We start from the raw sequence: 56,827 nt of genomic DNA, 5'->3' as shown, positions 1-56,827 counted from the left end.
GACACAACGCTACTCCGTGTCCAGGATCGAATTCAGGAGTTTCCGCTGTGCTGCAGAGAGGTGTTCGATGAACGTCGCAGTCGCGATGTCGAGTTCGTCGGCGACCTCGCCCGCGTTGGCCCCTTTCGGGTGGTCGAAGTAGCCGAGTTCGTGTGCCGTCGTCAGCACCTGCTGTTGTCGATCGGTGAGGACGCTCTTGTCGAAGAACACGAGCGACTTGGATCCGTTCTCCTCCGTCGCCCGCGACTGGACGAGCCGCCTGACCTCCATTTGCGGATGGTACTCCCCGACCGTCTCGATTACCTCTGTGAGGGCGTCCCGGTCGGCGGCGTGGAAGACGACGTACAGCGTTCCCCGTTCGCCCCTGACGTCGACCACCGGTGACCCGTGTTGCTCGATGCACTCGCAGGGACAGTTCCGGTCGCTGACGCGTTCGAACCGATAGATCGCACTCGATCCATCGGTAAACGTCTTTTCGAGCTCGAGATCCTCGAACTCCGTCGACAACGGGTCCGAAGAGCGGACACTGAACTCCTCGGTGACGTGTTTCGGGGCGTGGGGATCGACGCTTTTCGACATCGAGTAGGCAGTCACGTCCTCGGCGGCTGACACCCGGGCCATCGGACAGGCTACCGCTGCCGGAATCTTCAGTTCCGCGCGGATACCCGAAGCCATCCCTTTATATTTTTGGTTTTCCTCGTGAAAACCTTTGCTCCAATTCTCACTCATTAATGATCGCCCGATATCCTTCAGGTGTATTTATACTCGGTCGCGGATTCGCCGTCGTGCTCCGGGAGGACGACTGGGGTCACGCATCCAGGCCGAGTTCGTCGGCCCGGTCGTCGACGAATTCCTGGAGCTGTTCGATCACCTCCTCTCCCTCCCCCGACTCGAAGAGGTGGTCGAACCGGCCCTGACATTCGAGGTACTCCCGGACCGGTTTGCGGTCGCGGATCCGCATCACGTCCACCAGTTCGCCGTCGACGACCTCGAACAGCGGTTGCAGGCCGGTTTCGACCGCGAGCTGGGCGACGGTGATCGCCTCCGCCGGATCGAACTCCCACCCGAGCATGCAGGGCGCCTGCACCTGGACGTATTTCGGGCCGTCGTGTTCGAGCGCCCGCTCGATCTTCTGTTTGAAGTCCTGCGGGTAGCCGATCGACGCCGAGGCGACGTACGAGCAGCCGTGTGCGGCGGCGATCGCGGGCATGTCCTTTTTGGAGGTGTCGTCGCCGAGGCTCTCTGTTCCGGGGGGCGACGTGCTGGTGCTCGCTCCAAGCGGCGTCGCGCTCGATCGCTGGATCCCGGTGTTCATGTACGCCTCGTTGTCGTAACAGACGTACAGGATATCGTGGCCGCGGTCCATCATGCCGCTGAGACTGCGGATGCCGATATCGAAGGTGGCCCCGTCGCCGGCGACGACGACGAAGTTCACGTCGTCGTGATCGGTGAACTCATCAGTGGCCGTCCGATCGAACGCGCGATACGCCGCCTCGATACCGGAGGCGACTCCCGGCGCGTTCGCGAACACGTCGTGGATCCAGCTGACTCCCCAGGAACTCTCGGGGAACGGGCTGGAGATGACCTCCATACAGCCGGTCGCCATCGAAATAATGGTGTTCTCCCCGGTCGCCTCCGTCAGGTGCCGCATCGCCAGCGCCGGCGCACACCCGGCACACGCCCGGTGGCCGGGGGTGAACAGGGTCTCGTCGTACGAGAGCAGGGCGTCAGGTTCCGGCGGCGAACTCATGCCTGGGTCACCTCCATCTCGAGGAGGTCTCCCTTCAGTTGCGGCCACCGTTCCTCCGCGAGGAACCGGCGCGGATGCCCCTCGTCGGCCGCGTCGGCCGTCTCCTCGATGACGGCCTCGACGTCGTCGTGGGAGACGTCGCGGCCGGCGAGCCCGAGGACGTAACTCCGGACGGCCGGCTGCGTGTCGGACCCGTAGAGCGCCGACTTGAGCTCGCTCGCGAGGCTCCCCTGATAGCCGGGGGAGTTCTCCTTTTGCATGACGCTTACCGCCTCGACGCCGGCGAGCGCCTCCCGGAGCTGTTCGGCCGGGAACGGCCGAATAACGCGCGGTCGAACCAGTTTGACGTCCGCAGGGTGATCGGCGATGACGTGTTCGACCGTCCCCGAAAGCGATCCCAGACACACGAGCGCGAGGTCGGCGTCGGCGGGGCCGACCGTCTCGAGCATCCCGTCGTATTCGAGCCCGTACTCGCGGCCGAACTGGTCGCCGAACGCTTCGGTCGCGTCGGCGATGACTTCCCGGGACCGGAGCATCGCCTCCTGGATGGCGTACCTCGCTTCCGTCCAGTGTTCGGGTCGCCCCACCCCGCCCATGGTCGTGGGATCCGACGGGTCGAGCGTCGCGAACGGCTCCCGGTCGGGAAGGTACGCGGAAACCGCCGCCTCGTCGGGAACGTCGACCGGTTCCTTGACGTGCGTCAGGATGAATCCGTCGAGGTTCACGAGCGCGGGAAGCGAGATCGTCGGGTCCTCCGCCACCCGGTAGGCCACGAACACGGTGTCGACGGCCTCCTGGACGTCCTTGGCGAAAAACTGGATCATCCCCCCGTCGCGCTCGGCGAAGGCGTCGGTGTGGTCGTTCCAGATCGAAATCGGCGCCGAGAGGCTCCGGTTCGCGACGGCCATCACGACGGGCAACCGCATACCCGCCGCCGTAAACAGCGGCTCCGACATGAGTTTGAGCCCCTGCGAACAGGTCGCGCTGAAAACGCGTGCGCCGGCGGCGCTGGCGCCGATACACGACGAGGCGGCGTTGAACTCCGAGTCGACCTTCAGAAACTCCCCGTCGAGTTGGCCGTCGGCGTGCATCTTCGAGAGCGTCTCGACGATCCCGGTCTGTGGCGTGATCGGGTACGCGGAGACGACGTCCGGCTGGGCGGACCTGACGCCGGCCGCGACTGCCTGATCACCCTTCAGCATCGTCCGGTCGCCCATCTCACTTCACCTCCGGGATCATGTCGATGGCGTCGATCGGACACTCGGTTTCACAGATCCCACAGCCCTTGCAGTACCGGTAATCGACGGCGACCTGCTGGTGACCGTCGTGTTTCGCCGCCCGCGGGACGGGACGCCGATCGCCGGGGATGGACCGACCCGATCCCTGGAAGTCGTCGACGCGGTGGACGGCTCCATCGGGGCAGAACGTCACACAGAGCCCACAGCCGACGCACGGTTCGTGGTGGATAACTGGACGGCTCTCCCGCCAGGAGCCGGTCTCGTTGACGAGGCTCGTCTTCGGGTCCGCGATCGCACCCATCGGGACCGTCAGGTCCTCGTAGGGGTCCGCGACCTGATCCTCGGCTGTCGCCGTTTCGGCGGCGGGCTCTGCGGCGTCCCCTCCGGAGTCCGGGGGGCGTTCGACCCCCGCCGATTCGGATCGACCGGCGTCGGTCATACGGCGGCCACCTCCCGGAACGCGGCGTCGGCGGCAGCAGCGTTCTTCCGTCCGATGTCGCCGCCGAACGTCGAGACTGTCACCGATTCGATGCTGTCGATCTCGAGAACACCCGTCGCGCCGGCGAACGCTCCCAGAAGCGACGTGTTCATGATCGGTCGTCCGAGATGCTCCCTGGCGATGCCGGTGGCGTCGACGGTCACGATCCGTTCGTCGGTGGGGATCGACAGTTCCGCCGGCTCCGCCGTCGAGTTGACGACGACGGTCCCGTCCTCTATCAGTCCCTCGGCGACGTCCACGATGTCGACGAGCGTCGGATCCTGAACGAGCACGTAGGTGGGTTCGTTCACCTGGCTCCGATCGGTGATTTTCTCCGCGTCGATCCGTGCGAATGCCTCGACGGGAGCGCCCCTCCGTTCGACGCCGAACGCGGGGAACGCCTGCGCCCAGTCTCCCTGCTCGAATGCGGCCTCGGCGATCAGGTGGGCCAGGGTTACCGACCCCTGCCCACCGCGCCCGTGTATGCGAATCTGTTCCATGACACCTAGTTTCGATCCCCGGGGAATGTCGTTGGCTCCTACATATAATGGTAACTTAAACCGAACTCCCGAAGTAGTGGACGTTTGAACAAGTTTCCATCGAAACGTACTGATTTTTATACAACGTGGCGTCGAAGGACGACCTAATATAATGTCCCACGATATGAATCGTGGGCGTATATCCTCGTCAAAAGGTAACAATCGACTATGGAAATAAACGAGCTACTCGCCCGGCTCGAGACGATGTCGTACCCGACGACGACCGAGCGCGTGGTGGAGGAACTCGACGATCCGAAACTGACCCTCGTGGACGGCAAAGACCGCCTTTCGTCGGTGTTCGAGCGGGTCGACGACGAGGTGTTTGACTGCTGTGACGATGCCAAACTCGCGGTCCTCGGCGGGCTGAAAGGCGATGCCGTCGGACGGAAGGGGTACAGCGACCGCGATCCGCCGACGACGAGCGAATCGGATTCGGTCGGGCCGACCCTGTAGCGGCGTTCGCTTCGAATCCACCCCACTGCCGAGGAACCGAGATCAGCCGGGAATAGATAATAAACCAATATTTGTTGGTTGTTAGTTAACCTCACTATACGTCCGAGTGTGTGTATGAGCAGCAAGCACCAACCGACCGACGGTGATCAGACGACAGCCGAGGCGCCTCACTGTGGCGTCTGTGAACACGTCTACTTCGGGGACGACTGGGATCGGACTCCGTTCTGTGTGGAGTGGAACAAGGAGACCTCGATCCGCGTCGGAGAGGTGTGTTCCGCGTTCTCGTTGCGCGACGGGACGACGATCGTCGGAACCGCACCCGTCGAGGCCGAGGTCGACGTCGAAATCGACTGGGAGGAGTTGACCACCGGGACCGACGCGCCGTTTTTCGCCGCCTATCAGGACGACGAGAAGTACGGCTGGATGTGTGGCAACTGTCGCACCCTCGAGATCGCGATCGACACCATGGGACAGTTCGTGTGCAACGACTGTGGAAACAAACACAGCCCGACGGAGTGGGATCCCGCGTACCTCTAGGGCGCTCCGCTATCCGCGCATCTGTAGGCTGCTTCGCTACGCCAGACCGAGCAGGTCGAAGGGCGTCCCGTTGTCGTTCTCGTCGGCGTGTTCGTAGACGACGTGAGCGGTCGCGACGTCCTGGATCGCAAGCCCCGTCGAATCGAAGACGGTGACGCCGTCCTCCGGTGTGCGTCCTGGTTTGTTGCCGACGACGATCTCGCCGATCTCGCCGTAGATGTCTCCGTCCTCGAGCAGCCCCTCGCTCCAGGGAACGTTGATCTCCCCGGAGTGTGTGCACTGGTCGTAGTCGTCGATGACGAGTTTTGCCTCCTGAAGGATCTCCGACTCCAGTTCCTGTTTGCCGGCGGCGTCGGCGCCCATCGCGTTGACGTGGGTGTGTTCGCCCAGGTTCTCCGAGGAGATGATCGGCTCCCGGACAGGCGTCACTGTCGAGAGCACGTCACACTCGGCCGCCTCCGCAGTCGAGCCGCCGCAGACCTCGAAGCGATCCTCGAACGCCTCGACGAACGCGGCGACCCGCGCTTCGTCCACGTCGGAAATGACGACCGTCTCGATCGGGCGGACCTCAGCAATCGCCTCAAGCTGCGTGTACGCCTGCACGCCGGCGCCGACGATCCCCAGTGAGGTGGCGTCCTCGACGGCGAGATGATCGGTCGCGACCGCCGCCGCCGCGCCCGTCCGCCGGGTCGTGAGTTCGGTGCCGTCCATGATCGCAAGCGGGAAGGCGTTCTCCGGGTCGGAGTAGATCATCGTCCCCATCACCGTCGGCAGGTCGTACTTCGCCTCGTTGTCGGGGTGGACGTTCACCCACTTCACGCCGGCGGCGTCCCAGTCGCCGGCGTCCATGTACGCCGGCATCGATCGGAAGTCGCCGTTGTACTCGGGCAGTTCGATGTACGACTTCGCCGGCATCTGGGCGTCGCCGCGCTCGTAGGCGGCGAACGCCGACTCCAGCGCCGGAACGACGCGGTCCATCGGCGCGTTCGCTGCGACCGCATCGCTGTCCAGAAGCAACGTCTGCATGCGCGCAACTTTTGCCGGGGAGTATTCAAAACTGTCGAGGTTGCCCCGAACGTCGTGGAACCCGAAAACGCTACATGTAGCCGAGATCGCGGAGCCGCTTCATGAGGTCCTCTTTGTCCTGGGCGCGGCCGGCACGTTCGACAGTGTTCTCCAGATCCTGGAGCCACGCGGGTTCCTGAGTGGTCTTCTCCGTGGAGACTTCACTGCCCAGCGACCGGAAGCCGGCGAAGTATTTCGGCGAGATCGGAACGTCCTCCATGGTGACGCCCTCCGGGAGGTCCTCGGCCGACTCGGGGACGTAGCCGTCGTCGGGGAACGCCTCGACGGTGTCCGGAACGACGAAGTGCCAGAACGCCTCCCAGACGTCGCGCTCGGTGAACTGCAGGATCGGCTGGATCCGATCGTGGGGCGGGTAGATGTCCGGGTCGTGTCGCGGCGAGAAGAACGTCTCGTCGGCGCGAGCCTCCTGTTCGTCCCACCGGACGCCCGAGATCACGCCGTCGATGTCGTGGTCCTCCAGGGCGTCGTTGAGCGCCACCGTCTTCAGGAGGTGGTTGCCGACGTAGGTGTCCAGAAGGAACGGGAACGTCTCCTCCTCGTACTCGAGGATGTTCCGGACGTGATGTCGGTTGTGCTCCGAGAGGGCGTCGACCGGGATGTCGTCGCCCGGCTCGAGACCGTGTTCGTCGACGTAGGCGCCGACGTCGTCGTTGCGGGCGTACACGAGGTCGATCTCCCACTCGTCGGCCCAGTGTTCGACGAAGTCAGTGATCTCGTCGAAGTGCTGGAAGTGATCGATGAAGACGGCAGTGGGCTTCTCGTAGCCGAACTCGTCGGCCACTTCGTTGATGAAATACAGCGTGAGCGTCGAGTCCTTCCCGCCGGTCCACATCACCGCGGGGTTGCAGTACTCCTCGAGCCCCTGACGGGTGACCTCGATGGCCTTCTCGATCTTGTGCTGGATCGAGGGGTAGTCCGCGGGGGTCTCGCCCTCGCCGTCCGTGTAGTCGACGTCGACGTACGCCGGAAAGTCGTCTGTCATCTGTCCGTCGGATCGATCCGTGGACCGAAGTGTTTTGTGTTCTCTCCCGAAGCCGGCGACAATCGGGTGAACGGGCCTATCCGCCGACGGAGACCACCGTCGCATCGACGGTGACGGTGCCGAGATCCAGCGTCACCGTCGACCCCTGCCGGATCGTCTCCCCTTTGAATCGGACGCCGGAGGTGGTCTCGCGGACCTCGAGTTCGGCGGTGATCGTCACGTCCCGGTCGGTCGGGTGATCGTACACGCCCAGGTTGCCCTCGTCGCCCTGGATGAGGATCACCGACGGATCGACGTCGACGTCGGTCACGCGGGCGATCGTCTCGCCGCTCCGTCGTTCGGTCATCCCCGATCGGATCGCGTCGGCCATGTCCTCGTGGACCTCCTCCATCCGAAGCGTGACCGTCCGCGTGGTCGGCGCGCCGCGCTCCTCGGTGGTGCCGACTCGTTCGATCGTTCCCGACAGGTCGTAGGCGTCACTCGACAGGGAGATCGACGACCCCTGCTGGACGTACGTGTCTCCGAACTGTGGCCGCTCCCGGTGGTCCAGCGTGGCCAGCGACACTCCCACGAACACGCGGTTGCGGTCCGGGTTGGCCGTCCCATAGGCGGTCACCGACTCGACGGTGGCGGTCCGGTGGCCGCCGACCTCGATCACGTCGCCCTCGTCGATCCGCTCTGCCGTCTCGACGTCGACGACGTCCGAAAGCAGGACCTCGGCCTCGCCGCGGTCGAGCCCGTCGCCGACGCGCTCGATCGTTCCCGACAGGTCGTAGTCGCCGGCCGGTAGTTCGACTGTCTGCCCGCGCCGGACGGGCGTCCCGCCGAACCGGCGTTCGCCCTCCTGACGGTGGGCGTCGAGGGTGGCCTCGAGGACGACCACGCGCCGCGTCGGGCTCCCCTCCGCGTAGACGGCGACGTCCTCGACGGTGGCGACCGTCCGGTCGGCCAGACGGATCTCGTCGCCCGGCGCGATCTCCCGGGCGTCGGCGGCGTCGAGCGTGTCACGGAGCACGACCGTCGCCGCTTCGCGGTCGAGCGCGTCGTCGTCGCCGACTGCCCGGACCTGTCCGTCGACCTGGTAGCGGTCGGTGGCGACATCGAGGGTTCGTCCCAGCCGCGGGGGTGCGCCGTCGTACTGGAGCGAGCCGCCGGCCCGTTCGCCGCGCAGTTCGACCCGGAGGACGACGCGCTGTTCGTTCCCCTGTGGCGTCAGGTGGACGTCCGTGATCGTGATCCGGTCGTCGCCGCCCGGACTGTAGGCGTCGCCCTCGTTGATCTCGGAGACGATGTAGTCCGGCTGCGTCCCGAGATCCAGCGTGGCGTGGGTCGTCTCGAGGTCCGGCTCGGGTTCGGGGTCGTCCGAGAAAACCAGCGCGGCGCCGGCGACGACCACCGCGAGCACGACGAGCACGACCAGCGCGTCGATCACGTTGACCGTACCGAACAGCCTCCCCTCGTCGTCGATCAGTTCCATCGGTTCTCACCCGGCGCGGACATCACTTTCCGAAGCCACAACATCCTGGGAATTAGCTCTTTTGCTTCGAGGAAGCGTCGACGACCTCGTTCGCGAGCGTTCCGACCCCCTCGTAGGTGATCTCGATCCGGTTTCCGGGCTCGATTAGCCCCGGGTTCGCCGGGCTGCCGAACGCGACGGCGTCCCCCGGACGGAACGTGAACCGCCGGGAGAGGTACGCGACGATCTCGTAGGGATCGAACAGCATCAGTTCGGTGTTGGATTCCTGCCGCGTTTCGCCGTCGATCTCGGTGTGCATGTCGAGGTTCCGGGGATCGAGGTCGGTCTCGAGCCACGGTCCGAGGGGGGCCGAGCCGTCGAACGCCTTCCGGGCGGTTCGCCCCTGCTGATCCAGGGCGTCGACATCGTTCATAATCGTGTACCCCCTGACGATTTCCGGCACCTCGTCGGCGTCGAGATCGCGACACCGGTCGTCGATGACGGCGACGAGTTCCCCCGCGTACGTTAGCTCGTCGGTGAATTCGGGATACGGGATCGGCTGTTCGTGGGCGAGCAGCGACGTCGGGGGTTTGATGAAGAATTCGGGCTCCTCGGGCCGGTCGTACTCCATCTGTTCGAGCGTTTCCGCGAAGTTCCGCCCGACGCAGTACAGCGCCGACGGGTCACAGGGCGGAAGCAGACGTCCGTCCCGTCCCACCTCGTAGGTCCCGGTCTCGGTCTCGACGTACCCGTCCTCGTAGCGCCCCTCGACGGGACCGTCCGGCGTGAGCAGTCGTGCGCGTCGCATGACCCACGGTTTCATTGTCCAGCCGATAGGCGTACCGGTATGGAGTTCGACATCGACGGCAACGTGGCGCTCACGACCGCATCGTCGGCCGGCCTGGGGTACGCCAGCGCGACGGCGCTCGTCCGGGAGGGCTGTCACGTCGTCATCAACGGCCGGAACGAGCCCCGGCTGCGCGAGGCGGCCGAACGGCTCCGGGAGGAGGCGACCGGCAACGCCCGCGTGGTGCCGATGCAGGGCGACCTGACGGACGCTGCAGACGTCCAGCGACTGGTCGAGGAAACCGTCCGGGAGTTTGGCCGGCTGGATCACCTCGTCACCTCCGCCGGCGGTCCCCCGTCGGGACCGTTCCTGGAGACGACCGACCGGGAGTGGGAGGACGCATACGAGCTGCTGGTGATGAGCGTCGTCCGACTTGTCCGGGCGGCAGCCGACGACCTCCGTGCCGACGGCGGCGGGACGGTCGTGACGATCACCTCCCGGTCGGTCAAGGAGGCGATCGACTCGCTCGTGCTGTCGAATTCGGTGCGGATGGGGGTCATCGGGCTGGAGAAGACGCTCTCGCGAGAGTTCGCCCCGGAGGTCCGGTGCAACGCGGTGCTTCCCGGCGCTCACGAGACAGATCGGATCCGCGAACTCGTCGAACAGGCCGTCGAGCGCGGCGAGTACGACTCATACGAAGAGGGACTCGAAGACTGGGGCAGCGACGTGCCCTTAAAACGCGTCGGCGACCCGATCGAACTCGGCAACACGGTGGCGTTCCTCTGCTCCCCGCGGTCGGCGTATATAAACGGCGCCGCGATCCCGATCGACGGCGGGAGCACGCAATCTAATCTGTAAACCCACCTTTTTTAACGGGGCCTCGGGCGCTCTGCGAGCGCGCTCGCGGCTGCGCCGCTCTTGTTTTCGAGGGCTCCGCGTCGCGTCCCCTCGATTCTCTCGTCCACCGTTAAAAAAGCGGTCTCGCAAACCCGGCGGATGTGCTGGATGCCACGAAGATCAATCCCTTATATAGGCCGTCGCTCACCCTTCCGCCCTCTTTATAAATGAGATCGAGGAGAGGAGTCCACTCGTTGCCCACGAGAGACGTATGCGAGGGCGAGAGACACGTGAAAAGTGATCGACGCCGACGGAGTTCTTCGTATATCGTCGCTATCTTGTATCCAAAGCACGCCATGTGAACCAGTACGCATGCACGGAGGTTCGGACGGATGACTCGCGACGGTCCGTCGGGAGGCGCCGAACCGGACCGTTCGGATCGCTACGAATCGATCATCGAGGCGATGGCCGACGGCGTGTTCGTGCTCGACCGGGACGGCGCGATCACCGTCGTCAACGACGCGGCCGAGACGTACCTCGGACTGGATCGTGAAACTCTGGTCGGCACCACCTTCGCCCGGCTGACCGAGGAAGGACTGATCGACCGAGCGGAGTACGACCGATTTCTCGAACTGTTCCAGAGCGTCACCGACGGCGACGATACCGACCGGCGGATGACGATCGGTGACACACAGCGAGGAGTGCTGGAGCTCCGGTTGCGCGCGAAACCCGGCGGTGAGACCGTCGAACGGATCGTCGGAACGGTGCGTGACGTGACACAGCGGGCCCGGGCGCTCGAGTCGATCGAACGGCAGCAGTGGGCACTCTATCGGCTCTACGAGATCGACGTCGACAGTGAACTCACCGTAGACGAGAAGATCCAGCGGGCACTCGACGTGGGCTGTGAGTTCCTGGACCTCCCGATCGGGTTCATGAGCTCCGTCGACGGGGACACACAGCGGTTCGAACGCGTCGTCGGCTTCGACGACCTCGAAGGCTCATCACGGTCGTTACAGTCATCCTACTGTCAGTTCACCGTCGAAAACGACGACCCGGTCGCGATACGGGACGCAGAGACCGAGCTCGGATCCGACGATCCGACGTACGCCGAAACCGAGGTCAGTTGCTACGTCGGGACGAAGATACCGGTCAACGGGGAGCTCTACGGAACGTTCTGTTTCGCGGCCGCGGACGCTCGCGATCGATCGTTCTCTGCGGGCGAACGGGAGTTCGTCAGGCTGCTCGGCCTGTGGGCCGGACACAACCTCGAACGCCAGCACACCGAAAGGGTGCTCCGCGAGTTACACGAGAAGAGCCGAGAGCTGATGCTGGCCGACTCGAAGGAGGCGGTCGCACGGATCGGGGTCGACGCGATAGCGGACCTGTTCGACCTGCCAATAACCGCGTGCTGGCGGTACGACGAAGCGGCCGACGTCTTGCGGCCGCTGGCCGAAACCCGGACGGCCAAACGGCTCGTCGGCGAAACGCCCTCCTTCGAGCGCGGTGAGGCCCTCGCCTGGAAGAGCTTCGATTCGGGCGAAACGCGAACGTTCGAGGATCTCTCCACCGAATCCGACACGTACAATCCCGGGACGCCGATCGCCTCGGAGATCCACATCCCGCTCGGGAGGCAGGGAGTGATCGTGAGCGCATCGACCGACCCCCGCCGGTTCGAGAACATCGACGTCGAGAGCCTCAACCTGCTCGGGTCCCTCGTCAGGGACGCACTCGCCAGCGTCGAACAGCAGGAAGCGATCGAAGAGCGCGGCGAAGCGCTCCAGCGGCAAAACGAGCGGCTCGAGGAGTTCGCACGCGTCGTGGCTCACGACTTGCGCAACCCGCTCGCTGGCGCCGTCGGCTTCCTCGAGATCGCCAGAGAGACCCACGATGAGCGTCACTTCGACCGGGTCAAAAGCTCCCACGACCGGATGCAGGAGATGATCGACGAGCTGCTCGACATCGCACGGGGAGCGCGCCAGGAGGCCGATCCGCGCGAGTTGTCCCTGATCGGTATCGTCACCGAGGCGTGGTCGTACGTCGACGCGCCGGACGCGACCCTCTCCGTTTCCGAGGACCTCGGGGTGATCTACGCGGACGAGACGCGACTCCTCCAACTGTTCGGTAATCTGTTCCGCAATAGCGTCCAGCACGCCGGGCCGGACGTCACCGTGGAGGTCGGTCGGCTTCCGTCCGGATTCTACGTCGCCGACGACGGACCGGGACTCCCCGAGGGAGCTCGAGAGGACGTCCTTACGCTGGGAAAGACTTACTCGTCGACGGGAACCGGGATCGGGCTGCGTAGCGTGACCGACATCGTCGACGCCCACGGCTGGGAACTCGCGATACCGGACATTGACGGGGGTACCCGCTTCGAGATCCGGACCGACCGGGCGACGGAGGCGGAACTTTGATCCGTCGGGTGGACGCGGATGGGGACGACAACGGGGGGAGAACATGACACACGACATCGTTATCGCCGACGACGACGAGACCATCCGCGAGATCGTCGAGTTCAAACTCGACGGTCCCGATCGAAGCGTGACCGCGTTCGAGAACGGCCGCGAGTGCTGGGAACACCTCGAATCGAACGGATCGCCGAACCTGATCGTCCTGGACGTCATGATGCCCGGTCTGACTGGCCTGCAGGTGCTCGAACGGATCCGCGAGGACGACGACCTGTCGTCGGTTCCGGTGATCATGTTGACGTCCCGTGGACGGGAAGAACACGTCGTCGAGGGGTTCGAGCGCGGCGCGACCGATTACATGACCAAACCGTTCAGCCCGAACGAACTCGTCGCGCGGGTCAACAGCCGGCTTCGATAATGATCCCCGACGCGTTCCTGACGTGGACGGCCATCGGGATCTCGCTCCTCGCGCTCGGCGTGGGGGTCGTGACGCTGGTGACCGCGGCGTGGGTGTACTACACCCGCCGTCGAAACGATACCGTACGGGACGATCTCCGGTCGGATCTGTTCGAACACCTGTTCTCGGCGGACCCGGACTGGGCGGCATGGGTCGACACCCTTTCGAGGACGGAACGCCGTCAGCTCCTGATCCTCCTCGAGGAGTATCTGCGGAAGCTCCGCGGGACCGAACACGGACGGCTCTGTGACCTGGCAGCGGAACTCGGCGTCCAGGATCGGGCCCGCCGGAACATCGAGCGCGGCCGGAAGCGGTTCCGTGCGCTCACCTGGCTCGCGTTACTGAACGAGGAGGTAGATCCGGATCGACTCGAGTCGTGCTGTTCGGGGAGCTCCCAGCTCCGCGCCGGCGCTGCCCGGGTCCTCCACGAGGCCGGACATCCCGACGCACCCCGCATCGGAACCGAGCTGATCGTCGACGGCGAGTCGCTGACCGCGTTCGGTCTCGACACGCTCTACCGGCTGAACGACGGCTCCGAGACGCCGCTCCTCTCGGCGATGAACAGGGGGGTCGACGAGTGGACCCCGCGGTTGCTCGTCCAGGTGTTGATCGCGCTTCGACACTGTACCATCGCGAACCCCAGGGACGAACTCGGCTGGCTCCCTCGACTGCTGGAACACGAGTCGCCGCGCGTCCGTGCGGCCGCGATCGGCGTCCTCGAGCGTCACGGGTGGCGCGAGGAGATTCACGCCGAGATCGATATCGGCGCGTTACTGGCCGACCCCGACGCCGCCGTTCGCCACGACACCTATCTGCTGCTCGCGTCCTGGAACACTGACCGGTCCGGGGAGTGGCTCCACCGGGCGCTCACGACGGCAGCGGGCGCGGATCGGCTCGCGCTCGTCAGGGCGTTCAGGTCGCATTCGCGGACGGAGCTCCCGGAGCCCTCTCCCGAACTGGAACCGTTCGTCGATTGGGTTCGCGCCGACGAGGCCGTGGGTCGACGCCGGCGTGTCTGGGGTGTTTCCGCCGCATGGGCCTGACCTCGAGGAGGGGATCAGCGTGGTCGTAGACGCGATCGTCGCGGCGACAGCGTGGTTCTTCGTCGGCTACTTCCTGCTGATCAACGGCAGCTATCTGCTGATCCAGACGGCGGCGCTTTTCGGCATCCGGCGGAACCGCCGCGATCGAAGCGTCGATCCGGCGTACGACATCCACGAGAGTCCGATGATCCCCGGAATCGCGATCGTCCTCCCGGCGTACAACGAAGGCCCCGTCATCGCGTCGAGCGTCAGATCGCTACTGAGCGTGGAGTATCCCGACTTCGAGGTCGTCGCCGTCAACGACGGCTCCTCGGACGACACGGTGGACCGGCTGCAGGAGGCGTTCGATCTCGAGCGCGTCGACGCCGACTATCCGCTAGACATCCCCTGCGAACCGGTACGCGGCGTGTACCGCGCGTCGGACGCCGACCTGGTCCTCATCGACAAGGAGAACGGCGGGAAGGCGGACGCGCTCAACGCCGGCGTGTTCTTCACCGACCAGCCGCTGTTTTGCGCCATCGATGCCGATACGGTGATCGAGCAAAGCGGACTCATCGAAATCGTCCGTCCGTTCCTGCGTGACCCCGAGCGGATGATCGCCACCGGCGGCACGGTCAGGGTCGCCAATGGCTGTACGATCCGCGACGGAGTCGTCGAGCGGATCCGGCTCTCGAACTCCGCGTTAGTCAACCTCCAGACGATGGAGTACATCCGCGCGTTCCTCGCCGGACGGATCGGGTTGAGCGTGATGAAGAGTCTGCTCATCATCTCGGGCGCCTTCGGGCTCTTCCGGACGAACGCGGTCCGGGAGATAGGCGGATACTCGACCGATACCATCACCGAAGACATGGAGCTAATCGTCCGGTTGCACAGTCACTTCGGGGAGCTGGGCGAGGGGTACCGCGTGGAGTTCGTCCCGGACGCCGTCGTGTGGACCGAGGTGCCGGAATCCGTGCGGGTGCTGGGACGACAGCGGAGCCGGTGGTATCGGGGCCTGCTCGAATCCCTGATTTTACACCGCGGGATGATCGGCCGACGCAAGTACGGTGCTATCGGGCTCGTTGCGCTGCCCTTCTTCGTTCTCGTCGAAGCGCTCGGTCCCCTGATCGAGGGAGCGGGGTATCTTCTCGTTCCGATCGCGTTCGTACTCGGCCTACTCAACGTGCCGTTCTTCCTCCTGTTCGTCGCCATTGCCGTCGGCCTCGGGACCCTGTTGTCCTGGCTCAGCGCGTTCAGCGAAGTGTACGGGTTCCGTCGATACGTCCGTCCGCGGGACATCGCGGGGATCATGTTCTACGGGGTCGTCGAAAACGTGCTCTTTCGCCAGTGGAAGGCGGTGGTGGCGTGGAAAGGGCTGCTCCAGTTCCTGCGGGGCGATACGTCGTGGGGTGAGATGACCCGCGTCGGCCTCGAGAAGTGAGCGCCCACTATAAATATCACCTCGGTGGACCCGGTAGGCCCTTAAAACGTCACCGCGTCCACCCGCTCCCCATCGCCGTGTTCTCCCCTGCCGCCATTCCCGATCTGACCGCTACTCGTCGTCCGCCGGTTCGCCGAACGGGACAAGATACAGCGGATCCAGCTCGTCCGGCAGCGCGAGCGTCTCCGTCAGCTCCGCGTCGTCGAACGCCCCGACCGGACAGGCGTTCAGCCCTCGCGACTCGCAGACGAGCAGGGCGTTCTGGGCGGCGTGACCCGCCTCCATGTGAACGTACCGGTCGCCGTGATCGGGGTACTGTCGGGTCGTTCGATCGTAGTCGGCCGCGAGCGCGATCGTGGCGGGTGCGCCGCGAACCACTGCCTGGTCCAGTGCCGCCGCCGTGAGGTCCTCGTGGATCGACTCCTCGATCGCGGGATCCAGCCGGTGTTCGTCGGGCACGTACCGGTACAACCCCGCCTCGAGGTCGTCACAACCGCCGGGCGCGACCGAGAGGAACGCCACCATCGGGAACGTCGCGCCGGCGCTCGGCGACGCCCGCATCGCCACGGCGTCGCGCTCGTGTGTCAACCCCTGGACGGACCACAGCAAGGTGGCGACCGTCTCGATGCCCACCGGCTCGTCCGCGAACGACCGCCTGCTCTTCCGTGCGCCGATCGTCCGTTCGAGTTCCGAGAGCCCGTCGGAACCGGGCTCCGGGAGGGAGTACTCGGTCATCACGCGGAGCGTCGGCGGGAACTGTCAAAAAGCGACGGGAGCGATCCCGGGAGTTAGGAACCCCCCGTGGCTTCCTCGAGAGTCGCCTGCCGGCCGCCCGGCTCCCCTTCGTCTCGGCGCGACCGGTAGGAGCCACGGAGTCCCAGCGCGAAGGCACCGAAGCCCAGCAGGAACGCCGCGAACGAAAGCAGGCCGCCGAGGTACGGCACCGCCCCCAGCAGGGCGAACCCGAAAAGGCCCACCAGGAGCGCGAGCCACCGGTTGTCCACCCCCGCATTCCCGAGGAGCCAGGCCCCGACGGCGTACTGGCCGTAGACGACGCCGATCCAGATGGCGAACGTGAACGCGATCGCACCCACGATCGCAAGCGGGATCCCCACGATCGTCAACAGGAGGATCACGAGCGCGATCGGAACGGCCACAAGCGTCAGCAGGCCGACGCCGCCGGACTTCAGCGGTTCCCTCGCGACGCGGTCGGCGACGCCCGTCGAGAACCGCGGGAACGCGAACAGAAGCAGCGCGCCCAAAAGGAGGTTCGCGAGGAACCCGTAGATTACGCTCGCCCACGTGGGGATCTGGATCCCCTCGAAGCCGACGCCGAAGCCGGGTCCGAAGTCGCCGCTCAGTCCCCGATCGCGGATCACGTCGCCCTCGATCGTGGCGTCGGGATGGCGCTCGAAGTTCGCGGCGTCGTACCGGAACTCCCCGCCGACGACCGCGTTCGGGCCGACAGCGATCGTCTCGGCGCCGGCGCGCACGTCGCCGTCGACCGTCCCGTCGATCGAGACGTACCCCGCACCCGTCTGGAGGCTCCCGCCGATACGAGCCGTCTCTCCGACCTCGACCGTGCCCGCGCCGACGTCGACGTTCCCCTCGACCGTGCCGTCGATCCTGACGGTTCCGGCTGCGGCCTCGAGGTTCCCCTCGACGACACCGGTCTCGGTGACGTGGATCGTCCCGGCCGCACCGGTGACGTCGCCGGTAACCGTCCCCCGGACGACGATGGCGCCGGCGACCCCGTCGACCTGCTCGTAGGTAGTCCCCTCCTCGACAACCACGGTGCCGGCTGCTCCCTGAAATGACTGCCCGGCGACCGTGCCGACCCCGGCAGGGAGTAGCAGCGCGAAAACGAGCAGGATGACTAGTGCCTGACGACTCCGGAGTGTGAACGCGGGGATCATGTAGAATGAATCACACACCACAGGAATAAACGTTTCCTGAGATACATGTTCGCGCGCCGCCTCCCCGCAGTTCCCCGCCCATCTGATTACTCCTGGATATAATACATTTATTTCAGATGAGTAAGCATTGAAAACGTATTAGCGGCGGGGCGGCAAACGTTCGCGTATGGATACCACACCCCGATTCGACACCCGGGCCGTGCTGGACGGATCCGAGTCGCCGGCCGGCGACGTGGTGCCGCCGATCCACCTGTCGTCGACCTACGAGCTGCCGGGGATCGATCCGGAGCTGCGCCTGGAGGACGTCGATCCGTCGGCGGGGGAGTTCCTCTACGGTCGGCTGTCGAACCCGACGCGACACGCCGTGGAGAACCAGCTCGCCACGCTCGAGGGCGGTGAGATGGGCTTTGCGTTCTCCTCGGGGACCGCCGCGATCGCCACGGCGGTGCTTTCGGTCGTCGAGCCGGGGGATCACCTGGTGGCGTTCGACGACCTGTATGCGGGGACGCGCCGGATGTTCGAGGCGCTGTTCGACGACCAGCTCGACGTCGACGTCGAGTTCGTCGACGCGACCGACCTCGAGACGGTTCAGAGCGCGGTCGGCGACGACACGGCGATGGTGTGGATGGAAACGCCGACGAACCCGCTGATCCACCTGTGTGACGTCGAAGCGATCGCCCAAATCGCAGCGGAACACGGGGCCGTCTTCGGCGTGGACAACACCTTCGCGAGCCCGTACTTCCAGCGGCCCCTCGATCTGGGCGCCGACCTGGTCGCCCACAGCACCACGAAGTACCTCAACGGCCACAGCGACGGGATCGGCGGCGCCGTCGTCACCGACGACCCCGAGGTTGCAGAAGCACTGGGCTTCCGTCAGCAGGTCGCACTCGGGAACGGCCTCGCGCCGTTCGACAGCTACCTGCTCGCCCGGGGACTCAAGACGCTCGGCGTGCGGATGCGACAACACGAGGAGAACGCCCTGGCGCTGGCGGAGTACCTCGAGGCGCACGATCGAGTGCAGGAGGTGTATTACCCCGGACTGGAGAGCCACCCGCAACACGAACTGGCGAGCCGACAGATGGACGGCTACGGCGGCGTGCTGTCGTTCGAACTCGAGGGCGACCTGTGGGACGCGAAGGCGTTCCTCGAGGCAGTGGAGACGATGACGCTGGCAGTGAGCCTCGGCGGGGTCGAGACGCTGATCGAACATCCAGCGACGATGACACACGAGCCGCTGGGGCCCGACCGCCGGGCCGAGGTCGGGATCTCCGACTCGCTGATCCGGGTGTCGGTGGGCATCGAGGACGTCCGGGACCTCCGGGCGGACTTCGAACGCGGGTTCACCGCGATCGCCGCGCCGGAAGCGAGACCGTGATCTGCCACTCTTAAGTAGCCCCGCAACCCGCCCTCACCCGACGTGCAACCGCTCGACATCGACGACTGCTTCGACGTCCACGCCCACCGCGACGGTCTGAAAGTGCTGACGCAGGGGGCCGATTCCTGGCACCTGTCGAATCCCGACGACGAGTACGCGTGTCCGGCCTGCGGTCGGGCCTTCGATCGACTGTTCGTGAGCGAGGATCCGACGGTGACGTTCAACAGCGCGCCGAACGGGCCGATCTGCCTGGCCAGGACCGACGGGGAACTCCTCGTGTTGACCCACGACCCCCGATAAAGACAGCCGAGCGGGCCCCCGATCTACGTAACAATCACCTCGCCGATCGGTGACGGCGTCACTCCCGCAAGTGTGCGAGCACCGCGTCGGCGTCGTTCGGCACCGGTTCGGGGTCGTTCCCCGCTTCGTAGGCCGCGTCGGGGTCCTTCAGCAGGTGGCCGGTGGTGAGACAGACGACGCGCTCGTCGTCGTCGACGACGCCCCGTTCGCGGAGCTTCCGGAGCCCCGCAACCGAGGCGGCGGAGGCGGGTTCGACGCCGACGCCCTCCCCCGCGAGGTCGCGCTGGGCGGCGGTGATCTCCTCGTCCTCGACGGCGACGGCAGTGCCGCCCGTGTTGCGGATCCCGGGCAGCGCCTTGGGCGCGTTGACCGGGTTGCCGATCCGGATCGCCGTCGCGATCGTCTCGACCTCCTCCCAGCGCCGGATCTCCTCTGTGCCCTCCTCGATCGCCTCGACCATCGGGGCGGCGCCCGACGCCTGAACGCCCGTAAGCGCGGGCACCTCCTCGGGCTCCAGATTCCCCGCCTGGACGAGTTCCCTGAACGCCTTATAAAGCGCCGCGGTGTTGCCGGCGTTGCCCACCGGGAGCACGATCCGGTCGGGGAACGTCCCGTAGTCCTCCCGGTGCGCCTCGAGGATCTCGAACCCGATCGTCTTCTGGCCCTCGAGCCGGAACGGGTTCAGCGAGTTGAGCAGGTACGCCTCCCCGCGTTCGGCCAGCTCCTGGACGATGTCGAGGCAGGCGTCGAAGTTGCCGTCGACCTCGAGGATCCGCGCGCCGTGGAGGGCGGCCTGGGCGACCTTTCCGGCGGCGACCTTGCCGGCGGGCAGAAGGACGAGCGTCTCCATGCCCGCCCGCCCGCCGTACGCCGCGAGCGCGGCGCTGGTGTTGCCCGTCGAGGCGCACGCGAGCCGGCCGACGCCGAGCCGCCGGGCGGCCATCACGCCGACGGTCATCCCGCGGTCCTTGAACGAGCCGGTCGGGTTCATCCCCTCGTGTTTGATCCGCAGCGACGCCACCCCGACGTCGTCCTCGAGCCTCGGAACCCGGTGTAGCGGGGTATCCCCCTCCGGCAGCGAGACGCCCTCCGCGAACGGCAGCGCCGCGGCGTACCGCCAGACGCCCCGCTGGGGGGCGCCCGAGTGGCCGTCGGGACCGAACTCGTCGAACCCGGCGGGCTCGGCGTACCGGACCTCGAGCAGGCCGCCGCAGTCGCAGGTGTACCGGACCGACTCGAACGGCGGGTACGTCTCCCCGCAGTCGATGCAGCCGAGCCAGACGCCCTCGTCGGCGTCGTCGGGGACCGCCGGCGCGGGCGCGTCGAGCGCGAGGGCGGTGGAATCCACCTCGTCGTCGGCGGAGTTCCGACTCACGGCCGACCCTCCGTTCCGAACTCGTCGATCCGGTCGTGAACCTTCTTCACCCACTCCTCGAGCGTCTCGTGGAGCAACGCTCTGGCCTCGGGAAGCGGGATCGCGGTGTACTGGTAGATGTACCCGCCGGAGTCGAGCAGCCGACGCTGGCGTTCGACGAACCCCTTCTCCATCAGCGCGGTCAGCGACCGGTTGACGTTGCTCCGGTCGCGCTCCAGCGCGTCCGCGAGTTCCGAGACGGTGCTTCCCGGGTTCGATCGCAACACGAGATACGTCCGGCTCTCGTGGTCCTGGATCCCGAACACGCACGACAGGACGTGCTGGAAGTCGATTTCCCCCGGGCTCAGGGTCGCATCGACGTCGCTGTCAGTACTCATGTCGCAAGAGTGTGGCCGTGGAGACGTTAAGCTTCCTTGTCGGGGAGAGGCTTACCGTCGGGTGCGCCGGCCGCAGATCGGTCACCCGTCGTCCGTTTTTCCGTACCCCATTCGTTCGATACACGAGCGCATCTCCGACTCCAGCCGGTGTTTGTGGAGCCTGGTGGGCGTGTCACAGTAATACACCTCGCCGTCGTGTCGCAGGGCGATGTCGGTCGTGCTGCCGAACAGGTCGACCGTCACGATCACGCGGGAGCCGGACTCGAGCGCGTCGATGATCTCGTCGGCGGTCAACTCGCCGGCGTCCACCCGAACGATCGCGTCGTCCTCGTCGGGGAGGTCGTTCATAGTTGGAACAGCGCGGAAACCCACGACTTCAGTCGTGGGAGGAGCGCGCCGGGGGCGCGGCCGACCACCGCGCTTCGGTCGGCTGGTTTCGAATCATTACGTTTATCGCCCGAGTGAACGTCTGCCATAGTAGTGCTGGGAGGCCAAATGTGTCTCCCAGTACGGGCCGGCGTAATGCGGCCCCGGACAGACCGTCCCGGCGATGAACCGAAACTCGGGGACGATGTCGTTGTCCCTCCGAGGCGGGGTACCCCGCCCGCGAAACACCCGCGTTCGAGTCCACCGAGAATTAAAGCGGTGTGAGCCAGCCCCTCCACGTTGGAGAGTGGGCTTCCATACCCCAGTACCTCGGCGGGAGACAAACCCCCGCTCGGGAGTACCCGCCCGTGGAATAGAGTAATTCCACACGGGGAACTGCTGGCGTGTAGCCCGCCTACGAGTTGCCGAATTGTGGGCCGAAACCCCTCGCGGGAGAAAGTCCATGACTTTAGTCGTGGGTACATTACACCCTACCGCTCGGAAGACAGTCCCTTGAGTGTTGACCCGCGAAAAAAACAGCGAGCGTTCGACGGGCATGTCCGAACCGCTAGTTCGTGGTCGGCTCCGGCTCCTCGGACTCCTCGGGCGGTTCGACGCCTTCGACCGCCTCGGCGACCGACGTCTCCTTTTCGGTGGCGACGTGCCACCGATCGATTTCGGTTTCGTACTCCGAGAGCTTCTCGCTCACCTCGTCTTTGAGCTCGTCGTCGTTGACGTTCACCTCGAAGACGAACTTCTCGCCGTTCCCGCGGGTGGTCCGCTGGATGTTCGCCGAGACGAGTTCGTTATCGAAGTAGTACGGTGCAAGCTGCGTCATCACCTTCTGATACACCGTGTCCTCGACGGTCCGGATCGCCTTCCGGCCGGCGGAGTCGGCCGCACGGGCGACGTAGTCGATCGACTCGCTCCAGCGCTCGATCGCCCCCTGGTCGTCACCCTCCTCGACCCGTTCGTACGACTCCGAGAGCTTCTCGCCGGCGGTCTGGATGTCTTCCCCGGCCGCCTTCCCGGCCTTTTCCCCTTCCCCCTCGTCGATGGAGGCCTGCTCTGCGGTCTTTTCGCTTACGTCCTCCCGGAGCCGCTCGTGGACCTTGGGGCGCCACTCGTCCCACTCCTCGAACGCCTGTCCGTCGCAACCGTTCTCCCGGAGTGCGCGGGTGATCCGCTCGCCGTGTTCGACGACTTCGCCCCAGTCGCCGGTCACTTTGAACCCCGAGATGCTCTCTTCCATGTTAGCCCGCCTAGGTACTCCGGAGGTATTAACGTCACCGATGCGTCAGACAACCGTCATCGGAACGATCCGCCAAAAAAATGGACCCGAACGGCAGGGCGTCACTCACGCAGTGCCGCGTAAACGCCGCCCAGCAATGCGCCGTAGGCGACGTGACCCACGAGGCTCTGGAAGTTCAGGTTCGGGAACGGCGGCTCCGCGGGAGTCACCGCACCGACCCAGATCGGCATCACGATCACGGCCAGCACCGCCCACAGGACGATCCCGTAGACCACGCCCGCCCCGACGCTCGATCCGGTGCTTGCTGCGATCGTTGGCTTCGCCTCCGCAATCGCCGCGAACACCACGCCCAGCACCGCCGAGTGACTCATGTGAATGAACCATCCCGCCAGCCCGCCCGAGAGCCCGTACATGCCGGGGATCGCTCCCTCCATCACGGCCGGCATCATCATCGACATCATCGCTCCGAAGACGACGCCGCCGACGAGGCCGCCGACGACTCCGGTTTTCCACGTGCTGTAATCGGTACTCGTTCCGGTCGCAGTCGCTGTTTCCGTTGCCATGGGTACGAAGACATCCTGAAGGTGAAAAGCGGTATCTCGGCGGGGCAGATCCACCACACGCGGGAGATAGTTTTAAATATTAAGTCGGTCGAAGGGCATCTGATCCCCCGTTTCGCCCGTACGTTTTACTTGGGTGAGGAGAGACTCTCCAGTAGTGACAGCGCCGGAATACCTGCGGTTCTTCCCGTACGAGGATCCCTATCCCAACCAGCGGGAGGCGATGGACCGGATCGCCAACGCGTTGGCCCGCGGCCAGGACGTCCTCTTCGAGGGAGCGCCCGGAACCGGCAAGACCCTGTCGGCGCTGGTTCCGGCTCTCGAGCACGCCCGCGAGGAGGACCGGACGGTCGTCATCACGACGAACGTCCACCAGCAGATGCGACAGTTCGTCGAGGACGCCCGCGCGATCACAGCCACGGAGCCGATACGGGCGGTCGTATTCAAAGGGAAGTCGTCGATGTGTCACATCGACGTCGACTACCAGGAGTGCCAGACCCTCCGGGACACGACCCGGTCGCTCGTCGACGCCGAACGCGACCGGAGCGAGCTCGCCGCCCGCCAGCGGGAGCTGCTCGATCGGGCCCAGGACGGGGACGCGGCGGCCGCGGAGGCGCGCGAGGACGTCGTCGAGGGGATCGACTCGCTGGACGACCGCGTCGAGTCGCTACAGGAGGGGAACACCTGCGAGTACTACTACGACAATCTCACCGCCGACACCGACGAGTTCTTCGCGTGGCTGTTCGACGACGTGCGCCGCCCCGAAGAGATCTACGAGTACGCCGACGAGCGCGGGCTCTGTGGGTACGAACTCCTGAAGGAAGGGATGGAGGAGGTCGATCTGGTCGTCTGTAACTACCACCACCTGCTGGATCCGACGATCCGCGAGCAGTTCTTCCGGTGGCTCGGCCGCGACCCCGAGGAGGTGATCGCAGTGTTCGACGAGGCGCACAACGTCGAGTCGGCCGCCCGGGATTACGCCACCCGGACACTCACCGAGAACACTCTCGCCAGTGCGCTGGAGGAGCTCGATGAGCTGGAGGACGATCCGCGGGCGGACGCGGCCCGGAACGTCCTCTCGGCGTTCCACGACGCACTGGTCGAGACATACGAGGAGGAACTGGGGTTCGGCGACCGCGAACGGATCGGCGACCACTGGGAGGACGTTCCGATCGCCAACGACGACCGCGCCGACGAGCTCACGCTGTCGTTTCTCGACCGCTACGAGGGACGCGGCATCGACGCAGAGCTACAACTCGCCGTCCAGGTCGGCAAACGACTCGACGAGGAGTACGCGGAGTCGTACAAAAGCGGGGACGCGACCACCCGAAAGGAATCCGGGACGCTCCAGGCGGCGACGTTCGTCTCGGCGTGGATGGACGAGCGCTCCGAGCTGGGCCAGTACCCCCTCGTCGGCGTGCGCCGGGACGCGGGCACCGACGAGGTGTACGGCCGCGCGGAGCTTTACACCTGCATCCCGCGGCAGGTGACCGGCGGGCTCTTCGAGGAGGTCGCCGCCTCCGTGTTGCTGTCGGCGACGCTGCGCCCGTTCGGCGTGACGAGCGACGTGCTCGGCCTGGAGAACCCGGCGACGATGTCGTTCGGGCTGGCGTATCCCGAAAAGAACCGGCGAACTTACGCCGTCGAGACGCCGCCGCTGTTCTCCTCGGCCCGCGACGACCCCGAGACACAGGAGACGATCGCCGAAACCCTCCGGGACGCGATCCGGTTTACCCCCGGAAACACCCTGTTGTTTTTCCCCTCCTACAGGGAGGCAACCAGGTACTACGAACTGCTGGGCGGGGGCGACGGGATCGGGCAGTACGCGGGCGGGGATCTGGGAGATCTCCGACTCGACGAGGCGGGAACGCCGACAGAACAGCTCCGGCAGGAGTTCGTCGAAAACGGCGACGCCGCCCTGTTTACCTCCCTGTGGGGAACGCTCACCGAGGGGGTGAGCTTCGACGACAGCGACGCCCGAACGGTCGTAGTGGTCGGGGTTCCGTATCCCCAGCTGTCCGAGCGGATGGAGGCCGTCCAGGACGCCTACGACAACGCGTACGCCGACGCGGCCGTCGACGACCCCGGCTGGCGCTACGCCGTCGAGATCCCGACGATCCGAAAGACCCGACAGGCGATCGGGCGGGTGATCCGATCGCCGGCCGACTTCGGCGTCCGGGTACTGATCGACAAACGGTACACCGACGCCGACATGGGGAAGTACTCCGTGCGCGGGACGTTCCCACCCGAGGAACGGGAAGAACTGCTCGACCTCCAGCCGGGGAAGCTCAAGTTCGCGATGCTGAACTTCTACGCCGACCACGACGCCTACGACGGGGAGCCACCGCAGCCGTGACCGACGCTGAAAACACGATTTTTCGACACATGTCGATTCACTTTTCGGCGTCTGAGGATCTCTCGCGTCGTATCCGAAACGATTACCTGCCACCCCGGTGCCGTTTTACGTGGTATGACGAAAGTTAGCATCATCGGAGCCGCCGGAACCGTCGGAGCCGCCGCGGGATACAACCTCGCGCTGCGGGACGTCGCCGACGAGCTCGTGTTCGTCGACATCCCGGACAAGGAGCCGGAGACAGTCGGCCAGGCCGCCGACACGAACCACGGGATCGCCTACGATTCCAACACGCGCGTCCGACAGGGGGACTATTCGGACACCGCCGGCTCGGACGTCGTCGTCATCACCGCGGGCATCCCGCGCCAGCCCGGCCAGACCCGCATCGACCTCGCGGGCGACAACGCGCCGATCATGGAGGACATCGGCTCCTCGCTCGCCGAGCACAACGACGACTTCGTCACCGTCACGACGTCGAACCCGGTGGACCTGCTCAACCGACATCTCTACGAGACGGGCGACCGCGACCGTCATGCCGTGATCGGCTTCGGCGGTCGCCTCGACTCCGCTCGCTTCCGGTACGTGCTCGGCGAGCGGTTCGATGCACCCGTGAGAAACGTCGAGGCGACGATCCTCGGCGAACACGGCGACGCGCAGGTGCCGGTCTTCTCGAAGGTGCGAGTGAACGGTCGCGACCCCGCGTTCGACGCCGACGAGAAAGAAGAGATCCTCGCGGACCTCCAGGAGTCTGCGATGGACGTCATCGAACGCAAGGGCGCCACGCAGTGGGGGCCCGCAACCGGCGTCGCACATACCGTCGAGGCGATTCTGGAAGACACCGGCGAGGTGCTGCCGTGCTCGATGGTGCTCGACGGCGAGTTCGGCTACGAGGACACCGCCTTCGGCGTCCCGGCGAAGTTGGGTGCCGGCGGCGTCGAGGAGGTCATCGAGTGGGAGCTCGACGACTACGAGCGGGAGCTGATGGACGAGGCCGCCGAGAAGCTCTCGGATCAGTACGCCGAGATCGCCTGAAACGGACCGCTGAGGACGGTTTCTCTGCAGTTCCTTCGGGCATCACAGCCGTTCTTCGATCGCGTCGGCCGTCCGGTCGCCGACGCCGGGGACGTCGAGCAGATCGTCCCGGGAGGCTGCACGCACGTTCTCGACGCTGCCGAATCGGCGCAACAGCCGCTTTCTGCGCTCCGGGCCGACCCCCGGCACTCCGTCGAGTGCGGTAGAGACGTCGTCCCGGAGCGTCTGATGATACTGCACCGCAAACCGGTGGGCCTCGTCTCGCACGCGTTGGAGCACGTGCAGGTGGGGAGCGTCGTCGGGCCAGTCGTAGGTTCTCTCGGGGGTGATTACGAGTTCGGACTCCTTGGCGAGCGCGATCGCCGGGACCTCCCAGCCGGTCGCCTCGAGGGCGTCGAGGGCGGCGCCGAGCTGGCCGTCGCCGCCGTCGATCAAAAGGAGGTCCGGATCCGACCGGTCGTCGCGCCCCTCGAGCGCCCGGGTCGCCCGCCAGGAAACCAGCTCGCGCATGTTGGCGTAGTCGTCGTTGCGGTCCGAGAGCCGCTTCCGTCTGTAGCCCGACTTCTCTGCGCTCCCGTCGACGAACCGGACGTTCGAGCCGACGGCGGCACGACCCCCGGCGTGGCTCACGTCGAACCCCTCGATCCGTTCGGGGCGGTCGATTCCGAGCGCGTCCGCCAGAATACCGAGCTCGTCGCCGCGTTCGGGGCCTTTTCTGGCGTTTTTCAAGGCGAGATCGATCAGCTTCGCCTCCCGACCGGCGCCCGGGACCCTGACCGCGACGCCGGCGGCCTCCAGCCACTCCCGGACCTCGGAATCCGACGGTCGCTCCGGAAGCAACACGGCGTCGGGGAGCTCCCGCTCGGCGTAATACTGGGTCAGAAACGCCGCAAGCACGTCCGCGCTCCGGCTCGCCTCCGGCGGGTCCCCGTCGGTGGTCGCTCCCGCTTCCGCTCCCTCCGACGACTCGGGGACGTCCAGCCGGTGACGTGACCGGTCGACGAGCTGGCCGCGATCGCTGTGGAGCCGGGCGACCGTCGCGGTCGTTCCCTCGAGGGCGACTCCCAGCACGTCGACGTGCTGTTCCCCGGCGTCCGTTCCCGACTGGACGGCCTCGCCCCCGCCGCCGTGGAACGCCTCGACGACGGAGAGCCGATCCCGGAGGTGGGCGGCGCGCTCGAAGGCCGCCTCCTGGGCGGCGGCGTCCATCTCCCGGCGGATCGGGTCCGCGAGAACGCCGGCCTCCCCCTCGAAAAACCGCACAGCGCTCTCGACGTCCTCCCGATAGGACGCAGCGTCGATCTCTCCGGTACACGGCGCGGAACACAGCCCCATCTCGTAGTCGAGACACGGTCGGTCCCGCCCCCGGTACTTGTGGTCCGAGCAGCCGCGCAGGCCGTACGTCTCTCGGATCGCCTTCACGACAGTCTCGACGTCACCCTTGTCGGTGAACGGACCGAAGACGGTCGCGGAATCCGCGGGATCGCGGGTGATCTCGATCCGGGGGATGGGGTGGTCGGTGAACTGAACCAGCGGGTAGGACTTGTCGTCCTTCAGGCGGACGTTGTACCGCGGGGCGTGACGCTTTATGAGGTTCGCCTCGAGCAACAGCGCCTGGGTCTCTGTGTCTGTGACGGCAAAGTCGATCGCGTCGGCGGACTCGACCATCCGGCGGACCCGCCGGCTTCGGGGATCGGCGTAGGAGGCGACCCGATCCCGGAGGTCGACTGCCTTGCCCACGTACAGGACGGCGTCGCCCGCCTGGAACTGGTAGACCCCCGGCTCCCGCGGAAGCTCCCCGGCCCGATCCCGAACCCCGGCCGCGTCCATCGGGGGCGAGTAGACGCCGGAGGCGTTTGAACGCTACGAGAGGCCACCGACGGATCGAGTGCGGTCCTTCGCTGCGAGTCGACTTTTATAGGTGCACGCGACGAATCGCTCTCACATGTCCCACGTTACCGAGTCCCTCCGGGACGCGTTTGCCGCTACAAAACGCCTGCTGTTGCCCCGTTCGCTGCGCCGGTGGTTCGCCCTCGCTGTGGCCGCGTTCTTCGTCGGCGGCACCACGGGGTTCGACCTCAACTACAACGTCGGCACCGGAGGGGTCGATCTCCCGGGGCCGATCGTCGGCCCCGGTGGGCTCCTCCCCGCGCTCGGGACCCCGGAATTCGTCGTCGTAGGGACAGTGATTCTGGTCGGCGGGCTGGTGTCGTTGTATCTCGGGGCACTGTTCGAGTTTGTCTTCGTCGAGCAACTCCGGACTGCAGACGCCCGGCTGTGGAGCCGGATCGCCCAGGCCGCCTCGCCGGGAGTCTCGCTTTTCGCCTTCCGGCTGGTCGTCGGCCTGTTCGCACTCGCCAGCGCGCTGTTCGTGGCGCTTTTGCCCGCCGCGTTCGGGACCGCCGGCGTCCTGCTCCTGCTTGTGTTCCTCCCGGCACTGTTCGTCGTCGGCGTCGTCCTCTGGCTCGCCAACCGGCTCACGACCGACTTCGTCGTCCCCGTGATGATCGCGAGCGACAGTGGACTCGTCGACGCCTGGAAGGAGTTCTGGCCGGAACTCCGGGGGGAACTCCGCGAATACGGGCTGTACCTGCTCGCGAGGATCGTGCTCGGCTTGCTCGCTGGCGTGGTCCTCGCTGTGGGCTATCTTGCGGTCGCCATCCTCGTTGGGATCCCCCTGCTCGTGGTGTTCCTGCTGGTCGGGTTCGTGCTGTTCGAAGTACTCGCGGTCCAGGTCGTCGAACTGCTCGCGTTCGGGTTCTTTTCAGTGGGCGTGCTGGCGATCGTGGTCGTCGGAACCGTTCTCGTGGCGGTGCCCGTGCAGACGTATCTGCGCTACTACGCGCTGTTCGTGCTCGGCGGCGTGAGCCCGCAGTACGATCTCGTGAGGGAGATTCGGAGCCATCTCGAGGAGACACAAAACGAAACCGAGGACGGCTCCGGACCCGAACGCTAAGCTTCGGAAGACGATTTCGGGAACCGAAACCTAGGGGCCACCGTTTTCCGCGCGGTGTTCGCTGATGAGCCGGTCGACCATCTCCGCCTTCTGCCGTCGTCGCCGGTCGGTCGCCCGCTCGTGCCAGTCGTCGATCGCATCTTCGACGTCCCGCTCGCGGGCGACCGCCAGCTCGTCGACCTCCTGGATCGTCACGTCGTCGGCGGGCGCGACGGGGATCTCCCGGTCGAAAAGGATCGCGTCGGCGATCTCCGAGAGCCCGCCCTCCTTGAGGACGACACGCGGCTCCGTCTCCGCGAGCAGCTCCGCAGTCGTCCGGCCCGCACCCGACGCGTCCCGGAGGTAGACGACGTCGTCGGGCACCAGCCCGTACTCGGATTTGACGCGGTCGATCTCGCCTTTGGTGAACTGGTCGAGCACCTTCACCGACACCAGCCCGCGCCCCTCGGCGACGTCGGAGAAGTCGTCGTGGTCCAGTTTCCACAGCGTCTTGACCCGATCGAGCTTCCGATCGAGCTCCTCGACCTCCTCGCGGGCCTCGTCGCGTTCGCGTTCGAGCCGCTCGGCCTTCCGCTCGAGCCGGGTGACCTCCCGGTGGCGCCGCGCCTCCCGACGCTCCTTTCGGCGCGCCGACGAGAGCTTCTCTTCGTACTCCTCGATCGTCTCGTCTTTTTCATCGAGCTGTTCCCTGAGGTCCTCGACGTGGTCCTCGAGACGCTCGACCTGGCGCTCGAGCCGGCGGATCTCCCGTTGTTCTTCCGTGAGCTCGGGTTCCTGTGGCGCGTCCGACTCCGCGTCGGCGTCGTCGTCCGCTTCGAGCATGTCCTCCAGGACGATCTCGACGCTCGTCTCCTCGGCGAGTACGCGGGCGATCACCTCGTCCGTGTCGACGCGGGCGGGAACCTTCCGCGAGATGCGCTCGAACTGTGCTTCGTGGGCGTCGAAGGCGAACAGCGCCGCCGCGAGGGCGTCCCGCTCGTGGTCGTTGTCGTAGGCGGCCTCCCGGGTGCGGTGGAGCTTCTCGTCGATCGGGAGGTCGGAGTCGGGCGTCCAGCCGGCGGCGTCGAACGACCGGCGGAACTTCTCGACCGTCTCGGGCATCGGCGTCACGTCGGCCGCGACCAGCGCCGGGCGACCGCGTTCGACGATCCACTCCGTGACCGTCGCCGCGTCGGCGGTCCGGGAGGAGTACACCGAAAGCGGCTCCCCGTTCAGGTCGACGATCGCCGCCGCCGTGGTCGTCCCGGGATCGATACCGACGATCACCCGATCCCGGCGCTTGACGAGCGGTTCGTACTCGATACCGTCGCGGCGCTCGCGCTCGATCTCGACGCGGGTGTCTCCCGACCGCGAGCGGGACACCGGGATCTCCTCGGGGGGCGCCTCGACGGTGAAGATCGCGTTCGAGAAACCGCCGTATTTTTCGGTCACCTCCCGGGTGAACTCCAGGCCGGCGTCCTCGAGTTCGGACTCGACCTCCCGGGCCCGTTTTTTGACGCTGCCGTGGATCCGCCGGGTGTACCGGTCCTCGCTCCAGCCCCCTTTGCCCGTCGAGCGACCGCGGGCGACCTTGACGGTGGTGGTGTCGGTGAAGGCGGTCACCTCGTGGCCGACGTTTCCGGCCGCGAGGCGGGCGGCGGCCTCCGCCTCCTCCATCGGCTGTTTGCCGTACGGGACCCCGTAGCGGTCGGCGACCCGCGAAAGCGGTTCCGGGCGCTGGGCGCCGGTCACCTGTACCAGCTTCGTCCCCGCCGGCAGCGACTGGAGGAACTGAACCAGCGCGTCCTTGTCTTCGGCGAGTTCGTAGGCGTTGTCTGTGGCGATCCGGGTGGGCTCGTGCTGATCGATGAGGCGGCAGAGCTTCCGGAACGAAACAACGTCGCGGTCCAGCCGCTCTTCGCGTTCCCCGTCGACCTCGCGTTCCTCGAGGACGACGAGCGCATAGGAGGGTGCATCCCCCCGGATGTCGCCGCTTTGCACGTCGACGCCGAACACCGGCCCATCGAGTGCCGTCGGCCGCACAGTCACGGCCATCCGTAGGCGATCCGGCGGTATATACTCCACGCCGACGGTTCGACGCCGCGGGAAGCGACCGCCGGACGTGCCGACGTGTCGTCTCTCGAAAGTACCTTATGCCGGGGCAACCGAAACTGGGGTGATGTCCACCTGGAAGCGCGACTTCGCGAGCGGCCTGATTCTGCTGGTTCCGCTGCTCGTTGTGCTCGTGGTGCTCAGGTGGATCTACAGATACGTCGCGTCGGTCCCCCTCATCGGGACGATCGAACTGGTCGACCTCGGCGTTCCGGCGAGCCTCGTCCCGATTGCGCGGACCGTCATCGCACTCACAGTGTTCACGACCGTCGTCCTCGCGGCGGGGTACTTCATGCGAACCACGCTCGGTCGCGTCGCCGAGGAGCAGATCGACGACTTCATGAACCGGCTGCCCGCTCTGCGAGTGGTCTACAACGCCTCGAAGCTGGCCGTGGAAACCGCCCTCTCGGGAACGGAGGACCTCCAGGCGCCGGTGTACCTCGAAACCTGGGCCGGCATCCGGATGACCGCCTTCAAAACCGGAAAACGGACCCGCGACGGAAAGGTCGTGCTGTTCATGCCGACCGCCCCGAACATCACCTCCGGATTCGTGATCGAAGTAGAGCCCGAACGGATCGACCACACCGGCGAGACCACCGAGGAAGCGCTCACCCGGATCCTCTCTGCGGGTTTCGCGGAGTCGCCACACCAGATCCCCGTCGAAGACGAGGAGGACGCCCTCGACGAGTCGACCGACGGATCAACTCAGACCAGGATCGATGTCGGGCAGCGGGACGATCTGGGTCGTGACGCCACCGACGGCAACAGAAGCGAAACGCGATCCGGAGAGCCGGGCGACCGGTAGCCAACCGAAAGCGAACCCGGAGAACTCAAAGCATCATCGTTCGGACGCGCCGAACGCCGTCGAAGTTCTTGAGTCGATAGACCAGTTCCCTGATCCGGGCGGCGTCGCCGTCGACGAACAGCGTCTCCAGACACCAGTCTCCCTGGTGGGCGTGACTGATGGAAATGATGGCGTCATCGTACTCGTGCTGGAGGTCGTACATCCGGTCGACGGCGGCGTGGTGGTCGTAGTCGGTGACAATCGCGCCGGTGACTCGTCCGTCTGCAGCCTCCAGCGTGTGGTGCCGCTGGACGTATTCGGACATCGCCTGCCGAATCGCCCGAGACCGGGAGTCGATCCCCTCCGACTGCCAGGTTTCATCGAACTCCGCGAGAAGGTCCTCGGGAACCGTCAGACTGGTACGCATGTCCGAGGGCTGGGTCCCGGAGGAGGATATACTGTTCGCCATCGCGGTTCGGCGCCGGGACCGTCGGATAATACGGGATCGGCAATCGCGTAGTAACAACCCATTTCACCAGTCGCCGGTGATCAACAGACGTGGACGTAGAGCTCGTCGTCGGCGTCGTCGCACTCGGGGTAATACACGGCGTGTTGCCGGATCACGGCTGGCCGATCGCCGCGGCCTACGCACTCGATCGCCCGCGCAAGTGGATCAGCGGGACGATCGCCGGGATGGTCCTCGGCGTCGGCCACCTGATAAGCAGCGTGGCGCTCGTGGTCGCGTACTTTTCGGTGAGCCGGTTCGCCGCGTTCGCGGAGGGGCCGTACATGAAACCGCTCGCCGGTGCGATGCTGATCCTGCTGGGGATCCACGAATACGTGAGCGGGGGACACGGCCACCACGACCACGATCACGATCACGATCACGACCACGATCACGACGAGAACGACGAACCCGGGCTGCTCGGCCGGATCCGTGCTCGACTCCCCGGCGGAAACGGCAGCCACGACCACTTCGACGAGAGCCACGCGGAAGGGGGCCTTCGAACCCTCGGGATGACCGCCCTCCTGTTGGGGTTCGCCCACGAGGAGCCGCTCCAGATCCTCGCGATCTGTGCGGGGACCGAGTTCTGTCTCGAGTTGATGCTGGTCTACTCGGTTGCGGTGATCCTGGCGATCCTCGCGCCGACGCTGCTTTTGATCGCGGGGTATCAGACCCACCGCGAGCGCATCGAGCAGTACACGCCGTATCTGCCGACGTTGACTGCGGTCGTCCTGATACTCGTCGGGCTCGCGTTCGTGTTCGGCGTGTTCTAGACGTAGGTGAACCAGTCGTCGTGGGCGTCGGTCTTCCGCTCGACGAGTTCGAAGAACGCCTGCTGGATCTCCTCGGTGACGGGTCCCCGGGTGCCGCCGCCGATCTCGACGTTGTCAACCTTCCGGATCGGGGTGACCTCCGCGGCGGAGCCGGTGAAGAACAGTTCGTCTGCGGTGTATAGCTGTCCCCGGGAGATGACCGCCTCGTCGTGGACCGCGTAGCCGCGCTCCTCGGCGAGCGTGATCACCGTGTCGCGGGTGATCCCCTCGAGGATGCTCTGGGCCGGGCCAGTGGTGTAGATCTCGCCGTCGTTCACCATAAAGAGGTTCTCTCCGGGACCCTCGGCGACGTTGCCCTCCTTGTTGAGCACGATTGCCTCGACGTAGCCGTTCCGCCGAGCCTCCTCGCCGGCGAGCATCGAGTTGACGTACAGCCCGGTCGTCTTCACGTTCGTCGGAATCTGCGAGGAGGCGTGCTTTCGCCAGGAGGAGACCATCACGTCGACGCCGTTTTCGAGCGCCTCCTCGCCGAGATACGCCCCCCACGGCCAGGCGGCGATCGCGACGTCGGTGGGACAGTCGCCCGGCGAGACGCCAAGCGAGTGGTAGCCGTAGTACGCGATCGGCCGGATGTAACAGCTCTCGAGCCCCTCTCGACGGAGGAGTTCAAGCGTCGCGTCCGTCAACTCCTCGTGAGTGTGACCGATGTCGAGTTCGTACGGCTTCGCGGAGTCGTAGAGACGATCGAGATGTTCGTCCCACCGGAATATCGCCGGGCCGTTTTCGGTGTCGTAACAGCGAACCCCTTCGAACACGCCCGTCCCGTAGTGGAGCGCGTGGGTGAGAACGTGGGTCGTGGCGTCCTCCCAGTCCACGAACTCTCCGTTCAGCCAAATCGTGTCGACGTCCATCTCGTGGAAAGCCATGTCAGTGGGGTCGACGTGGCGGGGCATAAATGTGGGAGATGGGGACAGCTCCCGACGGCGAGGCAGGTCGAGGGGAAGCGCCACGGCAGACCCACAGCGTTTTACCGCCCGCCCGCCCGACAAACGGGTATGACTGACGGGATCGTCGGCGAGTTCCTCTCGCTGAAAGAGGAGACCGACGCGGACCTGCTGGCGATGCAGTGTGGCGACTTCTACGAGTTCTTCGCCGAGGACGCCGAACTCGTCGGTCGGGAGCTCGACTTGAAGGTCTCCCAGAAGTCCTCCCACGGGTCGTCGTACCCGATGGCGGGCGTTCCACTGTCGGAGCTTTCGCCGTACCTGAAGGCGCTGGTCGAGAAGGGGTACCGCGTCGCCGTCGCCGACCAGTACGACACCGACGGCGGCGGCCACGCCCGGGAGATCACGAAAGTCGTCACCCCCGGGACGTTTCTCGGCACCCACGACGCGGACGCGCAGTATCTCGCCGCGGTCGTCGCCGACCGCGATGGCACAGCCTCCGGCGACCACGACGACGGGACGGACACGGCGTACGGGCTCGCGTTCGCGGACGTGACGACTGGTCGGTTCACCGCGACCGCCGTCGAGGATCGGGACGCCGCCCGCGCGGAGCTGCACCGGTTCGCCCCGGCGGAGGTGATTCCCGGGCCGTCGGTGCGGACCGACGAGCCGATGCTGTCGGCGATCCGGGAGGAGACCGACGCGACGCTGTCGCTGCCGGACGCCGAGCTGTTCGCGACGGGACGGGCCCGACACGCCGTCCGCGAGCAGTTCGGGGCGTCGACACCCGAGACGGTGGGGCTCGACGCCGAGCTCGCAATCCGGGCGGCCGGCGCCGTCGTCGGCTACACGGAGGCGACCGGCGCCGGTGTGACCGCCGCGATGACCCGGCTCCAGGCCTACGAGTCCGGCGACCACGTCGCACTGGACGCGACCACCCAGCGCAACCTGGAACTCACCGAGACGATGCAGGGGGGCCGGGAGGGATCGCTGTTCGCGACGCTGGATCACACGGTGACGACCCCCGGTCGCCGGCTGCTCCGGGAGTGGCTCACCCGCCCCCGACGTGATCGGGCGGAGATCGACCGCCGACTCGACGCCCTGGAGGCGTTCGCCTCGGCAGCGCTCGCGCGGGATCGGGTCCGGGACGTCCTCGGCGAGGCTGGCGACCTGGAGCGGCTCGGCTCCCGGACGGCAAACGGGAGCGCCGACGCCCGCGATCTGCTTTCGGTTCGGGACACGCTCGCGGTTCCCGACCGGCTGCTCGAGGCGATCGACGGCACCGAACTCGAGGGGTCGCCGATCGCCGAGACGCTTCACGGGCTCGATCTCGAAACCGTCCGCGGAACGCGGGAAGAGCTCGCCTCGGCGCTCGCGGAAGACCCTCCAGACTCGGTCAGGCAGGGCGGGCTGTTCCAGCGTGGGTACGACGAGGAACTCGACGAAATCATCGACCGTCACGAGGAGGTCCGCGAGTGGCTCGACGGGCTGGCCGACCGGGAGCGGGAACGCCACGGACTCTCGCACGTCACCGTCGATCGGAACAAGACGGACGGCTACTACATCCAGGTCGGCAAGTCCGTCGCCGATCAGGTGCCGGCGCACTACCGCGAGGTGAAGACGCTGAAGAACTCCAAGCGGTTCACCACCGACGAGCTGGAAGAGCGGGAGCGGGAGGTGCTCCGCCTGGAGGAGGCCCGCGGCGAACTGGAACACGAGCTGTTCTGCGAGCTCCGGGAACGCGTCGCCGACCGGGCGGAGCTGCTGCAGGACGTCGGCCGGGCGCTTGCGAGGGTTGACGTCCTCGCCGCGCTCGCGGAACACGCCGCCGTCAACGGCTGGACGCGCCCGACCGTCACCGACGGCGACGAGCTGTCGATCGAGGCGGGCCGACACCCCGTCGTCGAGCAGTCAACCGAGTTCGTCCCGAACGACCTCGCGATGGACGACCGCCGGCGGTTCCTTTTGGTTACCGGACCGAACATGAGCGGGAAGTCGACGTTCATGCGCCAGGCCGCGTTGATCGCGCTGCTCGCGCAGGCGGGCAGCTTCGTCCCCGCCCGCGAGGCGACCGTCGGTGTCGTCGACGGCATCTACACCCGCGTCGGGGCGCTCGACGAACTCGCGGAGGGTAGATCGACGTTCATGGTGGAGATGCAGGAACTGTCGAACATTCTCCACTCGGCGACCGAAGACTCCCTCGTGATACTCGACGAAGTCGGCCGCGGGACCGCCACCTACGACGGGATTTCGATCGCCTGGGCGGCCACCGAGTACCTCCACAACGAGGTGGGCGCGAAGACGCTGTTTGCGACCCACTACCACGAGCTGACGACGCTCGCCGAGCATCTCCCCCGAGTCGAGAACGTCCACGTCGCCGCCGAGGAGCGCGACGGCGACGTGACGTTCCTCCGGACGATCCGGGAGGGCCCCACGGATCGCTCCTACGGCATCCACGTGGCCGACCTCGCTGGAGTTCCGGAGCCGGTCGTCTCCCGGGCCGACGAGGTGCTCGGGCGGCTCCGCGAGGAGAAGGCCATCGAGGCGCGCGGCTCCGGTGGCGGGGATGTGGAGGCCGGCGACGGGGCCGGCGAGGGGGGTGGCGAACCGGTCCAGGCGGTGTTCGACCTCTCGTCGGGGTCGTTCAGGTCGGCAAACGGCGACGCCCAACGAACCGACGACAGCGACGCCCAACGAACCGACGACAGCGACGCCCAACGAACCGACGACAGCGACGCCCAACGAACCGACGAGGTGCTCGAGGAACTGAAAGCAACGGACGTCAACGAAACTCCGCCGGTCGAATTGATGGCGAAAGTCCAGCAGTGGCAAGAACGGATCGTCGACCGGGAGGACGGCTCCGGGGCTACCGCCGCCCGTGGCGAAGAGCCCGGAGAGGCCCCAGAGCGATGAGCAGGGCACGGATCGTGCTGGACATGCCCGAGGGAGTGTGGGTCTCGGAAGTGACGGCGCAACATCCGGACGCGACGGTGTGTGTGCTTTCGGCCGTCCCCGCGGAGGATTCAGGAATCGCCCTGATCACCGTCTATGCCGACGAGCCGGACGAAATCGTCCCGGCAATCGAGTCCCATCCAGGCATCCTCGAAGCGGAACCCGTCCACGAGTCGACGGGACAGGTGACTGTCCAGATCGAAACCAGGACGCCGATGCTCGTGCTCTCGGCCCAGACGTCCGGGGTGTTGATCGACTTCCCGGTGCGGATCAGCGACGGACAGGTCACCCTGGAGGTGAGCGGCGCCGCCGACCGGCTGTCCGCGTTGTTCGGGGAGTTCGACGGCGCCGGCGTCGAGTACCAGGTCGAGTACATCCGCGACGACCCTCGCCCGGAAGAACTACTCACGGAGACGCAACGGGATCTGCTTTTGACCGCGGTCGGACGCGGCTACTACGATACGCCACGACAGTGTTCGTTGACGGAGCTCGCCGAGGAGGTCGGTCTGGCGAAGTCGACCTGCAGCGAGACGCTCCAGCGGGCGGAAGGGGCCGTGATCGAGGCGTTCGTCGAGGAACTCACCGGACCGGTCGGGCTACAGTCGGACGTCCGGTGAGTGTGTGGCTCCGTCGCACGGGGTTTTTGTACCCGGGCCGAACGCGTTCGGGAACCGGTCTCCGACGGTAGGAATCTCGGACGGCGTTTTGATGTCGACACCCTTCCCTTCGAATACGATGTTCTGTAATCAGTGCGAGCAGACGCCCGACGGCGGCTGTACGACACGCGGCGTGTGTGGCAAAGAGCCCGACATCCAGGGGATCCAGGATCTGACTGTCTACGGTCTCAAGGGTGTCTCGGCGTACGCCACCCACGCCCGCCGGCTGGGCTACCGTGATCCGGAGGTCGACGCCGCAGTCCACGAGGCGCTGTACTCGACGCTGACGAACGTGAACTTCGACCCCGAGGAGACGCTCGAACAGGCGCTGGAGGTCGGCGAGGCGGCCGTCTCCGCGATGGAACTGCTCGACGAAGCGCACACGAACGAACTCGGCGTCCCCGAACCCACTGAAGTTCCTCAGAACGGCGTCGAGGGCAACGCGATTTTGGTCACGGGTCACGATCTCCACGACCTCAAGCAGTTGCTCGAACAGTCGGACGGCGAGGGTGTGTCCGTGTACACCCACTCGGAGATGCTGCCCGCTCACGCGTACCCGGAGCTTGCGAAGTACGACCACCTGAAGGGGAACGTCGGCGGCGCCTGGCACGACCAGCGCACCCTGTTCGTCGACTTCCCGGGCGCGATCGTCGGAACGAGCAACTGTGTCCAGCCCACCCGCGAGGCGTACGAGGACCGCTTTTTCACCACCGGCGTCGCCGGGCTCGAGGAGGCCGTCTCGATCGAGGACGGCGACTTCTCCCCCGTGATCGAGAAAGCGAAGTCGCTGCCGGCGGTCGACTGGGAGCCGACCGGCACAGTGACGACGGGCTTCCACCACCAGCCGGTCCTGGAGCTGGCCGACGAGATCATCGACGCGATCGAGGCGGGCAAACTGCGGCACGTCTTCGTCGTCGCGGGGTGTGACGCCCCCACCCCCGGTCGTGACTACTACCGCGAGCTCGTGAAGTCGATCCCCGAAGACTGCATCGTGATGACGACCTCCTGCGGGAAGTTCCGGTTCAACGACCTCGAGTTCGGGACGGTCCCGGGGACGGAGATCCCGCGGTTCCTCGATCAGGGGCAGTGTAACAACTCCTATTCGACGGTGCGGATCGCCACTGCCCTCGCGGAGGAACTCGACTGCGGCGTCAACGACCTCCCGGTGAGCATCGTGCTGTCGTGGTTCGAGCAGAAGGCGGTCGCGGTGCTTTTGGGGCTGCTGTCGCTGGGCGTCGAGGATATCCGGCTGGGCCCGTCGATCCCGGAGTTCCTCACGCCGGAGCTGGTGGAGGCGCTGAACGCCGAGTACGGCCTCCAGCCGATCGGCGAGCCGCAGGCGGACCTCCAGGAGATGCTCGGTGGACAGGTCGCGCCCGGTGCCGCGGACTGAACCGGTTTAAAAGGAAGAGCGCCTTCGGCTCCCGGTGAAACGCCTCGGGGTCAAGCCCCGAGGCTTCCCGTGGTAGGCCCCTGGTCTGTTTTCGATCGAACCGTCGGGTGTCCCGTGTCATAATGATTATTCTCGGCCGTAACCGGACGATCGACCCACCGGGTGGCCGATCGACCCACCGGATGGCCGATCGACCGGTAAATCGCTACAATAATCAGTATCAGTCGCCGAGCAGCCGGTCGACGAGCTCCCCGGGATCGAATCGCTCGAGGTCGTCGTACCCCTGGCCGGTGCCCAGAAAGAGGATCGGCTTGCCGGTGACGTACGCGATCGAGATCGCCGCCCCGCCCGAGGAGTCGGCGTCGGCTTTCGTGAGGATCGCCCCGTCGATCTCGGCGGCCTCGTTGAACTGTTTCGCACGCTGGACCGCGTCCTGTCCGGCGACCGCCTCGTCGACGAACAGCGTCAGGTCCGGATCGACGACCCGATCGATCTTCTCCAGCTGGGCCATCAGGTCGTCGCTGGTGTGGAGCCGCCCCGCCGTATCGCCCAACACGACGTCGACGTCGTGGGCCTTCGCGTACTCCACGCCGTCGTAGATGACCGCGGCGGGGTCGCCCCCCTGTTCGTGGCTGATCAGCTTCCGGCCGAGTCGGTCGGCGTGTTCGGAGATCTGCTCGTTGGCGCCCGCCCGGTAGGTGTCGCCGTTTGCAAGCACCGACGAGTAGCCCCGATCCGCGAGCCACTCCGACAGTTTGGCGATGCTGGTGGTCTTGCCGACGCCGTTGACGCCGGTAAAGACGATTACCACCGGCGACTCGGTCCCCTCGATTCGGGACTCGAAGTCGAACTGGCCGACGGAGATCACGTCGAGCAGGGCGTCCTGCAGCGCCGATTCGACGAGCTCTCCGGTGGTTTCGACCTGCTTTCGGGTCTCCCCGAGCATGTTCTCGCGGACGTTCTCGAGGATCCGTTCCGCGACGCTCATCTCGACGTCGCTTTCCAGAAGCGCCATTTCCAGCTCCCACAGCGGCTCCTCGAGGTCCTCCTCCTCGATGATGATCCGGCCGGTCGCGAACGCCTTCGCTCGGGCGAACGTGCCGGGGCCGTCCTCCTCGGCAGGTTCGTCGGCCGATCCCTCGGCAGATTCCACCGACGTTTCGTCTTCGGATGCTGCAGCGTCGACCGCAGCTTCCGGTTCGGCTTCCTCTTCGACTTCCGGTTCGGCTTCCTCTTCGACTTCCGGTTCGGCTTCCTCTTCGACTTCGGCCGAGTCTTCGACGTCCTCGCGGAACCCGTTCAGCTTCTCTTTGAGTCCGTCGAACACGGCTCTACTCGTCCTCGTCTTCCTGCATCTGCTGCATCTGCTGCATCTGCTGTTGCTGCATCTGCTGTTGCATCTGCTGGGCCTGCGTTTCGAGTCGTTCGCTCTCGCTTTCGAGTTCGCTGATCTGCTCGCGGACCTCCTCGATCTGGTCGTCGAGCGACTCCTTTTTCAGCTCCAGGGCGTCCGCGGCGTCCTCCTGGTCCTGTTCGAGCGCGTAGTCCGCGCCGATCTTGACGATGATCTCGTCGATGTCCTGGATCTCCGCCCGGACGTACGCGCCGCCGCCGAGGGGGACCTGCACCGTCGCGTCGGTCTCGAGCAGCTCGATCGCCTCCATCGCGTCGTCGATGTCGGCTTTCTCCCCGTTGATCTCCTCGATCTCCCCTTCGAGCTCCTCGATCTCCTCTTCGATCATCTGGAGCTCCTGGGAGAGCTGCTGGAGCTGCTGTTGTCCGCCACCCATCATTGTGCAGCCACCTCCTCGATTTCGACCTGCGTGCGCTTGAGCCCGTGCTCGCTGCCGAACTGCGAGAACACGTGTTCGCGGGCGACCGACTCGTTTTCGGCGTCGATCGTTCGTTCGAACGGCTGTTTGTCTTCTCTCGTCTGGAACCGACCGCTCACGACGAATTGAGCCATGTCACGGAATCCGGGAGCGAGCGGGAAGTATCTTCCTAATAAGGACGGTCGGGTGCCGCCGGCATCCAGAAGTCATATCCCGCCGCCCGCGGATTCGGGAGTATGGACGCCTACGAGCTGCTCACCCGGAACGCCGACGAGGTGATCACCGAAGACGAGGTCGAAGCGCTGGCCGCGGATCCGGACGGAGCGCGGGCGTACGTCGGGTACGAGCCGTCCGGCGTCCTCCATCTGGGACATATGCTGACGGCCAACAAGCTGATCGACCTCCAGGAGGTCGGGATGGAAGTCGTGGTGCTGCTCGCGGACGTTCACGCCTATCTCAACGGGAAGGGTACCTTCGAGGAGATCCGCGAGACCGCACAGCGGATGCGCCAGCAGTTTCTCGCGTACGGCCTCGACCCCGACGAGACGGAGTTCGTCTACGGATCCGAGTTCCAGCTCGACGAAGAGTACGTGCTGGACCTCCACGAACTCGAGCTGTCGACGACGCTCAACCGCGCCCAGCGGGCGATGGCCGAGCTGCAAAGCGGCGAGACTGCAAAAGTGAGCCACGTGGTGTACCCGCTGATGCAGGCGCTGGACATCGAGTACCTGGATCTCGATCTGGCGGTCGGCGGTATGGACCAGCGGAAGGTCCACATGCTCCACCGCGAGGAGATCGAGGACCTGGGTTACGAGGCGCGACCCTGTCTGCACACGCCGATCATCGCCGACCTCGGTACTGGCGTCGGGAAGATGTCCTCCTCGACCGGCGTGACGATCTCGATGGAGGACACCCGCGAGGAGATCGAACAGAAGGTAAACGACGCCTTCTGCCCGCCCACCCGCGACCCCGATCCCGACGAGGACGGCAACGAGCGTGAAAACCCTGTCCTCGAACTGTTCCAGTACCACGTGTTCCCCCGGTTCGAGACGGTCGTCGTCGAGCGGCCCGAAAAGTACGGCGGCGACCTCACCTACGAGGCGTACGAGGCGCTCGCGACGCACCTCGAGTCCGGCGAGCTCCACCCCGCCGACGCGAAGGGCGCTCTCGCGGAGTATCTCGACCGGCTGATCGAACCCGGACGCGAGAAGCTGACTGTCGGGTGACACGATCGGAACGGTTCCCCGTCTGTTTTCCCCGGGTTATTTTACGATCCTCACGTACTCACGCCTCATGCACGACGGGTACGACGTCGTAATCGCCGGGGCTGGTCCCGCCGGCACACAGTGTGCGCGCGACCTCGCGAACCGGGGTTTCGACGTCGTCGTTCTGGAAGCCGAACCGGAGGATGGGTTCCCGCGACAGAGCAACAAGTCAACTGGGGGAACGTTCCCCTCGATGTTGACCGCGTTCGGGATCCCCGATGACGTGGTGATGCAGTTCACGGACACCGTCGTCATCGAATCCCCGAACGAACACTTCGTTCAAGAGCAAACGGGTGCGGTGCTGGAGTTCGCCGACTTCAAGCGGTTCCTCGTCGAGGACGGCCGGGACGCCGGCGCCGAGTACCGGTTCGACGCCCGAGTGTCCAACCCGGTCGTGGAGGACGGCGAGATCGTCGGCGTCGAGTACAACGGCACCGAAACGGTGTACGGCGACATCGTGATCGACGCAACCGGCCCGTCGGCTCCGCTTGCGAAGGCGCTGGGTGTGAGCGACCTGCAGAGAGACCACCAGGCAATCGGCATCGAGTACGAACTCGAAGGCGTCCACCTCGAGCACGAGGGCTACGCTGACCTCCACGACGCGATGATGCTCCGCCTGGATCACGAGTACGCCCCCGGCGGCTACTCGTGGATCTTCCACACCGGCGAGGACACCGCCAAGGTCGGCGTCTGTTACATCCAAAACGAGAGCTACCAGCGGTACGCCGACGAACGCCGCACCGTCGACGGCTACCTCCAGCACTGGATCGACACCGACCCCCGCTTTGCGGACGCCGAACCCATCGAGGGGAAACAGCACCGGGGCTCGGCACACATCCAGCCGCCTGGAAAACTGAGCACGGATAACTTCATGGCGATCGGCGACACGGTCCCGTCGATCGACCCGCTGTGGGGCGAGGGGATCCACAAGGGGATGCGTTCGGCGCGGGCGGCCGCGATGACAGTCGATCACTGTCTCACCCCAGAGGAACGGGACACCTCCGCGGAGAACATCGCCCTGTACGAGGAACTCTGGCACCGCGAGGTCGCCCCCCGGATGGACGCCCGCCTGTTGATGACCGAACTGATGTACTTCGCCCCCAACGAACGGTACGACACTCTCCTTCGAGATCTCGGCGAGCTGGAACCCGACACGCTCGCGCGAGCCAACAAAGGGGACAAACGCGCGATCGCGAAGCTGCTGCACCTCCGGGACGTTCCCCTACTGGCGTCGTTCGCCAGGAACCGTCTCGGGAACTGAGGACGGATCCGACCGGCCAGACAGATCCCCTCTCCGTGCGGCCGCATCCGGACGCTTCACTCCCGCCGAGCTTAAGTACAACCGGGTGAAACCACTCAGTGATGACCAGAAACGGCGCAGGACACATCACCGACCCATCGACCCGCCGGCGGTTTCTCGCGACGGCCGGCGCGGCCGGCGCGTCGGCGCTTCTGGCCGGCTGTTCGGCCGAACAGACGAACGGCGACGAGACGCCGACCGATCCCGGTGACGGCACCGAGACGGAACCGGGTGCGACCGCCGGGTCGGACGGGCCTGACACGCTCGTGGTCGGCACCTACGACTCGTTCGTCGACGCGCCGAGCACGAGCCCCGGAGCGTGGATCAAGGAGACGTTCGAGTCGGAGTTCGACGCGACGCTGGTCTGGCAGACGCCGCCGAACGACGTGAACTACTACATCGAACGGGCCGAGGCCGGCGTAGAGACGGACGCGGACGTTTACGTCGGGCTGAACGCCGACGATCTGGTCCGGATCGACGACGCGGTCTCGGAGCCGCTGTTCGACGATCCGGGCGAACTCACCCGGCGCGATCGGGTCCGCGACGGGCTGGAGTTCGACCCCGAGGGGCGGGCGGTCCCGTACGACACCGGCTACATCAGCCTGGTGTACGACTCCACGGAGACAGAGGCTCCGGAGACGTTCGAGGGCCTGCTCGAAGAGGACCACCGCGGCGAGTTGATCGCCCAGAACCCGGGCCAGTCGACGACCGGACGGGCGTTCCTGTTGCATACGATCCACCGCTACGGCGACGACTACCTCGACTTCTGGGCGGACCTCCAGGAGAACGACGTCCGGGTGCTCGGTTCGTGGAACGACGCGTACTCGGCGTGGATGGGCGGGGAAGCGCCGATGGTAGTTTCCTACTCCACCGACCAGGTGTTCGCCAGCCAGGAGGGGGCCGACCTCGATGAACACCAGATCAGGTTCCTCGACGGCGAGGGGTACGCCAACCCCGAGGGGATGGCCCGCTTTACCGACGCCAACGCCCCCGACCTCGCCCAGGAGTTCCTCGCGTTCATGCTTCGGGCCGACGTCCAGGGGGAGATCGCCCAGCGGAACGTCCAGTTCCCGGCGACCGACGACGCCGAGCTTCCCGAAGAGTACTCCCAGTACGCTCACGAACCCCCGACGGCGGTGACGTTCGGCTACGACGAACTCGCCGAGGGGCTCGAGGGGTGGATCTCCGAGTGGGAGCGTCAGTTCGCGGGCAACTGATTTGTCGGTCGACGGGAGTCGTACTGACGTGACCGAGGAGTCGTCGGCGCCGACGGCAGATGACGCTGCGAGCAACACCGCGGACGACCCCGGACGCGACATGCCGGACGATCCCGGACGCGACATGCCGGACGATCCCGGACGCGACACCGTGGCCCAGCGGGCGTTCGCGGGGATCGAACGCTACGCGATCGGGCTCGGAGCCGCGGCGACGGGGCTGGTTCTCGTCGCCGTCTTTTATTACCCGGTCGCCACCGTGTTTGCGGAGGCCTTCTTCCCGGCGGGACTGCTCACCGGCTCTGTATTCGTCTCGATCCTGACGGATCCCTTTTATATGGGGGAGCTTGGCCGGCTCCTGTCGGGGGAGCCGCCAGGGGAAGTGCTGCGGCGGATCGCGAGCCCGGACCGCCAGCTCGGAATACTCGGCTTCACGGCGTACCAGGCGGCGCTGTCGACGGTCGCAAGCGTCGCGCTCGGCGTGCCGGCGGCGTGGATCCTCGCCCGCTTCGAGTTCCGCGGTCGGGAAACCCTGCGGTCGCTTACGATCCTCCCGTTCGTGCTGCCGTCGATCATGGTCGCTGTCGGCTTCGTGGCGACGTTCGGGCGAAACGGCACGCTCAACGCGATCCTGGGGACCGTCGGTGTCGGCCCCGTCGAGCTGATGTTCACGCTGGAGGCGATCGTGATCGCCCACGCCTTTTACAATGCACCACTGGTGGCGCGGGTCGTCACCGCCGCCTGGGAGGCCGTCGACGCCCGGGCCATCGAGACCGCCCGGTCGCTGGGGGCGTCCCCACACCGGGCGTTCCTCGACGTGGTCGCCCCGCAGCTGTACCCCGCCGTGTTGATGGGCGCGACGCTCACGTTCGTGTTCACGTTCGCGTCGTTCCCGATCGTGCTCGCGCTGGGGGGGTTCCAGCTGGCGACCGTCGAGGTGTTCATCTACCGACTGATCAGGGATCTCAACTATGCGGAGGCAGCCGGCCTGGCGATCCTGGAACTCGTCATCTCGCTGTCGCTCACCTACGCGTATCTCCGGTACGAGGCGGCAAACGCCGTTCGCCGCGGTGCGTCGGCACCGGGGCGGCGAAAGCAGCTGTTTCCCCGGACGTGGACGCCGACTGCCCTCCTCGAGCGGTTCGCTGTCGCCGGCTACGCCCTCCTCGCGGTCGCGGTGTTCGTGTTGCCGCTCGCCAGCATGATCTGGGCGAGCCTCACCGGCCCCGCAGGGTTCACGCTGGACCACTACCGGTTCCTCCTGGAGCGGCAGGCCACGGGGGCGGCATTTCAGGTGCAGCCGTGGCCGGCGGTCAGGAACTCGCTCGTGTTCGCGGTCGCGACGCTGGGCGTGGCGGTGCCGATGGGGCTCGTCGTCGCGGTCGCCACCACGCGCCGGTATCGGGGTCGGAAAGTCGTCGACGCGCTGGCAATGGCCCCGTTTGCGGTGTCGGGGATCATCGTCGGACTCGGGCTGCTCCGGGGACTCGTGTTCGGCGTCGAGATCGGCGGCTGGCGGATCACCGTCGCCGGCGCGGTCGCCATCGTCGCCGCCCACGCGGTGAGCGCCTATCCGTTCGTCACGCGCAACGTCGCCCCCGGCCTCGAGGGGCTGGATCCGGCGTTGACCGAATCGGCGCGGGCGCTGGGGGCCTCCCGGGCCCGGGCACTCGTGGACGTCGAACTGCCGCTCGTGTGGCCCGGCGTCGTCGCGGGCGCCGCCTTCGCGGTCGCGATCAGCATCGGAGAGTTCAACTCCACGATCGTCCTCGCGACCGGCACCGACAGCTACACGATGCCGGTCGCCGTCGAGCGGTATCTCGGCCGGCGGCTCGGTCCCGCGACCGCGATGGGGGTCGTCCTGCTCGCGGTGACGAGCGCCAGTTTCATCGTCGTCGAACGGCTCGGGGGGTACGTACGACACTGATGACTCGCGAACGGACGCCCCGCGGGAGCGGAAAGAACCCGGAAGGGAACGCCCCAACGGCGGTCGAACTCGACGGCGTCACCCGGACCTACGGCGAGACCGTCGCGCTCCGTGACGTCTCGCTTTCGGTCCGGGAGGGGGAGTTTTTCACCCTCGTGGGACCGTCCGGCTGCGGGAAGACCACGACGCTGCGTTTGATCGCCGGCTTCGAGTCGCCCACCGCAGGGACGATCCGGATCGGCGGGGCAGACGTGACCGGCGTCCCCCCCGAATCCCGGAACATCGGCGTCGTGTTTCAAAACTACGCGTTGTTTCCCCACATGACCGTCGGGGAGAACGTCGGCTACGGGCTTCGGTTTGCGGATCCGCCCGACGGAAAGTCCAGGGGAGAACGCGTCGCTGAACTGCTCGAACTCGTCGATCTCCCGGGACTGCAGAACCGAAAGCCGGAGTCGCTTTCCGGCGGGCAACAACAGCGCGTCGCGATCGCCCGGGCGCTGGCGCCGGGGCCGGAGCTGCTGTTGCTCGACGAGCCGATGAGCGCCCTCGACGCCCGGTTGCGCGAACGGCTCCGACTGCAGGTAAAGCGGATCCAGACCGAACTGGGGATCACCACCGTCTACGTTACCCACGACCAGGAGGAGGCGCTGTCGATCTCCGATCGAATGGCGGTGATGCAGGACGGCCGGCTCGAACAGGTCGGGGAGCCGCGGGCGGTGTACCGCCGGCCCGACACCCGGTTCGTCGCGGAGTTCGTCGGCGACAACAACGTCTTCGTCGGCGAGGTCGTCGGCGAGGCGGTCGCCGATCCCGGTGACGGCGCGGGATCGACCGGCGCGCAACTGGACGTCGACGTCGACGGCACTCGGTTTTCCATCGCGACCGACGGAGATCCGGCGATCGATCCGCCGGCGACGGGGTCACGGGCCGTGTTCTGCGTTCGTCCGGAGGCGATGGAGCCGAACGCGGCCGAAAACCGCTTCGACGCGCGTGTCACCGGGACGGAGTTCCTGGGCGAAACCACCAGAATCCACCTGGAGTGGCGCGGGCGGGAGCTGCTGCTCAGGACGGCGGAACCGCTTTCGGGGGACGTGACCTTCGGGTTCGACCCCGACGGGGCACATCTCGTCGAGATCGACTGAAAACTGGGTGTGTCACCGTCGGACGGAGTCCAGGGGTCAGACCGGAGACCGACAGATCAGCGGAACCCGGCCAGTTCGCGAAGCAGCGCGTTCTCCGCCTCGGCGACGGCCCCGTCTTTGAGCCCGAGCTCCGCGTCGTCAGTCGCCTCCAGCGCCGACAGCGCAGTCTCCTTGTCGGGAACCACCGACGGATGCTCCCTGGCGAAGGCGACCAGCGCCACGTGTGCGTACGTCCTGACGCCGTCGTCCGGGTCCGAGAGGGTATCCACGAGCGCCATCGACGTCCGGGGGAACCGCTGGGGTGTCGCCGCGAGCAGGTTGCCGGCCGCGATCGCGGCGCCCGTTCGGATCCGTTCGGACGCCGCCTCCATCGCCGCCGCGATGGGGCGGTCGGCGTCGCCGATCGCGTCCGCCTTCACGTGACCGACCTCCGCGACGAGCGCGAGCGACGCCGCCCGCAGGTCCTCGTGGTCGGAACCCAGCCGGCGGATCGCCGGTTCGAGACCCTTTGCCGCCGCGTCCTCGTGGCAGGAGCCGAGCTGCGCGAGTGCCCGGATCCCGAGATACGAGAGTTCCGGCTCCCGCCTGTCCGCAAAGGCTGCGAGGTCGTCGGCCCACACCTCGAACTCGCGGGGGCGACGCTCGCCGAGCCACGCCAGCGTCTCGCCGGCCATCTCCCGGACGTCCGGGTCGCCCTCCGACGCCAGAACGAGCAGGTCGCCGACCCTGTCGCCCGCCGCGGTGGGGTCCCGATACACGAGTTCGTGGACGCGAACCGCGTACTCCCTCGGGGAGAGTGACGTCTCTTCGGATCCGGATTCGGTCCGGATCCCGTCGTCGTCCGTGCGATACCGATCCGTAGCGCTGTCGCCGGCGGCCCCGTCCGCAGTCGTTCGAACGGGGACGTCGTCCGGATCGACGACCAGACCCTGGACCTGATCGAACGACGGGTGGGTCGGAGCTCCGCCGTCGGTTCGATCAGGTCGGTCAGTCGATCCTTCCGTCTCGGGGTCCGGTCGCGCGTCCGGACCCGGTCCCGGTGCCGGCATTACGTGATCACACCCATCCTCTCGTCGAGATACTGACGCTTACAGTTTAAAGGTTTGTCAGACGTTCTCGGGAACGATAATTCGACGGGGAGGGCCAATCACGCACGGCGTCGGAACGAAACGACCGTCCCGACGACGTCCTGCCCGTCGATCGTCTCTGTGGTCACGTTCAGCCCGAGCGTCTCCTCGGGGTCGAGCACCTCGTGGGTGAGCGCCTCGAGGTCGTCGGCGCTCGCGTCGCCCTCGAGCACGACGATCCGCACGCGATCCCGATTGACGCTCACTTCGGCGACGTCGTAGCCGTTCGTCTCGAACGTCTCCCGCAACGCGGTCTGCAGTTCCGTCATAGAGGGACTGACAGCCCCCTCGGACAAAAACTTCCGTGCTCGGGGCGGCATCGTCCGAGGGCCGAACGGACGGTCTTATACGGCCGGACCGCGAAGAGACGGGAAATGATATTCGAGGACCTCCCGACGACGCCGCGAGCGGAGGAACTCATCGACAAAGCGTTCTCCCGGGCGGCGCGGTCCGGCCGCGCGAAGAGCGGCCTGGAGGCCCAGCAGTCGATGCTCACGACGGCGGGCAACATTCTCTCGGACAACCTCGAGAACGTCGTCACCGCCTGGCCCGACTTCGAGTACGAGGTCGATCCGTTCTACAGGGAACTCGCCGACGCGATCGTCGGCGTCGACGAACTCCGCCAGTCGCTGTCGCGGATCACCTGGGCGAGCCGACAGGTGGGCTCGATCCGCAACGAGTACCAGTCGAAGCTCCGGAAGACCGACGTCGACACCGCACGGAAACAGCGCAAGCAGGCGTTCGCCCGGATGGCTGACGTGGTCCGGCAGATCGAAGACGACCTCGAACTGGTCGGGGAGGCCCGCGACGCGTTGAAGAACCTCCCGGACGTTCGGGCCGACGAGCCCGCGATCGTCGTCGCCGGCTATCCGAACGTCGGCAAGTCCTCCTTCGTCAACGACGTCACGCGCGCCTCCAACGAGATCGCGCGGTACCCCTTCACCACGAAGGGCGTCCAGCTCGGCCACTTCACACGGGGCCACATCAGGTACCAGATCATCGACACCCCCGGGTTGCTCGACCGCCCCGAGGAGGAGCGAAACGAGATCGAACAGCAGGCAGTCAGCGCGCTGGAACATCTCGCCGACGTCGTGGTGTTCCTCGTCGACGCGAGCGGGTCGTGTGGCTATCCGCTCGAATCGCAGCTCGCGCTCCGAGACGAACTCGAAGAGCGGTTCTCCCGTCGCGGGATCGAGCTCATCACCGTCTGTAACAAAAGCGACCGGTCGACCGACGTCGATGCGGACGCCTACATGAGCGTCGAGACCGGCGAGAACGTCGAACGGGTGCTCGAGATGGCCGCAGACGCTGTCGAGTTCGAGGGAGAGCTCCCGCCGTCCCGGCAGGAGTGACGGTTCCCATCCGGCGCCCGAAGACCGCACCAGAACGTCAGGTCGTTTCTCGCTGGACGTAACGCACTTCGACGGTGACGTCCGTTCCGGTCACCGCCTCGATGCGGGTGTCGAGCCGTTCGGCCAGCGGCCCGGGGGGTTCACCTGGTGGATAGCCGACAGTGACGACGACGCGTTCGGTGTCCAGCGGCGGGATCGTCCCGGTCCGTCGGACATCGACCCCCACGAGCGACAGCGATTCGTCGACCGCGGCGAGTTCGTCGGCTACCCCGTCGCGGATCTCCTGTTCGGTCGTGGCTGCGGCGTAGCCGTCGTAGGTGACGCCGCCGAGGAACATCGACAGGAGCGCGATCGCCGCCGCGAGGACGGCCGCCCGCTTGAGCATCGCCGACCGGGCACGATCGGCCCGGAACCAGCTTTCGGGGCGGTATCCCTCGTACCACAGCACCAGCAGGGCGGCGAAGTTGATCGACAGCACGTTCACGAACACGAGGATCGTGGATCCGAACGCGAGCGTCGGGTCCATGTAGGCGATCCCCAGCCCGGCGGTTGCGGCAGGCGGGATGAGCGCGACCGCGATCATCACGCCCACGAGCGCCGAGGAGACGCCGGTCGTGAGCGACAGGATCCCCGCGACGCCGGCTCCCAGCGCGACCGCCAGCGCGAGCACGTTCGGGGCGACCCGCTCTGCGACCTCGGAGAGTTCGAGGAGATCCAGCCCCGGCGGAACCAGGTTGGCCGCCCGCAGAAAACTGGCGAACAGCGCGCTCGCACCGATCGAGAGCCCGATCCCCAGCGCTTGCATGCGAACGCCCTGGCGGAACAGTTCGTTGTCGTCGACGACCGTGCCGACACTCGCGGACATCGCCGGGCCGATCAGGGGGGCAATCACCATCGACCCCACGACGGTCGCCGGAGAATCGAGCAGCAGCCCGGCGGTCGCGATCACGGCCGAGACGACCGTCATGATCACGTACGTCGGGGTCGAGCGCGCCAGCTCTTCGGCCTTGGTCGTGAGCTCCTCGCGGGCGATCAGCTCGTCGCTGTGGTCGTTCTCCTCGGCGTACTTCTCGGACAGCTCGTCGTAGTGTCGGGAGATGACCGTCTCGGCGCTGACGATAACCGTGTACGTCGAGTCGTCGATTCCGACCTCGCGAAGCTGTTCGAGGACGTGTTCGACTGCCGACTTCGGGATCGGGAACGTTACGACCGAAGTGGCCTCCCGGCCGCTCGTCTCGTCGGTCAACACGTAGTCGATTCCCTCCTCCTCGAGCGTCTCGAGTACCGCCTGCTGTTTGCCCGACGGGATCGTGACCTGAACGAGTCGCACACCCTCGGCTTCGACGCCCCGGATATAGAAAACCCCGGTCTATGGGGGTTATACCAGCAATCGACAGCCACGGCCCCCGATGTGGCCAATACTGACCCGCCCGACACGTTTATCCGGTTCTGTTCCAAATGAGGGTTCACATGGCCTCACAGGCGATTGATCGCGTTCCGCGACGGTAGAACCGACCTTTTCTCGATCAGTGTAGCGTGCGTTCGTCGGGCCGCAAGCGACGGCCGGCGTCGGAGAGGACGACTACAGGAGGACGAGTTATATGAGTGACGACCAGCGCCGCCGCGAGGAGGCGACACACGACAGGAGTGTAGTGACGAAAGATGACGGATCCGAGACGGCCGCGGACACGGCCGCGGACACGGCCGTCCCCGACGGTGGTGCGGCGTCGGCCGGTTCCGGTGTGAGGTCCACCCCGGAGCAGTCGTCGACGCCGGCCGTGATCCGCGCCGGTCTCGACGCCGTGGCGCTCAAGCCCACCGAGTGTGACGTCCGCCGAGCGCTGGCGGTCCCGCTGGAGCGGGTGATGATCGACTACGAGGGCCTCGAAGAGGCGCCCGATCCGTCGACGCTTTCGGCGCTCGCGAACGAAAAACAGGTGCGAGAAACGACGCCGGTACGGGCCGACGGCTACGATCCCCTGGGCGACGACAGTCGGGTCGCTGCGCTCCCGTCCGGCGTCGGGCGCGTGATCGTGGCCGGACATCCCGCGTACCTCTCCGAGGAAGAGAAACGACGCACCGTCGCACCGCGGTTCGCCGCGGCGAGGGAAGACGCACAAGACGCGTGGATCGGCACCGAAGGCGTCGAGCGGCTCGCACTCGCGGCCGGCGGGACCCAGTACGAACTGCTCTCGCGGTCGACCGAACGCGACCTCCGGGCGCTCCGTGCGGCGGGGTTCGACGGCGAGATCGCGGTGTACGCGCCGACTGTGCTCACCGACAACGAGGACGAGGTCCTCGACGCCGTCGGCGCGTACGCCGCCCGCCGAAAACCCGTCTCCCGGGCGCTCCCGGACGGTGCTTCGAGCGACTCGTCGGCGACGGGCCGGGCACGCGAGGTGCTGTCGGCCGCCGTACGGGACTACGCACTCGTCGGCGATCCCGAGACGGTCCGGGAACGCGTCGACGCGCTCCGGGCGGCCGGCGCCGACGTCGTCGTCGGCTATCCCGCACGCGACGTCGACGAGTTCTGTCGGTGAGACGGGCCTCGATCCGGTCACTCGATCCGGTCACTCGATCCGCTCTAGGAGACCATCGACGATCGTCTTCGCGTCGGGGGACGGCTCCCCCTCGCCGACGGTCGGGTCCCGCCCGTCGAACGTCTCGTGGACGGCGGCGACGCCGTCCGACAGCGTCTCCAGACCGTAGCCGCCCTCGAGAACGAACGCGAGCGGTGTGGAAGTCCGATCCCCGAACCGACGGAGGAGCTGTGTGAACAGCGCGTACCCCTCCGTCGAGACGCGCATCCGGGAGATCGGGTCGTGTCTGTGGGCGTCGAAGCCCGCCGAGACGATCAGGAGGTCCGGATCGAACGACTCGAAAGCCGGTACGACCGCCTCGGTGATCGCATACTCGTAGTCGGCGTCGTCGGCGCCGGCCGGGAACGGGACGTTCAGCGTTGATCCCGCGCCCGAACCGGTGCCGGTTTCGTCGATCTCCCCGGTGCCGGGGTAGAGTCCGTCCTCGTGGATCGAAGCATAGAAGACGTCCCCACGATCGTAAAAGAGGTCCTGTGTGCCGTTGCCGTGGTGGACGTCCCAGTCGAAGATCGCAACACGCTCGACGGACGTCGAATCCAGCGCCGTCTGTGCGGCAATGGCGGCGTTGTTGAAGAAACAGAACCCCATCGCGTCGTCCTCGATCGCGTGATGGCCCGGCGGCCGGCCGAGCGAGAACGGGGTCTCCCGTCCGTTGGCGCCGTCCATCGCCTCCCTGACAGCCCACTGGGCGAGTCCAGCCGACGCGAGCGCGGCCTCCCAGGTGGCCTCGCTGGCGACGGTGTCGGCGTCCCAGTTGCCGCCGCCGCGATCGGCGAACTCCTGGACTTCGTCGACGTATGCCGGGGTGTGAACCGCAGCCACAGACTCCCTGTCGGCCGGGGAGGCCTCCCGATAGACGACGCCGTGTCGTTTCGCGAGCCGACGCCGGATCGCGCGAAGCCGGTCGGGGTTCTCCGGATGACGCGGGCCAGTGTCGTGGTCGAGACACGTCTCGCTGTAGCCGAATTGCATCACTCGAATAGCGAGAAGTACGTCCGGATGTCTTCCGCCTGGACCGTCCGTCTGTCGGCGTGGCGAGCGAGCGTGGCGGCTGCGGCGGCGACGTTGTCGGCGTAGTCCTCGAGAACGTCCGCGAGCGCGATCCGCGCGTCCATCGACACCCGATAGGAGTCGTCGATCCGGAGTCGAGCGATCCGGTCCACGGGAGCGATCGGAAGGGTGAGGTCCTCGCGGTCGATCACCTGCTCGACGCCGAAGTCCGACGCCATCAACGTCTTGCGACCGTCTGCGGTCGCCTCCTCTGCGGCGTCGACGGCGAGAGCGGCCCCGTGGTCCTGTATCCGGCGGGCCAGCTCCTCGGCCGCGCCGGCGCTCACGCGGAGGTCACCGGCGTTGCGCCGGATGACCGTATCCACGGGAGCGAACGGCAACTCGACACTCATACACCAAAACCCGTTCGTCCCGGGTATAATCCTTTCCGTTGGCGAAGTTTGCGCCGTCGGGCCCCTTCGTGGGTCGAACCGGATCGACGACGGGTGCCGGCGCTTCGGCTCAGAACACTTCGTCGGCGTCGATCTTCCCGTTCCGCTCCTCGCCGCGAACCGTCACTTCCTCGCCGAGACGGAGCGTCGCGTCCGTCTCGACGTTTCGGGTCGTTCGCCCGTCGTCGAGGACGACCGGGTTCCCCGCCTGAACGACGGTTCCCGTAAACTCGACTGTCTCGCCGGCGTCAGCCCCGGCGTCGGGTGCGGTCTGGGTCGTCCCGTCCGTGGTTCCTGCGTTCGTGGATCCCGCCTTCGTGGATCCCTCGTCGGCGAACGCCGAGAGGCCCCCCGCCGCGTCCCCAGTTCCGCCGGCGTCGCCGGCGACCGCCTGCGCCTCGCTGGTGGGAGAACCAGCGGAGGTCGCGTCCCCGGCGGCCGGCTCTTCGTTCAGGACGGTCACGGTCGAGCGCCAGTTGGCGGACGCCTCGAGATCGTCCTGCCAGCCGTCCTGGATCTCGGCGTCGGTCACCAGGAGGTGATCCGCGAGATCGACGTCGGCGTCGGCCTTCTCGCCCCACAGCGCGACCCGGATCTCGCCAGTCTCGTCTTTGATTCGGACGTTGCGAACCTGGCCCTGCGAGCCGTCGTCCCGGTCGAACGTCCGTTTGGGATCCGTCTCGACGACGCCCCCGGCGATGTCGGCGGTCTGGTCGATTTCGAGGTCGGCGATGTCGGTCGTCTCCGGGACGTACTCGACGTCCTCGTCGACGCGTTCGACGTCGCCCCGGGAGCCGACGTGGAGTTCGAGGTCGCCGTCGCGCTCCCGAACGTAGCCGTCGACCACCTCGACGGTTTCCCCCGGGTCGAACTCCTCGACCAGGTCGGCCTGTTCGTCCCACAGCGTCACCCGCACGCGGCCGGTCTCGTCCCCCAGCGTGAGGTTTGCGACCTTTCCTTCCGAGCCGTCGTCCCGATCGAACGTCCGGACAGAATCCGTATCCAGCACCTTGCCGACGAGGTCGACGTCCGACCGCCCCAGCGCGAGGTCCTCGACCCGGTAGGTGTCGAGGACTTCGACATCGACCTCGGCCTCCTCGTCGGGTTCGACCTTGTCGACGCTCACCTCGACCCCGTCGTAGCCGTCGGTCGGCCGGCCGGCGATCCGGAGCACCTGGCCGACCTCGAGCTGGTCTTCGGCCGCACCGGCGGCTTCGTCCCACAGCGAGATCCGGATTCGCCCCGTCTCGTCGGCGACCTCGACGTTGCAGACCCGCCCGTCCGGTTCGTCCTCGCCGTCACGCTCGAACGTCCGGACGTCGCCGATCGAGACGACCTTGCCGAGGAACTTCACCTCGTCCATCCCCGGCTCGATGTCGGCGATGCCACTCACCTCCTCGTCGCGGAGGTCGTGCGCGATCAGCATCGCCGCCGTCTCCTCGTCGGCGAGCCCGCCCATCTGCTCGACTTTCTCCTCGACGGCGGCCCGGAACTCCTCGAGCGGGACGTCCGTTTCCAGCTCCTCGTAGACGTCCTCGATCACACCCATAGTCGTACACACAGGCAGGAAGAGACGCCGCTTAAGCGTTGCCGTTGGCCGGTCGAGGCGCCGGAGTCTCGCGGTTGTATCGTGATCGATCGTCGCATCGAGACGGGTTGGTTCGGGATCACTTTTGAACCCTCGCGTCCGACAGTCGCAGTTTCCCCGTCGGTCCGGTGGATGTCGACGCCGACGTCCAAACTACGACCCGACCACATCCAGGTCACGTCCCGGACCGTAACCGTCTTAAGTCGACCCCGGATAGGTAGGAGTGAGTCCGGGTAGGGTAGTGGACTATCCTCTTGGCTTGCGGAGCCAGGGACCGGAGTTCAAATCTCCGTCCGGACGTTCTCTTCACTCACTTCGTTCGTTACGTTCACGTCCGGACGTGCCCCACGCTCACTTGCGTTCGCGTGGGACTCCGTCCGGACTTTTCTGGCGGGTAACTGGACACTCGCTTGCGTTTGCGCGGGTCTCGGGCCGGAAGCGACTCTACGGTAGTAAATAAGTGCTTTTGTCGATATTTTCGGCACGTATCGAAATACTCCGGCCTTTTATCGATACCTGTATAACAGAAATGATCATAATCACACACGTCAGCTTAACAACCGGATTTAAATACATTAGGTGAAACGTCATACTCGGATCATGGGACTGT

At 66.4% G+C, this 56,827-nt stretch carries 53 protein-coding genes and 1 tRNA gene; 25 read left to right on the top strand and 29 right to left on the bottom strand.

Annotated features, from left to right (window positions below):
• Window positions 1–9: 9 nt before the first annotated feature.
• The 5 genes from RH858_RS07870 to RH858_RS07850 all read right to left on the bottom strand — a co-directional run bounded on the left by RH858_RS07870 (window position 10) and on the right by RH858_RS07850 (window position 3,966).
• Window positions 10–675, bottom strand: a complete 666-nt coding sequence (locus RH858_RS07870) for a helix-turn-helix domain-containing protein (protein WP_259534662.1) — start codon at window positions 673–675, stop codon at window positions 10–12.
• A gap of 133 nt (window positions 676–808) precedes the next feature.
• Complete coding sequence (locus tag RH858_RS07865; RefSeq protein WP_310561511.1) at window positions 809–1,750, bottom strand: thiamine pyrophosphate-dependent enzyme; 942 nt, start codon at window positions 1,748–1,750, stop codon at window positions 809–811.
• On the bottom strand, window positions 1,747–2,967 hold the full coding sequence (locus RH858_RS07860) for a hypothetical protein (protein ID WP_310561510.1): 1,221 nt from the start codon (window positions 2,965–2,967) through the stop codon (window positions 1,747–1,749). The genes RH858_RS07865 and RH858_RS07860 overlap by 4 nt, the downstream gene beginning before the upstream one ends.
• A gap of 1 nt (window position 2,968) precedes the next feature.
• Window positions 2,969–3,427: a 4Fe-4S binding protein gene (locus RH858_RS07855; protein ID WP_259534659.1), complete on the bottom strand. Its 459-nt coding sequence runs from the start codon at window positions 3,425–3,427 to the stop codon at window positions 2,969–2,971.
• Window positions 3,424–3,966: a pyruvate ferredoxin oxidoreductase subunit gamma gene (locus tag RH858_RS07850; RefSeq protein ID WP_259534657.1), complete on the bottom strand. Its 543-nt coding sequence runs from the start codon at window positions 3,964–3,966 to the stop codon at window positions 3,424–3,426. Before RH858_RS07850 ends, RH858_RS07855 begins: the two co-directional genes overlap by 4 nt.
• Before the next feature lie 207 nt (window positions 3,967–4,173).
• Between RH858_RS07850 and RH858_RS07845 the strand changes: the two genes are divergently transcribed.
• Window positions 4,174–4,458: a DUF2795 domain-containing protein gene (locus RH858_RS07845; RefSeq protein ID WP_259534656.1), complete on the top strand. Its 285-nt coding sequence runs from the start codon at window positions 4,174–4,176 to the stop codon at window positions 4,456–4,458.
• A 114-nt stretch (window positions 4,459–4,572) separates the two neighbouring features.
• The gene (locus RH858_RS07840) at window positions 4,573–4,995 is read left to right on the top strand and encodes a DUF5816 domain-containing protein (protein ID WP_259534655.1); all 423 of its coding nucleotides are present in this window, start codon (window positions 4,573–4,575) and stop codon (window positions 4,993–4,995) included.
• Between the two features lie 36 nt (window positions 4,996–5,031).
• Here the strand turns inward: RH858_RS07840 and RH858_RS07835 are convergent, their stop codons facing one another.
• From RH858_RS07835 to RH858_RS07820, 4 genes are all read right to left on the bottom strand, one after another.
• Window positions 5,032–6,021, bottom strand: a complete 990-nt coding sequence (locus tag RH858_RS07835) for an ornithine cyclodeaminase family protein (protein ID WP_259534654.1) — start codon at window positions 6,019–6,021, stop codon at window positions 5,032–5,034.
• 70 nt (window positions 6,022–6,091) lie between these two features.
• Window positions 6,092–7,063, bottom strand: coding sequence for a phosphoadenosine phosphosulfate reductase family protein (locus tag RH858_RS07830; protein ID WP_310561509.1), 972 nt, complete (start codon window positions 7,061–7,063; stop codon window positions 6,092–6,094).
• Window positions 7,064–7,139: 76 nt separating this feature from the next.
• Window positions 7,140–8,540, bottom strand: a complete 1,401-nt coding sequence (locus RH858_RS07825) for a DUF4330 family protein (protein WP_310561508.1) — start codon at window positions 8,538–8,540, stop codon at window positions 7,140–7,142.
• A gap of 52 nt (window positions 8,541–8,592) precedes the next feature.
• A complete protein-coding gene (locus RH858_RS07820) occupies window positions 8,593–9,327 on the bottom strand; it encodes a fumarylacetoacetate hydrolase family protein (RefSeq protein ID WP_310561507.1) in 735 nt (244 codons plus the stop codon).
• A gap of 39 nt (window positions 9,328–9,366) precedes the next feature.
• Between RH858_RS07820 and RH858_RS07815 the strand changes: the two genes are divergently transcribed.
• The 5 genes from RH858_RS07815 (at window position 9,367) to RH858_RS07795 (ending at window position 15,468) form a co-directional block, all read left to right on the top strand.
• Complete coding sequence (locus tag RH858_RS07815) at window positions 9,367–10,164, top strand: SDR family oxidoreductase (RefSeq protein WP_310561506.1); 798 nt, start codon at window positions 9,367–9,369, stop codon at window positions 10,162–10,164.
• Window positions 10,165–10,535: 371 nt separating this feature from the next.
• Window positions 10,536–12,554 (top strand): GAF domain-containing protein, encoded by a 2,019-nt coding sequence (locus RH858_RS07810; protein WP_310561505.1) that lies wholly within the window; start codon window positions 10,536–10,538, stop codon window positions 12,552–12,554.
• A gap of 43 nt (window positions 12,555–12,597) precedes the next feature.
• Window positions 12,598–12,966, top strand: a complete 369-nt coding sequence (locus tag RH858_RS07805) for a response regulator (protein ID WP_310561504.1) — start codon at window positions 12,598–12,600, stop codon at window positions 12,964–12,966.
• Window positions 12,966–14,048, top strand: coding sequence for a hypothetical protein (locus tag RH858_RS07800; RefSeq protein WP_310561503.1), 1,083 nt, complete (start codon window positions 12,966–12,968; stop codon window positions 14,046–14,048). Before RH858_RS07805 ends, RH858_RS07800 begins: the two co-directional genes overlap by 1 nt.
• Window positions 14,026–15,468, top strand: coding sequence for a glycosyltransferase (locus RH858_RS07795; protein ID WP_310561502.1), 1,443 nt, complete (start codon window positions 14,026–14,028; stop codon window positions 15,466–15,468). Before RH858_RS07800 ends, RH858_RS07795 begins: the two co-directional genes overlap by 23 nt.
• Window positions 15,469–15,579: 111 nt before the next feature.
• On the opposite strand, the gene RH858_RS07790 is transcribed toward RH858_RS07795, so the two are convergent.
• Complete coding sequence (locus RH858_RS07790) at window positions 15,580–16,203, bottom strand: SagB/ThcOx family dehydrogenase (RefSeq protein WP_310561501.1); 624 nt, start codon at window positions 16,201–16,203, stop codon at window positions 15,580–15,582.
• A gap of 53 nt (window positions 16,204–16,256) precedes the next feature.
• Window positions 16,257–17,384, bottom strand: coding sequence for a polymer-forming cytoskeletal protein (locus tag RH858_RS07785; RefSeq protein WP_310561500.1), 1,128 nt, complete (start codon window positions 17,382–17,384; stop codon window positions 16,257–16,259).
• 166 nt (window positions 17,385–17,550) lie between these two features.
• Here RH858_RS07785 and RH858_RS07780 point away from each other — a divergent pair, with 166 nt between their 5' ends.
• Both RH858_RS07780 and RH858_RS07775 read left to right on the top strand, forming a co-directional pair.
• Window positions 17,551–18,759, top strand: coding sequence for a PLP-dependent aspartate aminotransferase family protein (locus RH858_RS07780; protein WP_310561499.1), 1,209 nt, complete (start codon window positions 17,551–17,553; stop codon window positions 18,757–18,759).
• Between the two features lie 42 nt (window positions 18,760–18,801).
• On the top strand, window positions 18,802–19,059 hold the full coding sequence (locus RH858_RS07775) for a flagella cluster protein (protein WP_310561498.1): 258 nt from the start codon (window positions 18,802–18,804) through the stop codon (window positions 19,057–19,059).
• A 58-nt stretch (window positions 19,060–19,117) separates the two neighbouring features.
• Here RH858_RS07775 and thrC read toward each other — a convergent pair whose 3' ends face one another.
• The 5 genes from thrC to RH858_RS07750 form a co-directional block, all read right to left on the bottom strand.
• A complete protein-coding gene (thrC, locus tag RH858_RS07770) occupies window positions 19,118–20,407 on the bottom strand; it encodes a threonine synthase (RefSeq protein WP_310561579.1) in 1,290 nt (429 codons plus the stop codon).
• Window positions 20,408–20,430: 23 nt separating this feature from the next.
• Window positions 20,431–20,811, bottom strand: coding sequence for a helix-turn-helix domain-containing protein (locus RH858_RS07765; RefSeq protein ID WP_259534641.1), 381 nt, complete (start codon window positions 20,809–20,811; stop codon window positions 20,431–20,433).
• An 81-nt stretch (window positions 20,812–20,892) separates the two neighbouring features.
• Window positions 20,893–21,159 (bottom strand): hypothetical protein, encoded by a 267-nt coding sequence (locus RH858_RS07760; RefSeq protein WP_259534639.1) that lies wholly within the window; start codon window positions 21,157–21,159, stop codon window positions 20,893–20,895.
• Between the two features lie 586 nt (window positions 21,160–21,745).
• Entirely contained in the window at window positions 21,746–22,429 is a 684-nt protein-coding gene (locus RH858_RS07755) for a DUF5828 family protein (RefSeq protein WP_259534638.1), read from the bottom strand.
• 101 nt (window positions 22,430–22,530) lie between these two features.
• Complete coding sequence (locus RH858_RS07750) at window positions 22,531–22,992, bottom strand: DUF1440 domain-containing protein (protein ID WP_259534637.1); 462 nt, start codon at window positions 22,990–22,992, stop codon at window positions 22,531–22,533.
• 154 nt (window positions 22,993–23,146) lie between these two features.
• Between RH858_RS07750 and RH858_RS07745 the strand changes: the two genes are divergently transcribed.
• Together RH858_RS07745 and mdh are read left to right on the top strand one after the other, a co-directional pair.
• Window positions 23,147–25,345, top strand: a complete 2,199-nt coding sequence (locus RH858_RS07745) for an ATP-dependent DNA helicase (protein WP_259534636.1) — start codon at window positions 23,147–23,149, stop codon at window positions 25,343–25,345.
• Window positions 25,346–25,459: 114 nt separating this feature from the next.
• Entirely contained in the window at window positions 25,460–26,374 is a 915-nt protein-coding gene (gene mdh, locus RH858_RS07740; RefSeq protein WP_310561497.1) for a malate dehydrogenase, read from the top strand.
• A 42-nt stretch (window positions 26,375–26,416) separates the two neighbouring features.
• Here mdh and RH858_RS07735 read toward each other — a convergent pair whose 3' ends face one another.
• Entirely contained in the window at window positions 26,417–28,204 is a 1,788-nt protein-coding gene (locus RH858_RS07735) for an excinuclease ABC subunit C (protein ID WP_310561496.1), read from the bottom strand.
• Window positions 28,205–28,319: 115 nt separating this feature from the next.
• Here RH858_RS07735 and RH858_RS07730 point away from each other — a divergent pair, with 115 nt between their 5' ends.
• Window positions 28,320–29,330, top strand: coding sequence for a hypothetical protein (locus RH858_RS07730; protein WP_310561495.1), 1,011 nt, complete (start codon window positions 28,320–28,322; stop codon window positions 29,328–29,330).
• Window positions 29,331–29,360: 30 nt separating this feature from the next.
• Here RH858_RS07730 and RH858_RS07725 read toward each other — a convergent pair whose 3' ends face one another.
• Window positions 29,361–31,358 carry a DUF460 domain-containing protein gene (locus RH858_RS07725; protein ID WP_259534632.1) on the bottom strand — a complete coding sequence of 666 codons (1,998 nt, stop codon included), beginning with the start codon at window positions 31,356–31,358 and terminating at the stop codon, window positions 29,361–29,363.
• 130 nt (window positions 31,359–31,488) lie between these two features.
• On the opposite strand from RH858_RS07725, the gene RH858_RS07720 reads away from it, so the two are divergent.
• Window positions 31,489–32,226, top strand: coding sequence for a DUF502 domain-containing protein (locus tag RH858_RS07720; protein ID WP_259534630.1), 738 nt, complete (start codon window positions 31,489–31,491; stop codon window positions 32,224–32,226).
• A 25-nt stretch (window positions 32,227–32,251) separates the two neighbouring features.
• Here RH858_RS07720 and RH858_RS07715 read toward each other — a convergent pair whose 3' ends face one another.
• The gene (locus RH858_RS07715) at window positions 32,252–32,632 is read right to left on the bottom strand and encodes a CopG family ribbon-helix-helix protein (protein WP_259534629.1); all 381 of its coding nucleotides are present in this window, start codon (window positions 32,630–32,632) and stop codon (window positions 32,252–32,254) included.
• Between the two features lie 131 nt (window positions 32,633–32,763).
• Between RH858_RS07715 and RH858_RS07710 the strand changes: the two genes are divergently transcribed.
• The gene (locus tag RH858_RS07710; protein ID WP_310561494.1) at window positions 32,764–33,483 is read left to right on the top strand and encodes a hypothetical protein; all 720 of its coding nucleotides are present in this window, start codon (window positions 32,764–32,766) and stop codon (window positions 33,481–33,483) included.
• Here the strand turns inward: RH858_RS07710 and RH858_RS07705 are convergent.
• On the bottom strand, window positions 33,480–34,409 hold the full coding sequence (locus RH858_RS07705) for a branched-chain amino acid transaminase (RefSeq protein ID WP_259534627.1): 930 nt from the start codon (window positions 34,407–34,409) through the stop codon (window positions 33,480–33,482). The genes RH858_RS07710 and RH858_RS07705 overlap by 4 nt on opposite strands.
• Before the next feature lie 129 nt (window positions 34,410–34,538).
• Between RH858_RS07705 and mutS the strand changes: the two genes are divergently transcribed.
• From mutS to hcp, 3 genes are all read left to right on the top strand, one after another.
• On the top strand, window positions 34,539–37,340 hold the full coding sequence (gene mutS / locus RH858_RS07700) for a DNA mismatch repair protein MutS (protein WP_310561493.1): 2,802 nt from the start codon (window positions 34,539–34,541) through the stop codon (window positions 37,338–37,340).
• Window positions 37,337–37,996: a helix-turn-helix domain-containing protein gene (locus RH858_RS07695; RefSeq protein ID WP_310561492.1), complete on the top strand. Its 660-nt coding sequence runs from the start codon at window positions 37,337–37,339 to the stop codon at window positions 37,994–37,996. The genes mutS and RH858_RS07695 overlap by 4 nt, the downstream gene beginning before the upstream one ends.
• 118 nt (window positions 37,997–38,114) lie before the next feature.
• On the top strand, window positions 38,115–39,428 hold the full coding sequence (gene hcp / locus RH858_RS07690) for a hydroxylamine reductase (RefSeq protein ID WP_259534623.1): 1,314 nt from the start codon (window positions 38,115–38,117) through the stop codon (window positions 39,426–39,428).
• A 220-nt stretch (window positions 39,429–39,648) separates the two neighbouring features.
• Here the strand turns inward: hcp and ftsY are convergent, their stop codons facing one another.
• From ftsY to rpl18a, 3 genes are read right to left on the bottom strand one after another with little or no spacing between them, the layout of a single operon-like run.
• Complete coding sequence (gene ftsY, locus RH858_RS07685) at window positions 39,649–40,755, bottom strand: signal recognition particle-docking protein FtsY (RefSeq protein ID WP_259534621.1); 1,107 nt, start codon at window positions 40,753–40,755, stop codon at window positions 39,649–39,651.
• 4 nt (window positions 40,756–40,759) lie between these two features.
• A complete protein-coding gene (pfdA, locus tag RH858_RS07680) occupies window positions 40,760–41,218 on the bottom strand; it encodes a prefoldin subunit alpha (protein WP_259534620.1) in 459 nt (152 codons plus the stop codon).
• Window positions 41,218–41,394: a 50S ribosomal protein L18Ae gene (rpl18a, locus tag RH858_RS07675; protein WP_259534619.1), complete on the bottom strand. Its 177-nt coding sequence runs from the start codon at window positions 41,392–41,394 to the stop codon at window positions 41,218–41,220. The genes pfdA and rpl18a overlap by 1 nt, the downstream gene beginning before the upstream one ends.
• A 102-nt stretch (window positions 41,395–41,496) precedes the next feature.
• On the opposite strand from rpl18a, the gene RH858_RS07670 reads away from it, so the two are divergent.
• From RH858_RS07670 to RH858_RS07650, 5 genes are all read left to right on the top strand, one after another.
• The gene (locus RH858_RS07670) at window positions 41,497–42,486 is read left to right on the top strand and encodes a tyrosine--tRNA ligase (RefSeq protein WP_259534617.1); all 990 of its coding nucleotides are present in this window, start codon (window positions 41,497–41,499) and stop codon (window positions 42,484–42,486) included.
• Between the two features lie 67 nt (window positions 42,487–42,553).
• Window positions 42,554–43,786 carry a digeranylgeranylglycerophospholipid reductase gene (locus RH858_RS07665; protein WP_310561491.1) on the top strand — a complete coding sequence of 411 codons (1,233 nt, stop codon included), beginning with the start codon at window positions 42,554–42,556 and terminating at the stop codon, window positions 43,784–43,786.
• Between the two features lie 101 nt (window positions 43,787–43,887).
• A complete protein-coding gene (locus RH858_RS07660; protein WP_310561490.1) occupies window positions 43,888–45,042 on the top strand; it encodes a thiamine ABC transporter substrate-binding protein in 1,155 nt (384 codons plus the stop codon).
• A 28-nt stretch (window positions 45,043–45,070) separates the two neighbouring features.
• Window positions 45,071–46,966 (top strand): iron ABC transporter permease, encoded by a 1,896-nt coding sequence (locus RH858_RS07655; protein WP_310561489.1) that lies wholly within the window; start codon window positions 45,071–45,073, stop codon window positions 46,964–46,966.
• Window positions 46,966–48,108, top strand: a complete 1,143-nt coding sequence (locus RH858_RS07650) for an ABC transporter ATP-binding protein (protein WP_310561488.1) — start codon at window positions 46,966–46,968, stop codon at window positions 48,106–48,108. Before RH858_RS07655 ends, RH858_RS07650 begins: the two co-directional genes overlap by 1 nt.
• 56 nt (window positions 48,109–48,164) lie before the next feature.
• Here the strand turns inward: RH858_RS07650 and RH858_RS07645 are convergent, their stop codons facing one another.
• A complete protein-coding gene (locus RH858_RS07645; RefSeq protein ID WP_259534613.1) occupies window positions 48,165–49,157 on the bottom strand; it encodes an adaptin in 993 nt (330 codons plus the stop codon).
• Window positions 49,158–49,255: 98 nt separating this feature from the next.
• Entirely contained in the window at window positions 49,256–49,504 is a 249-nt protein-coding gene (locus tag RH858_RS07640) for a hypothetical protein (protein WP_259534612.1), read from the bottom strand.
• Window positions 49,505–49,609: 105 nt separating this feature from the next.
• Between RH858_RS07640 and RH858_RS07635 the strand changes: the two genes are divergently transcribed.
• Window positions 49,610–50,587, top strand: coding sequence for an NOG1 family protein (locus RH858_RS07635; protein ID WP_259534611.1), 978 nt, complete (start codon window positions 49,610–49,612; stop codon window positions 50,585–50,587).
• A gap of 37 nt (window positions 50,588–50,624) precedes the next feature.
• Here RH858_RS07635 and RH858_RS07630 read toward each other — a convergent pair whose 3' ends face one another.
• Complete coding sequence (locus RH858_RS07630) at window positions 50,625–51,917, bottom strand: TIGR00341 family protein (RefSeq protein ID WP_259534610.1); 1,293 nt, start codon at window positions 51,915–51,917, stop codon at window positions 50,625–50,627.
• A gap of 271 nt (window positions 51,918–52,188) precedes the next feature.
• On the opposite strand from RH858_RS07630, the gene RH858_RS07625 reads away from it, so the two are divergent.
• A complete protein-coding gene (locus tag RH858_RS07625) occupies window positions 52,189–53,127 on the top strand; it encodes a luciferase (RefSeq protein ID WP_310561487.1) in 939 nt (312 codons plus the stop codon).
• 30 nt (window positions 53,128–53,157) lie between these two features.
• Here RH858_RS07625 and RH858_RS07620 read toward each other — a convergent pair whose 3' ends face one another.
• The 3 genes from RH858_RS07620 to RH858_RS07610 form a co-directional block, all read right to left on the bottom strand.
• Window positions 53,158–54,159 carry a histone deacetylase gene (locus RH858_RS07620; RefSeq protein WP_259534607.1) on the bottom strand — a complete coding sequence of 334 codons (1,002 nt, stop codon included), beginning with the start codon at window positions 54,157–54,159 and terminating at the stop codon, window positions 53,158–53,160.
• Entirely contained in the window at window positions 54,159–54,590 is a 432-nt protein-coding gene (locus RH858_RS07615) for a histone (RefSeq protein ID WP_259534606.1), read from the bottom strand. Before RH858_RS07615 ends, RH858_RS07620 begins: the two co-directional genes overlap by 1 nt.
• 109 nt (window positions 54,591–54,699) lie before the next feature.
• Window positions 54,700–56,178, bottom strand: coding sequence for a single-stranded DNA binding protein (locus RH858_RS07610; protein WP_259534605.1), 1,479 nt, complete (start codon window positions 56,176–56,178; stop codon window positions 54,700–54,702).
• Between the two features lie 266 nt (window positions 56,179–56,444).
• Here RH858_RS07610 and RH858_RS07605 point away from each other — a divergent pair.
• A tRNA-Arg gene (locus RH858_RS07605) sits at window positions 56,445–56,517 on the top strand.
• Window positions 56,518–56,827 lie beyond the last annotated feature (310 nt).

It is taken from the genome of Halalkaliarchaeum sp. AArc-GB (genome assembly GCF_031432225.1).
Classification (GTDB): domain Archaea; phylum Halobacteriota; class Halobacteria; order Halobacteriales; family Haloferacaceae; genus Halalkaliarchaeum.
The sequence above is the reverse complement of the archived record's forward strand: the minus strand, read 5'-3'. Positions and strand labels throughout refer to the sequence as shown.

Coding starts and splice junctions, on each gene's coding strand:
- RH858_RS07860 (WP_310561510.1), bottom strand. CDS start 2,967: ATGGGCGACCGGACGATGCTGAAGGGTGATCAGGCAGTCGCGGCCGGC.
- RH858_RS07810 (WP_310561505.1), top strand. CDS start 10,536: ATGACTCGCGACGGTCCGTCGGGAGGCGCCGAACCGGACCGTTCGGAT.
- RH858_RS07610 (WP_259534605.1), bottom strand. CDS start 56,178: ATGGGTGTGATCGAGGACGTCTACGAGGAGCTGGAAACGGACGTCCCG.
- RH858_RS07720 (WP_259534630.1), top strand. CDS start 31,489: ATGTCCACCTGGAAGCGCGACTTCGCGAGCGGCCTGATTCTGCTGGTT.
- RH858_RS07780 (WP_310561499.1), top strand. CDS start 17,551: ATGGATACCACACCCCGATTCGACACCCGGGCCGTGCTGGACGGATCC.
- hcp (WP_259534623.1), top strand. CDS start 38,115: ATGTTCTGTAATCAGTGCGAGCAGACGCCCGACGGCGGCTGTACGACA.
- RH858_RS07750 (WP_259534637.1), bottom strand. CDS start 22,992: ATGGCAACGGAAACAGCGACTGCGACCGGAACGAGTACCGATTACAGC.
- RH858_RS07660 (WP_310561490.1), top strand. CDS start 43,888: ATGACCAGAAACGGCGCAGGACACATCACCGACCCATCGACCCGCCGG.
- RH858_RS07855 (WP_259534659.1), bottom strand. CDS start 3,427: ATGACCGACGCCGGTCGATCCGAATCGGCGGGGGTCGAACGCCCCCCG.
- RH858_RS07625 (WP_310561487.1), top strand. CDS start 52,189: ATGAGTGACGACCAGCGCCGCCGCGAGGAGGCGACACACGACAGGAGT.
- mdh (WP_310561497.1), top strand. CDS start 25,460: ATGACGAAAGTTAGCATCATCGGAGCCGCCGGAACCGTCGGAGCCGCC.
- RH858_RS07765 (WP_259534641.1), bottom strand. CDS start 20,811: ATGAGTACTGACAGCGACGTCGATGCGACCCTGAGCCCGGGGGAAATC.
- rpl18a (WP_259534619.1), bottom strand. CDS start 41,394: ATGGCTCAATTCGTCGTGAGCGGTCGGTTCCAGACGAGAGAAGACAAA.
- RH858_RS07665 (WP_310561491.1), top strand. CDS start 42,554: ATGCACGACGGGTACGACGTCGTAATCGCCGGGGCTGGTCCCGCCGGC.
- RH858_RS07805 (WP_310561504.1), top strand. CDS start 12,598: ATGACACACGACATCGTTATCGCCGACGACGACGAGACCATCCGCGAG.
- pfdA (WP_259534620.1), bottom strand. CDS start 41,218: ATGGGTGGCGGACAACAGCAGCTCCAGCAGCTCTCCCAGGAGCTCCAG.
- RH858_RS07645 (WP_259534613.1), bottom strand. CDS start 49,157: ATGCCGGCACCGGGACCGGGTCCGGACGCGCGACCGGACCCCGAGACG.
- RH858_RS07835 (WP_259534654.1), bottom strand. CDS start 6,021: ATGCAGACGTTGCTTCTGGACAGCGATGCGGTCGCAGCGAACGCGCCG.
- RH858_RS07790 (WP_310561501.1), bottom strand. CDS start 16,203: ATGACCGAGTACTCCCTCCCGGAGCCCGGTTCCGACGGGCTCTCGGAA.
- RH858_RS07800 (WP_310561503.1), top strand. CDS start 12,966: ATGATCCCCGACGCGTTCCTGACGTGGACGGCCATCGGGATCTCGCTC.
- RH858_RS07755 (WP_259534638.1), bottom strand. CDS start 22,429: ATGGAAGAGAGCATCTCGGGGTTCAAAGTGACCGGCGACTGGGGCGAA.
- RH858_RS07840 (WP_259534655.1), top strand. CDS start 4,573: ATGAGCAGCAAGCACCAACCGACCGACGGTGATCAGACGACAGCCGAG.
- RH858_RS07735 (WP_310561496.1), bottom strand. CDS start 28,204: ATGGACGCGGCCGGGGTTCGGGATCGGGCCGGGGAGCTTCCGCGGGAG.
- RH858_RS07730 (WP_310561495.1), top strand. CDS start 28,320: ATGTCCCACGTTACCGAGTCCCTCCGGGACGCGTTTGCCGCTACAAAA.
- RH858_RS07760 (WP_259534639.1), bottom strand. CDS start 21,159: ATGAACGACCTCCCCGACGAGGACGACGCGATCGTTCGGGTGGACGCC.
- RH858_RS07635 (WP_259534611.1), top strand. CDS start 49,610: ATGATATTCGAGGACCTCCCGACGACGCCGCGAGCGGAGGAACTCATC.
- RH858_RS07615 (WP_259534606.1), bottom strand. CDS start 54,590: ATGAGTGTCGAGTTGCCGTTCGCTCCCGTGGATACGGTCATCCGGCGC.
- RH858_RS07785 (WP_310561500.1), bottom strand. CDS start 17,384: ATGATCCCCGCGTTCACACTCCGGAGTCGTCAGGCACTAGTCATCCTG.
- RH858_RS07830 (WP_310561509.1), bottom strand. CDS start 7,063: ATGACAGACGACTTTCCGGCGTACGTCGACGTCGACTACACGGACGGC.
- RH858_RS07865 (WP_310561511.1), bottom strand. CDS start 1,750: ATGAGTTCGCCGCCGGAACCTGACGCCCTGCTCTCGTACGACGAGACC.
- RH858_RS07870 (WP_259534662.1), bottom strand. CDS start 675: ATGGCTTCGGGTATCCGCGCGGAACTGAAGATTCCGGCAGCGGTAGCC.
- mutS (WP_310561493.1), top strand. CDS start 34,539: ATGACTGACGGGATCGTCGGCGAGTTCCTCTCGCTGAAAGAGGAGACC.
- RH858_RS07815 (WP_310561506.1), top strand. CDS start 9,367: ATGGAGTTCGACATCGACGGCAACGTGGCGCTCACGACCGCATCGTCG.
- RH858_RS07850 (WP_259534657.1), bottom strand. CDS start 3,966: ATGGAACAGATTCGCATACACGGGCGCGGTGGGCAGGGGTCGGTAACC.
- RH858_RS07715 (WP_259534629.1), bottom strand. CDS start 32,632: ATGCGTACCAGTCTGACGGTTCCCGAGGACCTTCTCGCGGAGTTCGAT.
- RH858_RS07620 (WP_259534607.1), bottom strand. CDS start 54,159: ATGCAATTCGGCTACAGCGAGACGTGTCTCGACCACGACACTGGCCCG.
- RH858_RS07845 (WP_259534656.1), top strand. CDS start 4,174: ATGGAAATAAACGAGCTACTCGCCCGGCTCGAGACGATGTCGTACCCG.
- RH858_RS07825 (WP_310561508.1), bottom strand. CDS start 8,540: ATGGAACTGATCGACGACGAGGGGAGGCTGTTCGGTACGGTCAACGTG.
- RH858_RS07640 (WP_259534612.1), bottom strand. CDS start 49,504: ATGACGGAACTGCAGACCGCGTTGCGGGAGACGTTCGAGACGAACGGC.
- RH858_RS07695 (WP_310561492.1), top strand. CDS start 37,337: ATGAGCAGGGCACGGATCGTGCTGGACATGCCCGAGGGAGTGTGGGTC.
- RH858_RS07820 (WP_310561507.1), bottom strand. CDS start 9,327: ATGCGACGCGCACGACTGCTCACGCCGGACGGTCCCGTCGAGGGGCGC.
- RH858_RS07650 (WP_310561488.1), top strand. CDS start 46,966: ATGACTCGCGAACGGACGCCCCGCGGGAGCGGAAAGAACCCGGAAGGG.
- RH858_RS07705 (WP_259534627.1), bottom strand. CDS start 34,409: ATGGCTTTCCACGAGATGGACGTCGACACGATTTGGCTGAACGGAGAG.
- RH858_RS07670 (WP_259534617.1), top strand. CDS start 41,497: ATGGACGCCTACGAGCTGCTCACCCGGAACGCCGACGAGGTGATCACC.